The following is a 57,671-nucleotide window of genomic DNA, read 5'->3' as shown; positions in this document are numbered from 1 at the left end:
GATCTCGACCTTGCCCGTCGCCTGCGCACCGTCAACGTGGAATATGATGCCCTTCTCGCGGCAGATTTCGCCGATCGTCGCGATGTCCTGGATCACGCCGATCTCGTTGTTCACGTGCATCACCGACACGAGGATCGTGTCCGGGCGCAGCGCGGCCTTGAACACGTCGAGGTCGACGAGGCCATCGTCCTTCACGTCGAGGTAGGTCACTTCGAAGCCTTCGCGCTCGAGCTCGCGGCAGGTGTCGAGCACCGCCTTGTGCTCGGTCTTCACCGTGACGATGTGCTTGCCCTTGCCTTGGTAGAAGTGCGCGGCGCCCTTGATCGCGAGGTTGTCGGATTCGGTCGCGCCGGACGTCCAGATGATTTCGCGCGGGTCGGCATTGACGAGTGCGGCCACCTGCTCGCGCGCCTCTTCGACCGCGCGCTCCGCATCCCAGCCGTACGCGTGGCTGCGGGACGCCGGGTTGCCGAACTGCTCGCGCAGATACGGCACCATCTTGTCTACGACGCGCGGATCGACGGGCGTCGTCGCGCTGTAGTCCATGTAGATGGGCAGGTGGGGGATATCGTTGTTCATCTATCGCTCCGGGTATGCATTCAGTGCGGGGACTATTCGTTGTACTGGCCGCGTTCAGTGCGCGGCAATCATGAGCTTGCGATGTTGAAAACCGAATTCGGGCCGAGCGGGACCGTGCGCACCGGCTCGACGCTCGCCGCGACGGGCTCCGGCTTGCGCTTGTCGCGCAGCACGGCGGGCGTCCCTTCGCGGGCGCGCTGCTGATCGACGAGATCCTGCAGCGACACCGAATCGAGGTATTCGACCATTTTCTGGTTCAGCGTCGACCAGAGCTCGTGCGTCATGCAGTGGCCGTCGGGCTGCTTCGTGCCTTCGCACGCACCCTTGCCGCCGCATTGGGTCGCATCGAGCGGCTCGTCGACCGCAATGATGATGTCGGCGACCGTCACGTCCTGCGCGCGGCGCGCGAGGTTGTAGCCGCCGCCCGGCCCGCGGACCGATTCGACGATTTCGTGCCGGCGCAGCTTGCCGAACAATTGCTCGAGGTAGGAGAGCGAAATCCGCTGGCGCTGGCTGATGCCTGCAAGCGTCACCGGGCCTTGCTCCTGGCGCAGCGCCAAGTCGATCATCGCCGTGACGGCGAAACGGCCTTTCGTGGTGAGTCTCATGGTATTGAATGGGCAGCAATCTTGACGATTTTGGTCAAGTATAAATATTTGACCGTTTTAGTCAAGTATCCCTGCTTCTAAAAGGGGTTGTATGCGGCGCTTCAGCGCGCCGTTTCACGCAAGCTTTCGAGGAGGCCGCGGCACGCGTCCTCGCACTGATCGAGCACCTGTTCGAAGCCGCGCGCGCCGCCGAAATACGGATCGGCGATCTCGCGCGCCGACGCATCGCTCGCATATTCCATCAGCAGCCGGACCTTGCCCCGATATTGCGACGGGCAACGCTTGTGCAATTCGGCGAAATTGGCGGAATCCATCGCGAGCACGAGATCGAAGCGCTCGAAATCCGCCCGGCCGATCTGCCGCGCGCGCAGCGCCGACAGGTCGTAGCCCCGCGCCCGCGCGGCCTGCTGCGCGCGTGCGTCGGGCGCGTCGCCGACGTGCCAGTCGCCGGTGCCGGCCGAATCGACCGAGATTGATCCGTCGAGCCCCGCGGCCGCCACCTGATGACGCATCACCCCTTCAGCGGTAGGCGAGCGGCAGATGTTGCCAAGGCAGACGAAACAGATCGCGACGCTTTTCATCACGCGGCCAGAAAATCGCGGCGAACCGCTCGGATGGGTAACACGCCATTATACAAAGGCGCACCGATTCCCGCTTGCGGCAGATCCGGCTTCACAACGCCTTCGCGCCGGCGAGCGGCACGCCGTGCGACGCGGCCGGCAGCGCCTGCGACGCATCGTCGACGAGCCCGTACGACACCGCGCGCGCGAGTTCGGCCGACGCATCGCGCGCGACCGCGGGCCCGCGCTGCGGCGCGGCTTCGGACAGGTACAGGTAAGCGGCGGCGAGCGGCACGACGATCGCAAGCGGCCAGTACATCGATATTGTCTTTCTCATGATGCGACCTCTCTCGGCTGGTGCACTGGGCGTCGCCCAATGCTGACATGTGGAGATTCTATAGATCGCACCTATCGAGATAAATCCATGAATAGCGAACGCAGTGTTGCCCCTCGATGAACAGTCGCGACGCGCGGCGTTCCCGGCCCGCGCGCGACGCGCTTGCGCACGGTCAAATCACGACGTCGACGATTGGTCGAGATGCGTGCGCGACGCCGCGTACAGTTCGCGGAATGTCCGGCCGGCGGGCGCCGGGATATCGCGCGTATCGGTCCAGCCGCGCGCGAACGGGAACCGCCTGAGCACACCTGTCACGCCGCCCGACGTGCCGCCTGCGCGCTCGAGCACGCGGACCGCGAGCTTCGTCGCGAGCGCATAAAGCGTCGGTCGCCGCGCGAAGAAACCCCACGCTGCGAGCCCCGCCCGCTCATGCAACGGCCGCAGGTGCCGCTCGACCTGCTTCTCGCGCAACTTGCGCAGCAGGCCAGAAATCGGGATGCCGACCGGACAGACGCTGTCGCACTCGCCGCAGAGCGTCGCCGCCTGCGGCAGGTCGAGCGCCTGGTCGAGCCCGACGTAGCTCGGCGTCAGCACCGAGCCCATCGGCCCCGGATACACCCAGCCGTACGTGTGCCCGCCCACCTTCTGGTACACCGGGCAATGGTTCATGCACGCGCCGCAGCGTATGCAGCGCAGCATCTCCTGGAACTCGCCGCCGATGAGCCCGCTGCGGCCGCCGTCGACGAGCACGACGTAGGAATGCTCGGGCCCGTCCTCGTCGCCGTCGGCACGCAAGCCCGTCAGCAGCGAGAAGTAGTTCGACGTCTTCTGCCCGGTCGCGGAGCGCGGCAAGAGACGCATCGCGGTCGCGAGATCCTCGAGCGTCGGCAGAACTTTCTCGATCCCCGTCACCGCGACGTGCACGCGCGGCAGCACCGTGCACATTCCTTCGTTGCCCTCGTTCGTCACGAGCACGACGGAGCCCGTCTCCGCGATCACGAAGTTGCCGCCCGTCACGCCCATGTCCGCCGACAGGAAATGGGGGCGCAGCACCTCGCGCGCCTCGCGGGCCATCTCCGGGATTTCGGTCAGGCGGGGCCGTCCGTGCGTCTTTGCGAACAGCTCGGCGACCTCCTCCTTGTCCCGATGCAGCACGGGCGCGATGATGTGGCTCGGCGGCTCGTTGTCGTTGATCTGCAGGATGTATTCGCCGAGGTCGGTCTCGATCGACTGCACGCCGAGCTGGCCGAGCACCGCGTTGAGGTTCGCCTCCTCGGTCACCATCGACTTCGTCTTGATGACCTTCTTCACGTCGTGCCGGCGCGCGATCTCCGCGACGAGCTTCGCCGCGTCGGCCGTCGTCTCCGCGTACAGCACGGTCGTCCCGCGCCGCGCCGCCTCGCGCTCGAACATCTCGAGCCACACGTCGAGCTGCTCGAGCGCGCGATTGCGGCGCGCCTTCAGCTCGGCGCGCGTCGCGACGAAGTCGATCTGCGTGAGCGCTTCCGCGCGCCCCGATACGAATTTCGTCGACAGCCTCTTGAGGTTTTCCTGCAGGCGCGCATCGGCGAGCTTTTCGCCCGCGCGCGCCTTGAAATGCATCGATTGGACTTGCATGGCGGCTCGTGGGGTTCGTGGTTCTCGTCGCGGTTCTCGATCGTGCGGCCAACGGCGCGGCGGATCGCCGGCGGCGTCAGACGTCTCCCGCGAGCACCTGCGCGACGTGCAGCACGCGCGTGTCGCGATCGCCCGTGCGGCGCAGGCGCCCTTCGATGTTCAGCATGCAGCCGAGATCGCCGAGCACGACGGCCGGAGCGCCTGTCGCGCGCACGTTCGCGCATTTCTCGTCGACGATCGCGGTCGAGATGTTGCCGTACTTCACCGCGAACGTGCCGCCGAAGCCGCAGCAATGCTCGCAGTCCTTCATCTCGTCGACGGCGACGCCGCGCTGCGCGAGAAGCGCGCGCGGCTGCGCCTTCACGCCGAGCTCGCGCAGGCCCGAGCAGGAATCGTGGTACGTGACGGGCCCCTTGAACTCGCCCGGCTCGAGCTTCACCTGCGCGATGTTGGCGAGGAAATCGGTCAACTCGTAGACCTTCGTGCGCAGGCGCCCGTAGCGTGCCATCAGCTCGGGATCGTCGCGAAAGAGATCGCCGTAATGGACGCGGATCATCCCGCCGCACGAGCCCGACGGCACGACGACGTAGTCGAACTGCTCGAACTCGCGCAGCGTCTTCTCGGCGAGATCGCGCGCGAGCGCGCGTTCGCCCGAGTTGTACGCGGGCTGGCCGCAGCAGGTCTGCGCGGGCGGCACGACAACCTCGCAGCCCGCCTGCTTCAGCAGCTTGAGCGCCGAAAAACCGATTTCGGGCCGCATCAGGTCGACGAGACACGTGACGAACAAACCGACTCGCATAGCCGCTCCTTCGAGAAAACGGCGCTCATTATCCGCCGTTTGCGCGGCGAGACCAACGCTGCGCCGCAAAGAGACTCCGCCACGGCCCCGAGCGAGGACTTCCTCGAACACCGTTCGCTTTTTTCACTATACGAGATACAATCGCCGCATTGGTATTTGATGCGGCAATCGATTTCTGACGATGAGCAACCCGAACCCGGATTCCAAGACATCGATCCAAGTGATCGAACGGATGATGCGGCTCCTCGATGCGCTCGCCGCGCATAGCGATCCGGTCAGCCTGAAGGAACTCGCGCAGCGCACCGAACTGCACCCGTCCACCGCGCACCGGATCCTGAACGACATGGTGACCTGCCGTCTCGTCGACCGGTCCGACCCCGGCACGTACCGGCTCGGCATGCGCCTCCTCGAGCTCGGCAACCTCGTGAAGGCGCGCCTGTCGATGCGCGACGCCGCGCTGATGCCGATGCGCGAGCTGCACCGGCTGACGGGCCAGACCGTGAACCTGTCGGTGCGCCAGGGCGACGAGATCGTGTACATCGAACGCGCGTATTCGGAGCGCTCGGGGATGCAGGTCGTCCGCGCGATCGGCGGCCGCGCGCCGCTGCACCTGACGTCGGTCGGCAAGCTGTTCCTCGCGGCCGACGAGACGTCGCGGGTGCGCGCGTACGCGACGCGCACGGGCCTCGCCGGCCACACGCAGAACAGCATCACCGATCTGCCGAAGCTCGAGCGCGAGCTCACGCTCGTGCGACAGCAAGCGTGCGCACGCGACAACGAAGAGCTGGAGCTCGGCGTGCGCTGCATCGCGGCCGGCATCTACGACGATTCCGGCAAGCTCGTTGCGGGGCTGTCGCTGTCCGCGCCCGCCGACCGGCTGCAGGACGCGTGGCTCGGCCAGTTGAGCCGCACGGCGCTCACGATCTCCGAATCGCTCGGCTATCACACGGCGGCCACGAAGGAAATGGACGCGCCGGCGCAAAAGCAGGCGTAGGCGCATGACGCGCGCGAGCCTGCGTCGACCGCCCGCTTCAGTCGGCGCGCCCAACAAAAAGCCCCGCGTTTGCGGGGCTTTTTGTTGGGCAATGCGGCGACCGGCCGCGCCTGCAATCAGGTCCCGCCCGTCGACGTGTTCGCCGCCGTCAGACGTTCGCCGCCGCCGTTATCGAGCCAATTGCGCACGCGCGACGCATCGGCGAAGCGCGAATACTTGCCGAACGAATCGAGCAGCACCATCACGATCGGACGGCCGTGGATCGTCGTCTGCATCACGAGGCACTCGCCCGCTTCGTTGATGAAGCCAGTCTTCTGCAGGCCAATGTCCCATGACGGATTGCGCACGAGCGCGTTCGTGCTGTTGTACGCGAGCGTCCGCTTGCCGGTGTTCACCTCGTAGCTGCGGTCGGTCGAGAACTTGCGGATGAGCGGGTACTGGTACGCCGCGTTCACCATCATGACGAGATCGCGCGCGCTCGACACGTTCTGGCTCGACAGGCCCGTCGCGTTCTCGAAATGCGTGTCGGTCATGCCGAGCGTCTTCGCCTTCGCGTTCATCGCCGCGATGAACGCCGGACGGCCGCCCGGGTAATAGCGCGACAACGCGGCCGCTGCGCGGTTCTCCGACGCCATCAGCGCGATGTGCAGCATGTCCTCGCGCGACAGCACCGAGCCGACCGACAGGCGCGAGCCCGTGCCCTTCTCGTAGTCGCGATCCTCGTCGGTCACTTCGACCTGGTCGGTGAGCAGCGTCTTCGAATCGATGACGACCATCGCCGTCATCAGCTTCGTGATCGACGCGATCGGCACGACCGCATGCGAGTTCTTGTCGAAGAGCGGCTCGGACGTGTTCTGGTCGACGACGTACGCGACGCTCGAGCGCAGCGCGAGCGAATCGGGCGTCTCGTGCAGGCCGAACGCCTGCCCGACCGACGGCGTACGCGGCTGGAACGCGACCCGGCGCACGCCGCTGTGGTGACGGCCGTTCGACACATAGGTCACGCGCTTGCGTGCGCCTTTCGCGCGCGGCTCGGCGCTCGACGATGCAGCGCGCAGCGACTTCTTCGCCGCGCTCTTCTTGCCTTTCGCGCTCTGCGCGGTCTTGGCAGTGGCGGCGAACGCGTCCGCGGGCGCGACGACGGCCGTGGCCACCATCAGCGAGACGGCGACCGAAACGGCGGTGCTGAGCGCCACGCTCTGCATCATCCTGAGCGGTGCAAACAATTGGGCTTTCATTGGGGTCCGAACATAACGGCGGGAAGTTTCCGCAAGTGTAGTAAAAGCTGAAAAAATAAGCAATATTAGGCACTTACCGATCTTCGTTAAACCGAAATGTAAGAATCGATCGTACCAGACCAATCGGCCCCGCCACCCCATCGAAAAATACGATGACGGAAACGAGACTCCCGACGCGCGCGACACACAAATCACCCACCGGTTGATCAGAATATCGGCACTGCGACGGACAAGTTGAAGCAGGGGAAACCACGAATGCCGCGGGCGAAGCGGGCCGGACGCCCCACCATCAAGCCTGACGACGGGCATTCGCGCCTGTCGCCACGCCGAAAACAGCGAGCGCTTCGACAAGCCAGAATGTTAAACGTTCCGGCGCCCAATCGGTTTACTCGCGGTTTACTCGCGTCGCGATGGTGCGCCTGCGTCGATGCGGCAGGCCGCCGAACCGGCACGGGCACTGTCTGAAACCGATCCCATGACTACAATGCAACCCATTGTTTTGTCTAGAAATTGCCGGAATTGTGCAATGCACCAAAAAGACTTGACATTCAAATCTGACGCCCTAAAATAGGAAACATTGTTGCGTTGCACAAAGCAGTTTCAGGAATCTGTTCCCCAAAGTTGTGCCCTTTTCCTTCACGATCTTCGATCGAACTTCAGGAGCATGAACATGTCCTTGCTGACCCCCGAGCAAATCGCCGCTGCCCAGAAAACCAACATCGAAAGCCTCTTCGGCCTCACGACGAAGGCGTTCGAAGGCGTCGAAAAGCTGATCGAACTGAATCTGCAAGTGGTGAAGTCGACGCTCGCTGAAAGTCAGGAAAACGTGCAGCGCGCGCTGTCCGTGAAGGACGCGCAGGAACTCCTCGCGCTGCAAGCCAGCCTCACGCAGCCGATCGCCGAGAAGGTGCTGGCGTACGGCCGTCACGTGTACGAAATCGCATCGGCAACGCAAGCCGAGTTCGCGAAGGTCGCCGAAGCGCAATACGAGGAACAGAACCGCAAGGTGCAAGCCCTCGTCGACAACGTCGCGAAGAATGCGCCGGCCGGCTCGGAAACCGCCGTCGCCGCGCTGAAGTCGGCGATCAACGCCGCGAACACGACGTACGAAACGGTGCAGAAGGCCGCGAAGCAAGCGGTCGAAATCGCCGAAACGAACTTCAACGCCGCAGCCGCCGTCGCCACGAAGGCGGCGAACACCGCGGCCGCCGCGTCGCGCCGCAGCGGCAACAAGCCCGCATAAGCGCCGGGCGTCACCGTCTGCTCGTTTGGGGAAAGCCGCGCATTCGCGCGGCTTTTTTCTTGGGCGACGCTTTTCGACGAATCGAACGGGCGCCCAGCGGAGCAAAGGGCCGAGCAAACGCAGCGGCACCGCAGTCTGGCTTTCGATCTGTCGATCGCCCGCAAGCCCCCGGCGTTCCGTCCGCTCTCCGCAAAATAAAACGGCGCCTCCCCTTTTCGGGAGACGCCGTTTTTTCGCGTGGCCGTTGCCTGTCGGCCGGGTTGCCTACTTCTTGCGCTGCGGCGGCAGGTCCGTGCAGACACCTTCGTACAGCTCGGCCGCCATGCCGATCGATTCGCCGAGCGTCGGGTGCGGATGGATCGTCTTGCCGATGTCCTCCGCGTCCGCGCCCATCTCGACCGCGAGACACACTTCGCTGATGAGGTCGCCCGCGTTCAGGCCGACGATGCCGCCACCGATCACGCGATGCGTCTCCTCGTCGAAGAGCAGCTTCGTGAAGCCCTCGTCGCGGCCGTTCGCGATCGCGCGGCCCGACGCCGCCCACGGGAACACGGCCTTGCCGTACTTGATGCCTTCGGCCTTGCACTGATCCTCGGTCTTGCCCGCCCACGCGACTTCCGGATCGGTGTACGCGACCGACGGAATCTGCAGCGCGTCGAAGTACGCCTTCTCGCCGTGCGCCGCTTCCGCCGCGACGTGACCTTCGTGCACCGCCTTGTGCGCGAGCATCGGCTGGCCGACGACGTCGCCGATCGCGAAGATGTGCGGGACGTTGGTGCGCATCTGCTTGTCGACTTCGATGAAGCCGCGATCGGTGACGGCGACGCCCGCCTTGTCGGCGCCGATCTTCCTGCCGTTCGGGCTTCGGCCCACCGCGACGAGCACGAGGTCGTAACGCTGCGCTTCCGCCGGCGCCTTCTCGCCCTCGAACTTCACGTAGATGCCGTCTTCCTTCGCCTCCGCGCCGACCGTCTTCGTCTTCAGCATCACGTTGCCGAAGCGCTTCGCGTTGTACTTCTCCCAGACCTTGACGAGATCGCGGTCCGCGCCGTTCATCAGGGTATCGAGCATTTCGACGACGTCGATCTCGGCGCCGAGCGTCGAATAGACGGTCGCCATTTCGAGACCGATGATGCCGCCGCCAATCACGAGCATCCGCTTCGGCTGCTGGCGGAGTTCGAGCGCGCCGGTCGAATCGACGATGCGCGGATCGTCCGGCAGGAACGGCAGGTTCACCGACTGCGAGCCGGCCGCGATGATCGCCTGCTTGAACCTGACGACCTTCTTGCCGCCGTCGCCCTGCACTTCCATGTGGTACGGATCGACGAACGAACCGACGCCCGTCACCACTTCGACCTTGCGCGCCTTCGCCATGCCGGCGAGGCCCGTCGTCAGCTTCTTGACGACGCCGGACTTGAAGTCGCGCAGCTTGTCGAGGTCGATCTCGGGCTTGCCGAACGAGATGCCGTGCGCGGCAAGCGCTTCGGCCTCTTCGACGACGAGCGCCGTATGCAGCAGCGCCTTCGACGGAATGCAGCCGACGTTCAGGCACACGCCGCCGAGCGTCGAATAGCGCTCGACGAGCACGGTCTTCATGCCGAGATCGGCGGCGCGGAACGCGGCCGAATAGCCGCCGGGGCCCGCGCCGAGCACAAGCATGTCGCACTCGATGTCGGCCGTGCCGCCGAAGCTGCCGGCTTGCGGTGCCGGCGCCGGCGCGGCTGCGGGCGCGGCGGCCGCGGGCTTCGCCGGTTCGGCGGGCTTCGCGGGCTCGGCGGCTGCGGCCGATGCCTCGACGAGCGCGATCACGGTGCCTTGCGAGATCTTGTCGCCGGCCTTGATCTTGATTTCCTTGACGGTGCCGGCGACATCGCTCGGCACTTCCATAGATGCCTTGTCCGATTCGAGCGTGATGAGCGTCTGCTCTTTTTCTATCACGTCGCCCGGCTGGACGTTGACTTCGATGACGTCGACGCCGGTGAAATCGCCGATATCCGGCACCTTGACTTCGATGAGACTCATTACTGTCCCCTTCTTGATTAGCTGCTGAAAGAGGGAGGGAAACTCGCGCACCACTGAACTACGGCCTGACTGGAGAACGACGCCCTGGGCAGAACCACCTTTGCCGTCCGCCCAAGGACGCGCCTTTCTTTTGGTTACTTTTCTTTGGCAAGACAAAGAAAAGTGACCCCCGCCCCGGGGAGGGGCAACGCGCGCAGACCGCTAAGAAAACAAGTTCAACGACGAGGCATGAATACCGACATGGCATTCACGCCCCCGCGAGGCCCCTACGCTCATCAAAGAATCACGCGCCGGAAATCGCCCAGAAGCGCGGCGAGATACGCATTGAACCGCGCCGCTTCGGCGCCGTCGATCACGCGATGGTCGTACGACAGCGACAGCGGCAGCGTGAGGCGCGGCACGAACTGCTTGCCGTCCCACACGGGCTTCGTCGCGCTTCGCGACAGGCCGAGGATCGCCACTTCCGGTGCATTGATGATCGGCGTGAAGTTCGTGCCGCCGATCCCGCCGAGCGACGAGATCGAGAAGCAGCCGCCTTGCATCTGGTCCGGCTTCAGCTTGCCTTCGCGTGCCGCCTTCGACAGCTCGCTCATTTCCTTCGCGATGTCGACGAGCCCCTTCTTGTCCGCATCGCGGATCACCGGCACGACGAGGCCGTTCGGCGTGTCAGCGGCGAAACCGACGTGGCAGTACTGCTTGAAGACGAGGTTGTCGCCGTCGAGGCTCGCGTTGAACGTCGGGAACTTCTTCAGCGCGGCCACGACCGCCTTGATCACGAACGCGAGCATCGTGAACTTCACGCCCGCCTTCTCGTGTTCCTTGTTCAGCTGCACGCGCAGCGCTTCCAGCTCGGTGATGTCCGCTTCGTCGTTGTTCGTGACGTGCGGGATCATCACCCAGTTGCGATGCAGGTTCGCGCCGGAGATCTTCTTGATCCGCGACAGCGGCTTCGCGTCGACCGGGCCGAACTTCGTGAAGTCGACCTTCGGCCACGGCAGCAGGTTCAGCTCGCCGCCGCCCGCCAGCGCGGCCGCGGCGGCAGGCGCCGCGCGCTGGCCCGACATCACGCCCTTCACGAACGCGGTGACGTCTTCCTTCGTAATGCGGCCCTTCGGACCCGTGCCCGGCACGCGCGACACGTCGACGCCGAGCTCGCGCGCGAACTTGCGCACCGACGGCGACGCATGGCTCGCGCGGTACTCGCCGCTCGCGGCGGGCGCCGCCTGCGGTGCGGGCGCTGCGGCAGGTGCGGGCGCCGGTGCGGCGGGGGCGGCCTGAGCAGGTGCGGGCGCGGCCGCCTGCGGCGCGCTCGCGGCGGCACCGCCCGCCGATTCGAGCACGACGATGAGCGAGCCTTCCGACACCGCATCGCCGACCTTCACCTTGATGTCCTTGACGACGCCCGCGGCCGGGCTCGGCACGTCCATCGTCGCCTTGTCCGATTCGAGCGTGACGAGCGACTGCTCCTTCTCGACCGTATCGCCGACCTTCACGGCGATCTCGATGACGGGCACGCCCTTGTAGTCGCCGATGTCCGGCACTTTCACGTCGACCGTGCCGCCGCCCGCCGGCGCGGGCGCAGCGGCAGCCGCTGGGGCTGCGGCCGGCGCCGGCTGCGCGGCGGGCGCCGCGACGCCGTTCGCCTGCGCGGGCTTCGCCGCCGCTTGCGCGCCGTCGAGCAGCACGATCAGCGAACCTTCCGACACGGCGTCGCCCACCTTGACCTTCACTTCCTTGACCATGCCGCCGACGGGGCTCGGCACGTCCATCGTCGCCTTGTCGGACTCGAGCGTGACGAGCGACTGCTCGGGCTCGACCGCATCGCCCGGCTTCACGAGCACTTCGATGACGGGCACGTCCTTGTAATCGCCGATATCCGGCACCTTGACTTCGATCGCTTGACTCATCTGTTTGTGTCTCCTGAGCCGCGCCGCCCGCCTCCGCACTGAAAGCGGATGCGGGCGCGCAGCATCACGTGGCGCGTGCGTTAAACCGACATCGGGTTGGGTTTGGCCGGGTCGAGGTTGTACTTCGCGATGGCGTCGGCCACGACCTTGCGGTCGATCGTGCCTTCGTCGGCGAGCGCGTTGAGCGCCGCAACCGTGACCCAATAGCGATCCACTTCGAAGAAGTGGCGCAGCGCGTTGCGCGTGTCCGAGCGGCCGAAGCCGTCAGTGCCGAGCACGACGTAGCGGCGATCGATGTGGCCGCGGATCTGGTCGGCGAGCGCGCGCACGTAGTCGGTCGACGCGATCACGGGGCCCTGCGTGTCCTTCAGGCACTTCTGCACGTGCGACACGCGGCGCGCCTCGGCCGGATGTAGCAGGTTCCAGCGCTCGACGTCATGGCCTTCGCGCGCAAGCTCGGTGAAGCTCGGGACGCTCCAGAGGTCGGCCGCGACGCCCCAGTCGTTCTTCAGCAGGTCGGCGGCGGCGATCACTTCGTTGAAGATCGTGCCCGCGCCGAGCAGCTGCACGCGCGGCGCCTTCTTGTCGGCGTCGGCCTTCTTGAACTGGTACATGCCCTTCACGATGTCGGCCGCAACGTGCTCGCCCTGCGGGATCGCCGGGTGCTCGTAGTTCTCGTTCATCACCGTGACGTAGTAGTACACGTCCTCCTGCTCCTGCACCATCCGGCGCAGGCCGTCCTGCATGATGACGGCAAGCTCGTAGCCGAACGTCGGGTCGTAGCTCACGCAGTTCGGCACCGACGCCGCCCACATCAGCGAATGACCGTCTTCGTGCTGCAGGCCTTCGCCGTTGAGCGTCGTGCGGCCCGCGGTGCCGCCGAGCAGGAAGCCGCGCGAGCGCATGTCGCCCGCCGCCCACGCCAGATCACCGATCCGCTGGAAGCCGAACATCGAATAGAAGATGTAGAACGGCACCATGATCTCGCCGTGCGTCGAGTACGACGTCGCCGCCGCGATCCAGTCGCACATGCCGCCCGCTTCGTTGATGCCTTCCTGCAAGATCTGGCCGGTTTCCGATTCCTTGTAGAACATCAACTGATCGGAATCTTCCGGCACGTACTTCTGGCCTTCCTGGTTCCAGATGCCGATCTGACGGAAGAGGCCCTCCATGCCGAACGTGCGCGACTCGTCGGGCACGATCGGCACGACGCGCTTGCCGAGCGCCTTGTCCTTCAGCAGGATGTTCAGGATCCGCACGAACGCCATCGTCGTCGAGATCTCGCGGCCCTCGCCCGTCCCCTTCAGGACCGGCTCGAACGCCTCGAGCGGCGGCACCGGCAGCGATTCCGCCTTCTGGCGGCGCTGCGGCAGATAGCCGCCGAGCGCCTGGCGGTGCGCGCGCATGTATTCGAGTTCCTTCGAGCCTTCCTCGAACTTCAGGTACGGCACGTCGGCGATCACGTCGTCGGCGATCGGCAGGCGGAACTGGTCGCGGAACTTCTTCAGTTGCTCGACAGGCAGCTTCTTCTGCTGGTGCGTGATGTTCATCGCCTGGCCGGCTTCGCCCATCCCGTAGCCCTTGATCGTCTTCGCGAGGATCACCGTCGGCGCGCCCTTCGAGTTGCTCGCCTGGTGGAACGCCGCGTAGATCTTGTGCGGATCGTGGCCGCCGCGGTTCAGGTTCCAGATGTCGTCGTCGGACCAGTCGGCGACGAGCGCCTTCAGCTCAGGCGTGTTGAAGAAGTGCTCGCGCACGTACGCGCCCGACTCCGACTTGTACGTCTGGTACTCGCCGTCGACGGCTTCCATCATCCGGCGCATCAGCGCGCCCGTCTTGTCGCGCGCGAAGAGCGCATCCCAGCGGCTGCCCCAGATCACCTTGATCACGTTCCAGCCCGCGCCGCGGAATTCCGACTCCAGCTCCTGGATGATCTTGCCGTTGCCGCGCACCGGGCCGTCGAGACGCTGCAAGTTGCAGTTGATCACGAACACGAGGTTGTCGAGCTTCTCGCGGCTCGCCATGCCGATCGCGCCGAGCGATTCCGGCTCGTCCGTCTCGCCGTCGCCGAGGAACGCCCAGACCTTGCGGCCTTCCGTCGTCACGATCCCGCGCGACTGCAGGTACTTCATGAAGCGCGCCTGGTAGATCGCCATGATCGGGCCGAGACCCATCGACACGGTCGGGAACTGCCAGAAATCCGGCATCAGCCACGGGTGCGGGTACGACGAAATGCCGTTGCCGCCGACTTCCTGCCGGAAGTTGTCGAGCTGCGCTTCATTCAGGCGGCCGAGCAGGAACGCGCGCGAATACACGCCGGGCGACGAGTGGCCCTGCACGAACACGAGATCGCCGCCGTGCTCGGCGGACGGCGCGTGCCAGAAGTGGTTGTAGCCGACGTCGTACAGCGTCGCGGCCGACGCGAACGAAGCGATGTGGCCGCCGACGTTCGTATCCTTGCCCGCGCGCAGCACCATCGCGATCGCGTTCCAGCGCGTGTACGAGCGGATCCGGTGCTCAATGTCCTGGTCGCCCGGAATCTTGGCCTGGGCTTCGACGGGAATCGTGTTGATGTACGGGGTGTTCGCGGAGAACGGCAGGTGCTCGCCGTGCATCCGCGCGAATTCGATCTGCTTCTCGATCAGGTAGTGCGCGCGGCCGGGACCGACGGAGGACATCACGCCGTCGAGTGCTTCGAGCCATTCGACGGTTTCCTGCGCGTCGTCGTCGCGTTCGGCCGCGACGTACTTCATCACTTCGTTAGGTACAGCGGACATTCTCGTCTCCTGGGTGTCCTGGAATATGAAGATGGCCTTCGAGCGACGACGCATGCCGCCAGCTGCAACAAGCTCCCGCGGATTGTAAAGAGCGTCGCACGCAGCGCGCAACAAAATTTTCGAATGATGAGATCATTTCTCGCAATATGAAATATTGCTGCGCCGCATCCTTCTGGTCAGCGTTTGCGGTACATCATGTATCGGCAATTCCGCTTTCGGTTCAATCTTTCTTGTACGCCTTTTGTGCATGACGCGCTGAGCTACAATCCTGCCATGTTGACCGATCGGCTTTTCGCACGCTCGGCGCGACCGTCGGGCTCGCCGACGGAGTCGCAGCCGTCCCGCTGGCACCACGGACCGTGGTGGTCCAACTCTTACCTGCTGACACCCCTCCTCTCGATCCTGGTCTTTCTCGTGGTGATGAGCCTCATCTTGTGGAGCCTCAACCGCCGCGAGCAACAGCAGCAGGAAGACACGCTGTTTCGCAACGTCGCGTGGGCGCAGCAGCAGATCCGGCTGTCGATGACGGGCGCGCAGGAGCAGTTGCAGGCGTTCGCGCGCGACGTCGCCGCGGGCCGCATCGACGAGCACGCGTTCCAGACCACGGTCGGCGACGTGATGCAGGCGCACCCCGAAATCCTCTATCTGAACTGGTACACGACGCCCGGCACGAAGCGATGGCCGACGATGCAACTGCCGGTGCTCGGCCAGCGGCTCGCGAAGCCGAACGACGCGCAGATGGACGAAGTCGTGCGCGGCGCGTTCGGCGAAGCGCGCAGCACGCGCCGGCAGACCTACTCGCCGCTCGTCTACGACGACTTCGGCAACGGCTACCTGACGCTGCAGACGCCCGTGATCCGCGACCGCGAGTACTTGGGCTCGATCGCCGCCGTGTTCTCGGTCGAAGGGATCCTGAAGCACGACATTCCGCCCGAGCTGTCCGCGAAGTACAAGATCTCGATCACCGACGCGAACAATCGCGAGCTCGCGTCGACATCGTCGCGCCCGCGGCTGCCGCGCGACGCGCACTACGACCTGCCGCTCGATCCGCCCGGCCAGGGCCTCACGGTGCGCGTCTACGCGTACCCGCAGACGACGAACCTGACCAACAACACGCTTGTGTGGCTCGTCGCCGGCCTGTCGTGCTTCGTGCTGTGGAGCCTCTGGAGCCTGTGGAAGCACACGCGCCAGCGCTTCGAGGCGCAGCAGGCGCTGTACGCGGAGGCGTTCTTCCGCCGCGCGATGGAGAATTCGGTGCTGATCGGCATGCGCGTGCTCGACATGCACGGCCGCATCACGCACGTGAACCCGGCGTTCTGCCGGATGACGGGCTGGGACGAGAGCGACCTCGTCGGCAAGACCGCGCCGTTCCCGTACTGGCCGCGCGACGCGTACCCCGAAATGCAGCGCCAGCTCGACATGACGCTGCGCGGCAAGGCGCCTTCGTCCGGCTTCGAGCTGCGCGTGCGCCGCAAGGACGGATCGCTGTTCCATGCGCGCCTCTACGTGTCGCCGCTCATCGACAGCTCCGGCCGGCAGACGGGCTGGATGTCGTCGATGACGGACATCACCGAGCCGAAGCGCGCGCGCGAAGAGCTCGCCGCCGCGCACGAGCGCTTCACGACGGTGCTCGAGAGCCTCGACGCGGCGGTGTCGGTGCTCGCCGCCGACGAAGCCGAGCTCCTGTTCGCGAACCGATACTACCGGCATCTGTTCGGCATCCGCCCGGACGGCCATCTCGAACTGTCGGGCGGCGGCTTCGACAGCGCGCAGGCGTCGTCGGACTCGATCGACTTGGTCGACGCGTACGCGGGCCTGCCCGCCGCCGCGCTCACCGAGAGCACGGCGGACGCGCAGGAGGTGTATGTCGAGAGCATCCAGAAGTGGTTCGAGGTGCGCCGCCAGTACATCCAGTGGGTGGACGGCCACCTCGCGCAGATGCAGATCGCGACCGACATCACGACGCGCAAGAAGGCGCAGGAGCTCGCGCACCAGCAGGAGGAGAAGCTGCAGTTCACGAGCCGGCTGATGACGATGGGCGAGATGGCGTCGTCGATCGCGCACGAGCTGAACCAGCCGCTCGCCGCGATCAACAACTACTGCTCCGGCACGCTCGCGCTCGTGAAAAGCGGCCGCTCGACGCCCGAGACGCTGCAGCCCGCGCTCGAGAAGACCGCGCAGCAGGCGCTGCGGGCCGGGATGATCGTCAAGCGGATCCGCGAGTTCGTGAAACGCAGCGAGCCGAAGCGGCAACCGTCGCGCGTCGCCGACATCGTCGCCGACGCGGTCGGCCTGGCCGAAATCGAGGCGAGAAAGCGCCGGATTCGGATCGTCACCGAAATCCGCGCAAGAATGCCTATTATTTATGTCGACCCCGTGTTGATCGAGCAGGTGCTCGTGAACCTGATGAAGAACGCGGCCGAGGCGATGCAGGAAGCACGGCCGCAGGCGGAGAACGGCGTGATTCGCGTCGTCGCCGACCTCGAATCGGGCTTCGTCGACATCCGCGTGATCGACCAGGGTCCGGGCGTCGACGAGGCGACGGCCGAACGCCTGTTCGAACCGTTCTACAGCACGAAATCGGACGGGATGGGCATGGGGCTCAATATCTGCCGCTCGATCATCGAATCGCATCGCGGGCGTCTGTGGGTGGTCAACAACGTCGAGCCGGACGGCTTCGTGTCGGGTGCGACGTTCCACTGCAGCCTGCCCATTGGGGAACCGGAGGATCTCGGTCACGGATCCGAGACATCGCCATCACAAACCGTAACGGGAGAGATATGAATAGCCCTGTCACCACCTCTCAGGAAACCGTCTTTGTCGTCGACGACGACGAGGCCGTGCGCGACTCGCTGCGCTGGCTGCTGGAGGCAAACGGCTATCGCGTGCAGTGCTTTTCGAGCGCCGAGCAGTTCCTCGATGCATACCAGCCCGCGCAGCAAGCGGGACAGATCGCGTGCCTGATCCTCGACGTCCGGATGTCGGGGATGAGCGGCCTTGAGCTGCAGGAGCGCCTGATCGCCGAGAATGCGGCGCTGCCGATCATCTTCGTGACGGGCCACGGCGACGTGCCGATGGCCGTGTCGACGATGAAGAAAGGCGCGATGGATTTCATCGAGAAGCCGTTCGACGAAGCCGAGCTGCGCAAGCTCGTCGAGCGCATGCTCGACAAGGCGCGTAGCGAGATCAAGAGCGTCCAGGAGCAGCGCGCGGCGAGCGAGCGCCTGTCGAAGCTGACGGCGCGCGAGCAGCAGGTGCTCGAGCGGATCATCGCGGGCCGCCTGAACAAGCAGATCGCCGACGACCTCGGGATCAGCATCAAGACGGTCGAGGCGCACCGCGCGAACATCATGGAAAAGCTCAACGTCAACACGGTCGCCGACCTGCTGCGGCTCGCGCTGTCGAAGAAGCAGGCATAACACGCCGCGCCGCGCCCCACTCTCCCGCCCGGCGCGCGCCGGGCGAGCAGCGGCTTTTTTGCGGCGCGCCATCCCGCGTGATCCATCCGATCCCCGCTGCCCCATCCTCCCGCTTGCGGCGCACGCCGTCCCTGTTTTTCTCCCGCATCGCACGCCGCGCATGGCGCAAATCGACCCGGTCGGTGTCGGGTGACGGCAAGCGGGCGGTATAATTCGACGCTTCGCTGCAGCGCAACTTGGCGCCGCACGCCCGCATACCCAACCTTGCCAAGCGAATTCCCACCATGACAGCCACACTGATCGACGGCAACGCCCTTTCGAAGACCCTGCGCGCGCAAGCGGCCGAGCGCGCCGCCGCGCTCGCCGCGCGCGGCCACCGGCCGGGTCTCGCGGTGATCCTCGTCGGCGACAACCCGGCGAGCGAAGTCTACGTGCGCAACAAGATCAAGGCGTGCGAAGACAACGGCTTCTTCTCGCTGAAGGACCGCTATCCGGCGACGCTCTCCGAGCCCGAGCTCCTCGCGCGCATCAACGAGCTGAACCGCGATCCGAAGATCCACGGCATCCTCGTGCAACTGCCGCTGCCCGCGCACATCGACAGCCACAAGGTGATCGAGGCGATCGCGCCCGAGAAGGACGTCGACGGCTTCCATGTCGCGAACGCCGGCGCGCTGATGACGGGCAAGCCGCTCTTCCGCCCGTGCACGCCGTACGGCGTGATGAAGATGTTCGAAGCGCACGAGATCCCGCTGCAAGGCGCGAACGCGGTCGTGATCGGCCGCTCGAACATCGTCGGCAAGCCGATGGCGCTCCTGCTCCTCGAAGCGGGCGCGACCGTCACGATCTGCCACAGCAAGACGCGCGACCTCGCCGCGCATACGCGCAACGCGGACGTCGTCGTCGCGGCGGTCGGCAAGCGCAACGTGCTGACGGCCGACATGGTGAAGCCGGGCGCGACGGTGATCGACGTCGGGATGAACCGCAACGACGAAGGCAAGCTGTGCGGCGACGTCGACTTCGCCGGCGTCTCGGAAGTCGCGGGCCACATCACGCCGGTGCCGGGCGGCGTCGGCCCGATGACGATCACGATGCTGCTCATCAACACGATCGAAGCCGCCGAGCGCGCCGCCGCCGCGGCCTGACGGCGGTCGGCGCCGGCTCGGCGTCGATCGGACGGATCGACGCCGATCGACGGCGCGGCGCAGCGGCGGTGGCGGCGTTCGTCGTCGGTCAACGACGAGCGCCGCCGATCGATATCCGTCGGCGTCGTCCGATGCGCCGCAGCGCCTCGATATCCTCGATGCCGCCGGATGCGTCGCGGCACCTTCGCCTTTCTTTATGCGGCAAACCGCGACGGCCCCGCAAACCGCCCCAGCGCGGCCACCCCATCGCTCGCAATACCCGCGTCACTCGCCGCCCGCATCCCGCTTGCGCGAAGCAGGCGGCCCGGAGCATGCCGACGCGCCCCCGATCGGCCGTCGAACGCCTTGCCCGGCTTCCGCCATCGCATGAGCGCGGCCACCCGCCGCCGCACGCCGTTCCCGCCCCAATCGCTTCGTTAGAAACTATCGATTGGAAAGCGCGCCATGCGCCCCAATAATGTCGACATGACTCGACGGTCGGCGCCTCGCGCCGCTCGTCTTCCGCCCAACCCGAATCCGAAACCGCCAGGGAGCACTATGTCCGTCAGCGCAAACGCCAATCCGCTTCTCGATTTCTCAGGCCTGCCCCGCTTCGGCGAAATTCGCCCCGAGCACGTGACGCCCGCGCTCGACACGCTGCTCGCGAACGCAAACGTAGCCGTCGAGCACGCCGCACGGCCCGACACGCCGGCGACCTGGGCCGACATCGCCGAGACCATCGAGCATGCGACCGAGCCGCTCGGCCGCGCATGGGGTGTCGTCGGCCATCTGAACGCGGTCGCCGACACGCCCGAGCTGCGCGCCGTCTACGGCGAGAACCTGCCGCGCGTGACCGAGTTCTGGTCGAGCGTCGGCCAGAATCTCGCGCTCTACGAGAAGTACAAGGCGATCGCCGCGAGCGCCGAATATCCGACGCTGTCCGCTGAGCGCAAGAAGATCCTCGACAACGCGCTGCGCGACTTCCGCCTGTCGGGCGCCGAGCTGCCGGAAGACCGCAAGCCGCGCTTCGCCGAGCTGCAGGAGCAGCAGGCGGCGCTGTCGAAATCGTTCTCCGATCACGTGCTCGACGCGACCAACGGCTACGCGTATTTCACGCAGAGCGAGGACGAACTGGCCGGCCTGCCCGCCGATGCGATCGCAGCCGCACGCGACGCCGCACTGAAGGAAGACAAGGCCGGCTGGAAGTTCACGCTGCACTTCCCGTCGTATTTCCCGGTGCTGCAATACGCTGAGAACCGCGCGATGCGCGAGGCGATGTACCGCGCGTACGTGACGCGCGCGTCCGAGCTCGGCCCGCAGTACGGCGACGGCAAGGCCGACTGGGACAACACGACGATCGTCGCCGACCAATTGGCGCTGCGCCGCGAAGAAGCGCAGATGCTCGGCTATCACGACTTCGCCGAGGTATCGCTCGCGCCGAAGATGGCGGAATCGCCGCAGCAGGTGATCGCGTTCCTCGAGGATCTCGCGAAGCGCGCGCGCCCGTTCGCGGAAAAGGACTGGGACGAGCTGCGCGCGTTCGCGTCGGGCGAGCTGGGCCTCGCGACGCTCGAGCCGTGGGACGTCGCGTATGCGGCCGAGAAGCTGCGCGAGCGGCGCTACGCGTTCTCCGAGAACGAGGTGAAGCAGTACTTCCCCGAGCCCGCGGTGCTGAAGGGCCTCTTTACCGTCGCCGAGACGCTGTTCGGCGTGAAGATCGCGCGCGACGAAGCGCCCGTCTGGCACGAAGACGTGCGCTTCTTCCGCGTCGAGAATCGCGACGGCTCGCTCGTCGCGCAGTTCTATCTCGACCTGTACGCGCGCGAAGGCAAGCGCGGCGGCGCGTGGATGGACGACGCGCGCTCGCGCGCGAAGCGCGGCGACGGCAGCGTCCAGACGCCCGTCGCGTATCTGACCTGCAACTTCTCCGCGCCGATCGGCGGCAAGCCCGCGTGCTTCACGCACGACGAAGTGATCACGCTGTTCCACGAGTTCGGCCACGGGCTGCATCACATGCTGACGCGCGTCGACGAGATCGGCGTGTCGGGCATCAACGGCGTCGAATGGGACGCGGTCGAGCTGCCGTCGCAGTTCATGGAGAACTTCTGCTGGGAATGGGACGTGCTGAAGTCGATGTCGTCGCACACGGACACCGGCGAGCCGCTGCCGCGCGCGCTCTTCGACAAGATGCTCGCCGCGAAGAATTTCCAGAGCGGCCTGGGCACGCTGCGCCAGATCGTGTTCTCGATGTTCGACATGCTGCTGCACGTCGACTTCGATCCGACAGGCGATATTGCGGCAGGCGAACCTGCGGCAGGCGACGCGACGACGGACGCTCCCGCGGCAGGCAAGACGAGCGTCAACGACTTCGCGCGCGCGATCAACGAGCGCTTCCACGTGATCCCGCAGGCGCCGTTCTCGCGCTGGCCGAACACGTTCAGCCACATCTTCGCGGGCGGCTATGCGGCCGGCTATTACAGCTACAAGTGGGCGGAAGTGCTGTCCGCCGACGCGTACGCGGCATTCGAGGAAGCCGCCGGCTCCGCGGGCAGCGTGCTCGATTCGACGACGGGCGCGCGCTACCGGCGCGAGATCCTCGAAGTCGGCGGCAGCCGTCCGGCGATGGACTCGTTCAAGGCGTTCCGCGGCCGCGAGCCGAACATCGACGCGCTGTTGCGTCATAGCGGGATGGCCGACGCCGCGCAGGCGCGGGCATAACGCTCTCGGCGCGGCGCGCGCGAGCTCGGTCGGTCGCACGAGCCGCCGACGGCGGCTTCCCGTCGAGCCGCCGCCGTCAGTCGGAACGAACGGCAACCCGCATCGGCGGGTTGCCGTTTTTTTGTCGCTCGTTCTTGTTCATGCGGCGAACGCTCATCAAGCGATCACGCGCCGGGCGACGTGTCGTTTTCGCCGTCGTCGTCTTCGTCGTCGAAGAGCGCGATCTGCCCGTGCCGCTCGGCCGTGTCCTCGTCGATCCGCACGCCGACGCCCAACAGCCGCACCGGCTGCTTGCGGCGCACCAGCCCTTTCGCGAGCAGCGCGACCGCCGTCTCGGCATCGGTCGCGTCGGCGACGCATTCGACCGTCGTGCGCTGAAAATCCGCGAAGCGGATCTTCACATACAGCTTCCTGATCGAGCGCACCGCCCCTGCCCGCGCGATCCGCGCGTCGAGCAGCACCGTCAATCGCCGGATCTCGGCCGCGCATTGGTCGAGCGTGTCGAGATCCCGGACGTAGGTCGTCTCGACGCTCACCGACTTGCGCTCCTGGTCCGCGCGCACCGGCCGCTCGTCGATGCCGCGCGCGAGCTCGTAGAGCCGCCGGCCGAACGCGCCGAACTCGTGATGCAGATCGAACAGCGACCAGCCGCGCAGCTCGTCGCACGTGCGGATGCCCAGCTTGTCGAGCCGCGCGGCCGTCACCTTGCCGACGCCGTGCAGCTTGCGCACGGGCAGCGCGGCGACGAACGCGTCGACCTCATGCGGCCGCACGACGAAGAGACCATCGGGCTTGTTCCAGTCCGACGCGATCTTCGCGATGAACTTGTTCGGCGCGACGCCCGCCGACACCGTGACGCCCACCGTATCGTGCACGCGCTCGCGGATCTCGCGCGCGATCAGCGTGCCGCTGCCCTGGCAGCGCGTCGCGCGGCTCACGTCGAGATACGCCTCGTCGAGCGACAGCGGCTCGACGTCGGGCGTGTAGTCGCGATAGATCGCCATGATGAGCCGCGACGCCGCGCGGTACTTGTCCATCGCGGGCGGCAGGATCAGCAGCTCGGGGCACTTGCGCATCGCGAGCGCCGACGACATCGCCGAATGCACGCCATAGCGGCGCGCCTCGTAGTTGCAGGTCGCGATCACGCCGCGCTGGTCGGGCCGGCCGCCGACCGCGAGCGGGCGGCCGCGCAGCGACGGATCGTCGCGCATCTCGACCGATGCGTAGAAGCAGTCGCAATCGCAATGGATGATCTTGCGCGCGAACGGAGCCGCGTCGCCCGAAGGCGGCGGAGGCGTGTCGGAGGAAGGCGTCGGCTTGTCCAAGGTGCCGATACTGTACAAAAACACAGTGCGCGTTTCAACTGCGCGATGTGACATTGCGCACCGCGCACGCGCCGGGGCGCAGACCGCGCTGCTTTGAATAGTGTGCGCGATGCTTCGGGCACGCAGCAACGTTGTGACAGCGCGCAAGAGCTCGATGCAGAGAATCGTGGCCGTGTGCCGATGCGAGTGCATCGCTCGCCTGGCAGCGAGAACCCGACGGGATGGTGCACTACCCCCGTTAGACATCGAAAGATGCGAGTGCGAGATGCGAAACCGGCCGCGGAAAAACAAAAACCCGGCTCAAGAGCCGGGTTTTTGTTTTGACGATTCGCGCATCGGTCATTTGCGCGTGGACATCGCCGAATTTGGTTGCGGGGGTAGGATTTGAACCTACGACCTTCGGGTTATGAGCCCGACGAGCTGCCAGACTGCTCCACCCCGCGTCAGAGAAATAAAAGTATATGGGTTTTAAGCGGACGCGTCAAATCTTATTTCAAACAATTGTCACACATGCCGCCGCGCCCCCGCCGATCGAACTAGTCCGGTCGGCCCAGCAATGCAGGCGCGCCCGTTCTCCCGGCGAATAGGCAAGCGCATCGCGCGTCCCTACTCTTGAGACGCTCCTCCTCGTCTCGAGAGAATCATCATGGCTGCAACCTCCGCTCCTCCCGCATCGCTCGACAAGCGTGCGATGCCCGTGCTCGCATCGAGCACGATCGCATTCACGCTGTGCTTCGCCGTCTGGATGATGTTCGCGATCCTCGGCATTCCGCTCAAGAAGACCCTCGGCCTGAACGACACCGAATTCGGCCTCGTCGCCGCGATGCCGGTGCTCACCGGATCGCTGATCCGCGTGCCGCTCGGCATCTGGACCGACCGCCACGGCGGCCGCATCGTGTTCTTCATCCTGATGCTCGTCACCGTCGTGCCGATCTGGCTGATCTCGTATGCAACGCAACTCTGGCAGTTCCTCGTGCTCGGCCTCTTCGTCGGGCTCGCGGGCGGCTCGTTCTCGGTCGGCACGCCGTATGTCGCGCGCTGGTTCCCGAAGGCGCGCCAGGGCCTCGCGATGGGCGTGTTCGGCGCCGGCAACTCGGGCGCCGCCGTCAACAAGTTCGTCGCGCCCGCGCTCATCGCGGCGGCGGGCACGTGGACCATCGTGCCGCGCGTCTATTCGATCGCGATGCTCGCGATGGCGCTCCTCTTCTGGGTGTTCTCCGCGACCGATCCCGCGCACCGCTCGACGAACGCGACGTCGCTGCGCGCGCAGCTGCGCGTGCTGAAGAATCCGCGCGTGTGGCGCTACTCGCAGTACTACTCGGTCGTGTTCGGCGGCTACGTCGGGCTGTCGCTGTGGCTCACGCAATACTACGTCGGCGAATACGGCTTCGGCATCCAATCGGCCGCGTTCCTCGCCGCGTGCTTCTCGCTGCCGGGCGGCGTGCTGCGCGCGATCGGCGGCTGGCTGTCCGACCGCTACGGCGCCTATCGCACCACGTGGTGGGTGATGTGGGTCTGCTGGGTCACGTTCTTCATCCTCAGCTACCCGCCGACCGACTTCACGATCCATGCGGCGCACGGCCCGCTCGGCTTCCATCTCGGCCACACGCCCGTCGCGTTCACCGTGCTGCTGTTCGCGGTCGGCATCGCGATGGCGGTCGGCAAGGCGTCGGTCTTCAAGTTCATCGCCGACGAGTTCCCGGACGACATCGGCGCGGTGTCGGGCGTCGTCGGCCTCGCGGGCGGCCTCGCCGGCTTCGCGCTGCCGATCCTGTTCGGTGCGCTCGTCGACCTGACGGGCGTGCGCTCGACCTGCTTCATGCTGCTCTACGGCACCGTCAGCGTGAGCCTCGTCTGGATGTACTTCAGCTTCCGCGCCGAGCGTGCGGCGCACGACCAGCGCGTGCTCACCGCCCGCTCCGCGTGAGCGCCTTCTTCGTCACCTTCGTTCACTCAACGGATTCGATCATGTCCACTTCTCTACTCGTGCGCTGGGATCCCGAAAACCCGGCCTTCTGGCAAGCCAAGGGGCGCCCCGTCGCGTGGCGCAACCTCGCGATCTCGATTCCCGCGCTGATGCTCGCGTTCGTCGTCTGGTCGCTGTGGAGCGTCGTCGTCGTCAATCTCGATCGCGCGGGCTTTCACTTCGGCAAGAACCAGCTGTTCTGGCTCACCGCGCTGCCCGCGCTCTCCGGCGCGACGCTGCGCATCTTCTACTCGTTTCTCGTGCCGATCTTCGGCGGCCGCCGCTTCACCGCGATCTCGACCGCGACCCTCCTGATCCCCGCGCTCGGGATGGGCTTCGCGCTGCGCGATCCGGGCACGGGCTACCCGACGCTCCTCATCCTCGCGCTCCTGTGCGGCTTCGGCGGCGCGAACTTCAGCTCGTCGATGGCGAATATCAGCTTCTTCTTCCCGAAGGCGAAAAAGGGGCTCGCGACCGGGCTCAACGCGGGGATCGGCAACCTCGGCGTGTCGGTCGTGCAGTTCGTCACGCCGCTCGTGATTTCGGCCGGCATCTTCGGCGCGCTCGCGGGCGATCCGCAAACCGCTGTCGCGCACGGCACGACGACGAACCTGTGGTTGCAGAACGCGGGCTTCGTGTGGGTGCCGTTCATCGTCGTCGCGACGCTCGCCGCGTGGTTCGGGATGAACGACATCGCCGACGCGAAGGCGTCGTTCGCCGAGCAGGCGGTGATCTTCCGCCGGGCGCACAACTGGCTGATGTGCTGGCTGTACGTCGGCACCTTCGGCTCGTTCATCGGCTTCTCCGCCGGCTTCGCGCTCCTCACGAAGGCGCTCTTCCCGAACGTGAACCCGACCGCCTACGCGTTCATCGGCCCGCTCGCGGGCGCGCTGATGCGGCCCGTCGGCGGCTGGGTGTCCGACCGGATCGGCGGCGCACGCGTCACGTTCTGGACGTTCGCCGCGATGATCGCGGCGGTCGCGGGCGTCATCGCGTACCTGCCGGCAGGCGGCGACGCGGGCAACTTCGCGGGCTTCCTCTCGATGTTCATCGTGCTGTTCGCGCTGACGGGCATCGGCAACGGCTCGACGTTCCGGATGATCCCGGTGATCTTCCTGACCGAGCGGCAGCGCGCCGCGCAGGGCCAGGGCGAAGCCGCGCAGAAGCAGGCGCTCCTCGACGCCGGCAAGGAATCGGCCGCGGTGCTCGGCTTCTCGGGCGCGATCGGCGCATACGGCGGCTTCTTCATTCCGAAGAGCTTCGGCACGTCGCTCGACATGACAGGTTCGGCCGTGCCCGCGCTTACGTGCTTCATCGTGTTCTACGTGTCGTGCGTCGCGATCACGTGGTGGTTCTACGCGCGCCGCAACGCGTCGATGCCGTGCTGAACGCGCGCTGACGCCGACCGTTTCCGGATGATGCGGCGCGCTGCGACACGCGACCGCATTCGCGCGACCGCATCCGCGCGGCCGCATCCAACCCGCATTTCACGAGGGCGCATCGCGCCCTCTAGTTCTTTCGAACTAGTTCTTCTCCCTCCCCTTTCCCGCTCCATCGGCGAATGGGCGCGCAAGCGCACGCGCCGTAAGCTCGGAGTGTCCCCTGACACAAGCATTCGCAGCACCCTGGGGCGACCGCGGATGCCCTTGGAGAAACACACGATGAGTCATTTTCTGGATCGGCTGAAGTTCATGTCGCGCGTGAAATCCACGTTCTCCGACGGCCACGGCGCCGTCGTCGACGAGGATCGGCGCTGGGAAAACGGCTACCGCAGCCGCTGGCAGCACGACAAGATCGTCCGCTCGACGCACGGCGTGAACTGCACCGGCTCCTGCTCGTGGAAGGTCTATGTGAAGAACGGCCTCATCACGTGGGAAACCCAGCAGACCGACTATCCGCGCACCCGCGCCGACCTGCCGAATCACGAGCCGCGCGGCTGCCCGCGCGGCGCGTCGTACAGCTGGTACGTCTACTCCGCGCAGCGCGTCAAATACCCGATGATCCGCGGCCGCCTGATGGAGATGTGGCGCGAGGCGCGCAAGACGATGGATCCGATCGCCGCATGGGAATCGATCAGCCAGAATCCCGAGAAGGCGCGCCGCTACAAGAGCGTGCGCGGCCTCGGCGGCTTCGTGCGCGCGGACTGGAACACCGCGACCGAGATCATCGCCGCCGCGAACGCGTACACGATCAAGCGCTACGGGCCGGATCGCGTCGTCGGCTTCTCGCCGATTCCGGCGATGTCGATGGTGTCGTACGCGGCGGGCGCACGCTATCTGAGCCTCATCGGCGGCGCGTGCCTGTCGTTCTACGACTGGTACTGCGACCTGCCGCCCGCGAGCCCGCAGGTGTGGGGCGAGCAGACCGACGTGCCCGAATCGGCCGACTGGTACAACTCGAGCTACCTGCTCGTCTGGGGCTCGAACGTGCCGCAGACGCGCACCCCCGACGCGCACTTCTACACCGAGGTCCGCTACAAGGGGACGAAGACGGTCGCGATCTCGTCCGACTACGGCGAGATGGTCAAGTTCGGCGACATCTGGCTCGCGCCGAAGCAAGGCACCGACGCCGCGCTCGCGATGGCGATGGGCCACGTCGTGCTGAAGGAATTCCACACGGCCGGCAAGTCCGCGTACTTCCGCGACTACGTGAAGCAGTACACGGACATGCCGATGCTCGTGCTGCTGCGCGAGCGCGACGGCATGCGCGTGCCCGATCACTTCCTGCGCGCGTCGCATCTCGCCGACTCGCTCGCCGAAGCGAATCATCCCGAATGGAAGACGCTCGCGATCGACGCCGCGACGGGCGACATCGTCGCGCCGAACGGCTCGATCGGCTTTCGCTGGGGCGAAGCCGCGCACAACGGCGGCGAGAAGGTCGGCCGCTGGAATCTCGAAATGAAGGACGGCGGCAGCGGCCGCGCGATCGATCCGAAGCTGTCGCTCGTCGACGCGCACGATGAAGTCGTCGACGTGGGCTTCCCCTACTTCGGCGGCGAGCACGAATCGCTGCTCGCGCGCCGCGTGCCCGCGAAGCGCGTCGCGCTCGCCGACGGCACGACCGCGCTCGTCGCGACCGTCTACGACCTGCAGATGGCGAACTACGGCGTCGACCAGGGCCTAGGCGGACCGAACGTCGCGGCGAGCTTCGACGACGACGTGCCGTACACGCCCGCGTGGCAGGAAAAGCACACGGGCGTCGCGCGCCATCTCGTGATCCAGGTCGCGCGCGAGTTCGCCGACAACGCGGACAGAACGCGCGGCAAAAGCATGGTGATCGTCGGCGCGGCGCTCAACCACTGGTATCACAACGACATGATCTACCGCGGCATCATCAACCTCCTGATGATGTGCGGCTGCATCGGCCAGAGCGGCGGCGGCTGGGCGCACTACGTCGGCCAGGAGAAGCTGCGTCCGCAGTTCGGCTGGGCGCCGCTCGCGTTCGCGCTCGACTGGTCGCGCCCGCCGCGCCAGATGAACGGCACGTCGTTCTTCTACAGCCACACGAGCCAATGGCGTCATGAAAAGCTCGCGGTCGACGAAATCCTCGGGCCGACCGCCGATCGTTCGAAGTACGAAGGCATGACGCTGCTCGACCTGAACGCGAAGTCCGAGCGGATGGGCTGGCTGCCGTCGGCGCCGCAGCTCGGCAGAAATCCGCTCGACGTCGTCGACGAAGCCGAGCGCGCGGGCAAGGAGCCCGTCGCATACGGGGTCGAGATGCTGAAGAACGGCAAGCTCGCGTTCGCGTGCGACGATCCCGACAACCCCGCGAACTTCCCGCGCAACATGTTCGTGTGGCGCTCGAACATTCTCGGCAGCTCGGGCAAGGGGCACGAGTACTTCCTCAAGTATCTGCTCGGCACGCAGAACGCGCTCTTCAGCGACGAGGCCGATGCGCTGAAGCCGTCCGAAGTGAACGTGCGCGACGCGGCCGAAGGCAAGCTCGATCTGCTCACGGTCCTCGACTTCCGGATGAGCACGACGTGCCTGTACGGCGACATCGTGCTGCCGACCGCGACCTGGTACGAGAAGGACGATCTCAACACGTCGGACATGCATCCGTTCATCCACCCGCTGTCCGAAGCCGTGCAGCCGTTGTGGGAGAGCAAGACCGACTGGGAGATCTACAAGACGATCGCGAAGAAGTTCAGCGAGATCGCGGGCCCGTACCTCGGCACGCGGCGCGACCTCGTCTGCACGCCGCTCATGCACGACACGCCGGGCGAGCTCGGCCAGCCGTTCGAGCCGAAGGACTGGCGACGCGGCGAATGCGACCTGATCCCCGGCAAGACCGCGCCGTCGATGACGGTCGTCGAGCGCGACTACGGCGACATCTACAAGAAGTTCACGTCGATCGGGCCGCTCCTCGACAAGCTCGGCAACGGCGGCAAGGGGATCAACTGGAACACCGAGCACGAAGTGAAGGAGATCGGCGCGCTGTCCGACACGGTCGCCGAGCCCGGCGTGAGCCGCGGCCGCCCGCGCCTTGACACCGCGATCGACGCGGCCGAGATGATCCTCACGTTCGCGCCGGAAACGAACGGCCACGTCGCGGTGAAGGCATGGGACGCCCTCTCGAAGATCACGGGCCGCGATCATGCGCATCTCGCGGTCGGCCGCGAGCACGACAAGATCCGCTTTCGCGACGTGCAGGCGCAGCCGCGCAAGATCATCTCGGCGCCGACGTGGTCCGGCCTCGAATCGGAGGAAGTCAGCTACAACGCCGGCTACACGAACGTCCATGAGCTGATTCCATGGCGCACGCTGACGGGCCGCCAGCAGTTCTATCAGGACCATCGCTGGATGCTCGACTTCGGCGAAGGCTCGTGCGCATACCGGCCGGCGATCGACACCAAGACGGTCGCGCCGCTGCACAAGCGGATGCCGAACGGCCAGCCTGAGCTCGTGCTGAACTGGATCACGCCGCACCAGAAATGGGGCATCCACTCGACCTACTCGGACAACCTGCGGATGCTGACGCTGTCGCGCGGCGGCCCGCACGTGTGGATCTCGGAGGCCGAAGCGCAGCAGGCGGGCATCAGCGACAACGACTGGGTCGAGGTGTTCAACGTGAACGGCACGCTGACCGCGCGCGCGGTCGTGTCGCAGCGCGTGCCGGCCGGCATGTGCCTCATGTACCACGCGCAGGAAAAGATCGTGAACGTGCCGGGCGCGGAGACGAGCGGCAAGCGCGGCGGGATTCACAACTCGGTCACGCGCACCGTGACGAAGCCGACGCACATGATCGGCGGCTACGCGCAGCAGGCGTACGGCTTCAACTACTACGGGACGGTCGGCAGCAACCGCGACGAATACGTGATCGTGCGCAAGATGAACCGGGTGGACTGGCTCGAGGAGCCGCTTAACGAAGGAGCAGCACAATGAAGATCCGCGCACAAGTGGCGATGGTGCTCAATCTCGACAAATGCATCGGATGCCACACCTGCTCCGTCACCTGCAAGAACGTGTGGACGTCGCGCGACGGCGTCGAGTACGCGTGGTTCAACAACGTCGAGACGAAGCCGGGCATCGGCTACCCGCGCGAGTGGGAAAACCAGGACAAGTGGCAAGGCGGCTGGAAGCGCAATGACGCGGGCAAGCTCGAGCCGCGCCAGGGCGGCAAGCTGAAGATCCTCGCGAACATCTTCGCGAATCCCAACCTTCCCGGCATCGACGACTACTACGAGCCGTTCACGTACGACTACGCGCATCTGCAGAACGCGCCGCTGTCGCAGACGCCGCCGACCGCGCGCCCGGTCTCCGCGATCACCGGCCAGAAGATGGACAAGATCGAATGGGGGCCGAACTGGGAAGACGATCTCGGCGGCGAGTTCAAGTCGCGCGGCCGCGACAAGCTGTTCGAGGACGTGCAGAAGGAAATGTACTCGACATTCGAGAACACCTTCATGATGTACCTGCCGCGCCTTTGCGAGCACTGCCTGAATCCGACGTGCGTCGCGTCGTGCCCGTCCGGCTCCGTCTACAAGCGCGAGGACGACGGGATCGTGCTCGTCGACCAGGACAAGTGCCGCGGCTGGCGGATGTGCATCTCGGGCTGCCCGTACAAGAAGATCTACTTCAACTGGCAGACCGGCAAGGCCGAGAAGTGCGTGTTCTGCTTCCCGCGCATCGAGGCCGGGCAGCCGACCGTCTGCTCGGAAACCTGCGTCGGCCGCATCCGCTATCTCGGCGTGATGCTGTATGACGCGGACCGCATCGAGCAGGCGGCGTCGGTCGCCGATCCGCAGAAGCTCTACGAAGAGCAGCTCGCGGTGTTCGTCGATCCGCACGATCCGGCGATCGAGCGTCAGGCGCTCGCGGACGGCGTCCCGCAAAGCTGGATCGACGCGGCGAAGCGCTCGCCCGTCTACCGGATGGCGTGCGAATGGAAGGTCGCGTTCCCGCTGCATCCGGAATACCGGACGCTGCCGATGGTCTGGTACGTGCCGCCCCTGTCGCCGATCCAGGGCGCCGCGCAGTCGGGCCACATGGGGATGAACGGCGTGATCCCGGACGTGCGCAGCCTGCGGATTCCGCTGCGCTATCTCGCGAACCTGCTGACCGCGGGCGACGAAGCGCCGGTCGCCGCCGCGCTCGACCGGATGCTCGCGATGCGCGCGTACAAGCGCGCGCAGACCGTGCACGGCGAGCACGACGCGCAGGTGCTCGCGCAGGTCGGACTCACCGCCGAGCAGGTCGAGGACATGTATCAGTTGATGGCGATCGCGAACTACGAGGACCGCTTCGTGATTCCGTCGTCGCACAAGGAAATGGCCGAAGACAGCTTCGACGAGAAAGGCAGTTGCGGCTTCTCGTTCGGCAACGGCTGTTCGGGCGGCACGTCGGACGGCACGCTGTTCGGCCGCAAGAAGGAAACGGCGGTGTCGTACGCGGCGCTGCCGACCGTCACGCGCAAGAAAGCGAGCGCCGCATGAGCACGTCGCACGAGGAAAACGTCATGTCGATCTATCCGATTCTGTCCGCCCTGCTGATCTATCCGGAGCAGGCGTTGCTCGACGCGCTGCCCGACGTCGAGCGCGCGCTCGACGCGTTCCCCGACGCGCGCTCGACGCTCGCGCCGCTCGTCGCGTCGCTGCGCGCGACGCCCTTGATCGAGCTACAGGAACGCTACGTCGCGACGTTCGACCGCACGCCGTCGCACTCGCTGCATCTGTTCGAGCACGTACACGGCGAGAGCCGCGACCGCGGCCAGGCGATGGTCGATCTGCTCGACGAATACCGCCGTCACGGCTTCGAGCCGGTCGGCAACGAGTTGCCCGACTATGTGCCGCTCTTCGTCGAATTCCTCGGCGCGATCGCGGGTGACGGCGACAGCGAGCACGCGGCGCGCCTGCTCGGCGACGCGATCGACGTGCTCGCCGCGCTCGGCGAGCGCCTCGCTCGCGCGCAGAGCCCGTATGCGGCCGCGTTCGCGGTGCTGCGCGCGCTGAGCCCGGTCGAGCCGCAGCCCGTCGCCGAGCCGCCGCCGCGCACGATGGACGAGGCGCTGGAACGCTTCGGCCCCGGCCACGACGGCGTCGAGCCGCTGCTCGCGCCCGCGGCGAGCGCGTCGCTCACTCAGCCGATCCGCTTTCATCCGCCGCGCCGCGCGGCGACGCCCGCTCCCCGCGCGTGACGCGGGGGCGTCGCGAACCCGTTTCGAGGTCACGTCATGGATTATCTGAATAGTTTCGTCTACGGCATCTATCCGTACATCGCCGCCGCCATCTTCCTGTTCGGCAGCCTCGCGCGCTTCGAGCGCGAGCAATACACGTGGAAGTCAGACAGCTCGCAGCTCTTGCATCGCGGGGCGCTGCGCACGGGCAACATCCTGTTCCACGTCGGCGTGCTCGGGCTGTTCTTCGGGCATCTCGTCGGGCTGCTCACGCCCGTCGTGGTGTGGGACACGCTCGGCGTCACCCATCATCTCAAGCAACTCGTCGCGATGACGGCGGGCGGCGTGATGGGCTCGCTCGCGCTCGTCGGCCTCGTGATCCTGCTGCATCGGCGCCTGACGAACGCGCGTATCGCCGCCGTCACGCGCCGCGGCGACAAGGTGCTGCTCGCATGGCTGCTGATCACGCTCGTGCTCGGGCTGTCGACGATCCTCGAATCGGCGAGCCACACCGACGGCCATCTGATGGTGCAGTTGATGACGTGGGCGCAGCACATCGTCACGTTCCGCGGCGACGCGGCGAGCTTTGTCGCCGATGCGCCGTGGCTCTTCAAGGCGCATCTGTTCATGGGCATCTCGCTCTTCGCGATCTTCCCGTTCACGCGACTCGTCCACGTGTGGAGCGGCTTCGCGTCGGTCACGTACGTCGGCCGCGCATGGCAGCTCGTGCGCGCGCGCCGCTAGGGTCCAGTCCCGCTTCACGTTGGAGGGTCGGAGCAAATCGATCGCGGCGCGCCGGCGAGTGCGCCGCGATGCCTCACGTGCCGCTATGTCGCAGCGGGAGCGCAACATTCGGCAGGACAATTGTCATGTCCAAAAAAATCAGGACGTGCTATGGCTCCCGCCCTCCCCGACTCCGCCGCCCCGTGGCGGCACCGCCTGTCGACGCGAATCGTCGCGCTGTCGGCGATTGCGTGGGCGCTCGTCCTCGCGATGGTGGGCGGCACGCTGTGGCTGTCGTGGCAGCTCGAAGGCGCGGGCGCGGCGATCAACGATGCCGGCAGCCTGCGGATGCGCGCGACGCGCACGTACGTCGAGCTGTCGGGCGCGGGCATCGAGCCGCAGCGCCAGCTCTCGGCCGAAGTCGACGCGGTCGACGGCACGCTCGCGCGGCTGCGCCGAGGCGATCCGTCGCGGCCCCTCTTCCTGCCGAACACGACCGTCATCCAGCATCAGCTCGACATCGTCACCGACCGCTGGAACGCCGCGCTGCGGCCGCTCGCCACGGCGGCGCTGACGGGCGCGCGGGGGCCTGACGCGGCCGCCGCCTATCTCGTCGCGCTGCCGGGCTTCGTCGACGAAGCCGATCTGCTCGTGCGCGAGATCGAATCGGACAACGCGCGCAAGACGACATGGCTGCGCCTGTCGCAGATCGGGCTCGGCCTGCTCGCGTGCTCGGGCACGGTCGCCGTCATCTACCTGCTGTTCCTGTGGATCATCCTGCCCGTGATGCAGCTGCGCGACGGCCTGAAGCGCATGGCCGCGCGCGAATTCGCCGTGCGGCTGCCCGTGCAGACGCGCGACGAGTTCGGCGATCTCGCGCGCGGCTTCAACCGGATGGCGAGTGAACTGCAGGAGCTGTACGCGGGGCTCGAAGAGCGCGTGCAGCAGAAGACCGCGCAGCTCGCCGCGCAGAACCGCGAGCTCACCGCGCTCTACGAAATCACCGCATTCCTGAACCGTCCGCAGGCCGTCGACGCGTTGTGCGCGGGATTCCTGTCGCGCGCGATCGCGCAGTTCGACGCCGACGCGGGCAGCATCCGCGTCACCGATCCGGCGGGCGAGAAGCTGCATCTCGTGATCGCCGAAGGACTGTCGACCGAGCTCACCGATCTCGAGCGCTGCATGCCGGTCGACGACTGCTTCTGCGGCACCGCGACGCGCGCGGAGACAGCCGTGCTGCACGACCTGCGCGGCAGCGCCGCGCGCGCGCCGACGCCGTGCTCGCGCGAAGGCTTCGCGGCCGTCGCCGTGTTCAAGGTGATGACGCAGGACGCGGTGCTGGGCTCGTTCTCGCTGCACTACCGCGACGCGTCGCGGCTGCCCGACGCCGAGCGGCGCGTGCTCGAGACGCTCGGCCGCCATCTCGGGATCGCGCTCGATCACGTGCGTCTGTCCGCGAGCGCGCGGCAGCTCGCCGTCGCCGAAGAGCGCAATCTCGTCGCGCAAGGGCTGCACGACAGCATCGCGCAGAGCCTCAACTTCGTGAACCTGCAGACGCAGATGCTCGGCGATGCGATCGCGCACGACAACCTCGTCGATGCGCGCGAAATCGTGCCGATGCTCAAGCACGGCGTCGAGCAGAGCTATGCGGACGTGCGCGAGCTGCTCCTCAACTTCCGTACGCGCCTCACGCAAGGCGAGCTGAAGGCGGCGATCGAGGAAACGATCGCGCGCTTCGAGAAGCAGACGCGCATCGCATGCGATCTCGACTATCGCGAGACGGGCGGCGCGCCGCTGCCGCCCGATGAGCAGTTGCAGGTGCTGTTCATCCTGCAGGAAGCGCTGTCGAACGTGCGCAAGCACGCGCATGCGCGGCATGTCGCGGTCGAAGTCGAGAACGGCGCCGCGTTCAGGCTGTCCGTCGCCGACGACGGCTGCGGCTACGATCCGGCCGCGCTCGCCGCGCGCGCCGACACGCACGTCGGACTCACGATCATGCGAGAGCGCGCCGCCCGCCTGCGCGCGACGCTCACGTTGACAGGCGCGCCGCAGCGCGGCGCGCGCGTCGAGCTGGTGTTGCCGGCCGACGCGCGACAGGCGGCATAGACACAAGAACGAGGACAAGCATCATGACCATACGCGTACTGTTGATTGACGACCACACGCTCTTTCGCAGCGGCGTCAAGCTGCTGCTGCAACGCCAGCCGGATTTCGAAGTCGTCGACGAAGCGTCCGACGGCGTCGAAGGCGTGAAGCGCGCGAAGCAGCATCAGCCCGACGTGATCCTGCTCGACCTGAACATGCCGGGGTTGTCCGGGCTCGAGACGCTGCAACTGCTCGTGCAGGACGTGCCGTCGGCGCACGTCGTGATCCTCACGGTGTCGGAGGACGCCGAGGAGTTGACGACCGCGCTGCGCGACGGCGCGTGCGGCTTCCTCGTGAAGAACATCGACGCGGAGACGCTCGTCGCGGGCATTCGCAAGGCGGCCGCGGGCGAGCCCGTGATCGCCGAGAGCATGACCGCGAAATGGATCGCGAGCCTGCGCGCGCCGCAGGCGGCGACACGGCTCGCGCAGGCCGCCGCGCACGCCCCCGTCGCGCATGCGTCGGTCGACCCCGACCAGTTGACGCCGCGCGAGCACGACATCGTGCGCGCGCTCGCGCGCGGCACGAGCAACAAGGAAATCGCGCGCGAGTTCGACGTCGCCGAGAGCACGGTGAAGATCCACGTGCAGAACATCCTGAAGAAGCTGAACCTGACGAGCCGCGTGCAGATCGCGGTCTATGCGGTCGAGCGCGGGCTGACCGCGCCGCATCCGGCCGAAGCATGACGCGGCGACCGACGACAGCGCGCGAGCACGCATCGCCGTGACGCCCGCGCAGCGATGCGTCGCGCCGCGTCCATTCGCGAACGACGACGCGATCGCGCCGATCCTCACTCTTGTTTCGCACAACGAGACAACATCCGCGAGAGAAGGCGCGCGCGAGCCGCCGCCCCCCTCTTCGCCACGCACCGAAGCCGCCTGAAGGAGAGACGCCCATCTCGCCAACCATGCGTATCCCTAACGAACGCGCCCGCCCATCGACGGCCTGCCGAAAGCTATGAAAGCGGCATGCAACATGCGCGAATCCGGCGATATCGACCGCCACAACTCCTGTGATACGATCGCCCGGCGACAAGTAAAACATCTTTGACGACCATAAAGGACGAGGACAAGGTGGAGAACTCTGCTAGCCGCGCCAAACTGATACAGATTCGCGAATTGCTCGATATCGGGGCCGTCAGATTCGACTTCGAAGCGCTGCTCGAATACCACTATCGCAAGTGGGTGAAGCAAGGCGACACGATCATCGACATTGGTGCGCATATCGGTCGCCATCTCGGACCTCTCGTCGAATGCATCGGGCCGAACGGCACCGCGCTCGGCTTCGAGCCGCTGCCGTTCGCATACGAGATCCTGCGCCAGAAGTTCGCGAACACGCCCAACGTCCAGTTGCTCAATCTCGCACTGAGCAATAAGCCGGGCACGGCGTCGTTCACGTACGCGCAAGGCACACCGGAAGAAAGCGGCTTGCGCCAGCGTCAATTCAATCTGCCCGACGCCGCGAATCCCACGCAGATCGACGTCACCGTCAGCACGCTCGATGCGCACACCGCCGATCTCGAGTCGCTCGCGTTCATGAAGATCGACATCGAAGGCGGCGAGATCGACTGCCTGCACGGCGCGCAGGTCACGCTGAACCGATTCCGTCCGCTCGTGTCGGTCGAATACGGACGGCCGTCGTACAGCGCATACGGCAACACGGCCGAAACGCTGTTCGATTTCGCGCAGCATCACGGATACGTGCTGTACAGCATCTTCCTGACACCGCTCGAGACGCGCGAAGACTGGAAATTCGGCTGCGACTACGTGTGCTGGGACTACTTTATGGTCCCCGACGAAAAGCGCGCCGAATTCGACAGCGCGATGGCCGGCAACGCGGCCGCGCTCGCGAGCATGGCGGCGCCCGCCTGATCGCCCCGCCTCGCAGGCGGCCGCCGTCCGCGAAGCCGGCCGCCGCCCCTTCCCTCCGGTACGCAACCACGCTTTCCGGTCGCCGCGGGCGGCTCGCGGTAAGATGACGGCCTTACGCATCCTGCCGATCCGCCCATGAGAATTGCCACCTGGAACGTCAACTCCCTGAACGTGCGCAAGCAGCACGTGCTCGACTGGCTCGCGCAGAGCAACGTCGATGTGCTGTGCCTGCAGGAGCTCAAGATCCCCGACGAGAAATTCCCGCGCGCCGATCTCGAAGCGGCCGGCTATCGCAGTTGGTTCACGGGCCAGAAGACCTACAACGGCGTCGCGATCCTCGCGCGCGCGAGCCTGCCGTTCGACGAGACGCACGTCGTGCGCAACATCCCCGGTTTCGAGGACGCGCAGCAGCGCCTGATCGCCGCGACGATCGACGGCGTGCGGATCGTGTCCGCGTATTTCCCGAACGGCCAGGCGCTCGACTCGGACAAGTTCGTCTACAAGATGCAATGGCTCGACGCGCTGCAGGCGTGGCTGAAGGACGAGATGCAGCGCTATCCGAAGCTCGCGCTGCTGGGCGACTACAACATCGCGCCCGAGGATCGCGACGTGCACGATCCCGCGAAATGGGAAGGCCAGAACCTCGTGTCGCCGCAGGAGCGCGCGCACTTCGCGCAGCTTCTCTCGCTCGGCTTCATCGACGCGTTCCGCCGCTTCGATCAGCCGGAGAAGACGTTCACGTGGTGGGATTACCGGATGCTCGCATTCCGCCGCAACGCCGGGCTCCGGATCGATCACATCCTGCTGTCGCCCGCGCTCGCCGACACCTGCACGAGTTGCACGGTCGACCGCGTGCCGCGCACGTGGGAGCAGCCGTCCGATCACACGCCCGTCGTCGCGCAGATCGGTTGAGCTCGCGCACGGCAATCGTCGCGCGCGTCGACGCACGGCGGCGCCGCGCGCGACGACGCGGCGCATGCGCCGAGCGCCGCATCGGTGCATCGTGCCCGCATCGGCGAACGCATCGCCATCCCATGCAAACGGGGCGCTCGAGGCGCCCCGTTTTCTCTTGTCGATCGATGCGGGCCGCGCATGCGACGCCCGCATCGCGCCACATCGGATCACGACTCGAGGTGCAGTTCCTGGATCTTGCGCGTGATCGTGTTGCGGCCGATGCCGAGCCGTTCCGCCGCCTCGACCTTGCGGCCGCGCGTGAAGTCGAGCGCCTCGCGGATCACCGCGGCTTCGAAGCGGCGCGCGAGCGCATCCATCACGTCGGCTGAGTTCTCGCGCAGCAAGCGCGCGACCTCGGTGCGCAACCCGTGCTCCCACAGCGGATGTCCGGCGGTCGTGCCCGCCGCCGCGGGCGCGCTCGCCAAGACGGGCGCGGCGACGGCCACGCCTGCCGCCTGCGGCTCGGCCGCGCCGTTGCCGGCGACGGACGTGTTTGCGATCACCACGGCTTCCGCCGGCGCCACGCCGCCCGACGCCGTCTGCGTCGCGACGAGATCGGGCGGCAGGTCCTTGACCTCGACCGTCTGCGCGGGCGCCATCACCGTCAGCCAGTTCGCGAGGTTCTCGAGCTGCCGGACATTGCCTGGAAACGGCAGCGACGTCAGATACGCGAGCGCCTCGTCCGACACGCGCTTCGGCTCGACGCCCAGGTCGCGCGCGCTCTTCTGCAGGAAGTGGCGCGTGAGGAGCGCAATGTCCTCGCTGCGTTCGCGCAGCGGCGGCAGCCGCAGCCGGATCACGTTCAGCCGATGATACAAGTCCTCGCGGAACAGGCCCTGCCGCACGCGCGACTCGAGATTCTGGTGCGTCGCCGCGATCACGCGCACGTTCGCGCGCAGCGGGCTGTGACCGCCGACGCGATAGAACTGCCCGTCCGACAGCACGCGCAGCAGACGCGTCTGCAGATCGAACGGCATGTCGCCGATTTCGTCGAGGAACAGCGTGCCGTTCTCGGCCTGCTCGAAGCGGCCCTGGCGCGTCGTCTGCGCGCCCGTGAACGCGCCGCGCTCGTGGCCGAACAGTTCGGACTCCAGCAGGTCCTTCGGGATCGCCGCCGTGTTGAGTGCGATGAACGGCCCGTTCGCACGCGGGCTGTGCCGATGCAGCGCGCGCGCGACGAGCTCCTTGCCGGTGCCCGACTCGCCCGTGATCAGCACGGTCGCGGCCGAATGCGACAGCCGCCCGATCGCGCGGAACATGTCCTGCATCGCGGGCGCCTGGCCGAGCATCTCGGGCGCTTCGGCGAGCTTGTCGTCGTCGGGCACGCCGCCGCGCAGGCTCTCTTCGACCGCGCGCCGGATCAGTTCGACCGCCTTGTCGACGTCGAACGGCTTCGCGAGGTATTCGAACGCGCCGCCCTGGAACGCCGCGACCGCGCTGTCCAGATCCGAGAATGCCGTCATGATGATGACGGGCAGTCCCGGCAGCCGGTCGTGCATCGCCTGCAGCAACTCGAGTCCCGAGCCGCCCGGCATCCGGATGTCGGATACGAGCACCTGCGGCGTTTCCTGGTCGAGCGCGGCGAGCGCGTCGCGCACGTTCGCGAAGCTCCTCGTCGCGAAGCTCTCGCGCGCGAGCGCTTTCTCGAGCACCCAGCGGATCGATTGGTCGTCGTCTACTATCCAGATCGGCTTCATGGTCGGTCAGAGGTATGGAGAATCGCTGCGCCGCCGCTCAATGATCGAGCGGCAGCAAAATCTGAAATTCGGTGCGGCCCGGCCGGCTGTCCACTTCGATCATCCCGTCGTGCTGCTGAATGAACGTCTGCGCGAGCGTGAGCCCGAGCCCGCTGCCGTCGTCGCGGCCGGACACGAGCGGATAGAAGATCCGGTCGCGGATGTCGTCGGGAATGCCGGGGCCGTTGTCGATCACATGCAAGTCCAGTGCCAGCTTGTACAGGCGCTTCGCGATCGTGATCTTGCGCGCGACGCGCGTGCGCAGCTCGATCCTCGCGTCGCCCTGCGCGATCCGCTCGCGCAGCGCCTGCGCCGCGTTGCGCACGATGTTCAGGAGCGCCTGGATCAGTTGCTCCTTGTCGCCGCGCAGATCGGGCACGCTCACGTCGTAGTCGCGCTCGATCGTGAGGCCGCGCGGGAATTCCGCGAGCATCACCGCGCGCACCCGCTCGCACACTTCGTGGATGTTCACGTCGCCGACGATGTGCGGATGACGATGCGGCTCGAGCAGGCGGTCGACGAGCGTCTGCAGCCGGTCCGATTCCTTGATGATCACCTGCGTGTACTCGCGCAGCTCGTCGCGCTCACGCTCGCCGAGTTCGAACTCGAGCAGTTGCGCGGCGCCGCGAATCCCGCCGAGCGGATTCTTGATCTCGTGCGCGAGATTGCGGATCAACTGCTTGTTGACGGCCGTGAGGTCGTGAATCCGTTCCTCGCGGTCGGTGCGCGACTGCCGCTCGTTCTCGAACAGCTCGACGAGCACGAAGTCGGGCGCGCCTTCGAGAAAGCCGACGATCGCGTGCACGTGCAGCGGCTCGCGGCCCGGGCGGTCGAGCACGGTGTCGAGATGGGTCGCATGAAAACGCTCTTCGCCGATCGCGGTGATCGTCGTCGCGAGCTCGTTCGCATTCGGGAAGATCTCGCCCCACGGCATCTGCGACAACTGCCGGCGCGAGATGTCGAGCATCGCCTCCGCCGACGGATTGGCGAACGCGATCCTGAGCGTGCGCCGGTCGAGCACGAGCACGACCGTCGGCAGCGCTTCCAGTCCCGTGAGGAGCCCCGAGCGCGCGAGCCGGTCGTCGTCCGACAGGCGCTCCGGGTGGCCGGCCCTGGCCTTGATCAGATTCTTCAGAACCATCTTGCGTGGATGCCGTGTCAAAACCCGCCGTGACGGGCGGAACAAAAAAGGGACGGCGTCACGCCGTCCCCTTTCAAGGTCCGACGCCTTCGCGCGCAGTTGCCGCGCGAAGGCCGGTCGGCGCCGCGGCGCTTCGTCCGCCGACGAGACGAAGCGCCATCGCCGCTTACAGCGAGTAGTACATCTCGAACTCGACCGGATGCGTCGTCATGCGGAACTTCGCGAGCTCCTGCTCCTTCAGACCGAGGTACGCATCGATCATCGCGTCCGTGAACACGCCGCCGCGCGTGAGGAACTCGCGGTCCTTGTCGAGTGCTTCGAGCGCCTGGTCGAGGCCCGCGCACACGGTCGGGATCTTTGCATCCTCTTCCGGCGGCAGGTCGTACAGGTTCTTGTCCGCGGCCTCGCCCGGATGGATCTTGTTCTGGACGCCGTCGAGACCCGCCATCATCAGCGCCGAGAAGCACAGGTACGGGTTCGCCATCGGGTCCGGGAAGCGCGTTTCGATGCGGCGGCCCTTCGGGTTCGACACGTGCGGAATGCGGATCGACGCCGAGCGGTTGCGCGCCGAGTACGCGAGCTTCACGGGCGCTTCAAAGTGCGGCACGAGACGCTTGTACGAGTTCGTCGTCGGGTTCGTGATCGCGTTCAGCGCGCGCGCGTGCTTGATGATGCCGCCGATGTAGAACAGCGCGAATTCGGACAGGCCGGCGTAGCCGTTGCCCGCGAACAGGTTCTGGCCGTCCTTCCAGATCGACTGGTGCACGTGCATGCCCGAGCCGTTGTCGCCGACGACGGGCTTCGGCATGAACGTCGCCGTCTTGCCGTACGTGTGCGCGACGTTAAGAACGATGTACTTCAGCTGCTGCGTCCAGTCGGCGCGCTGCACCAGCGTCGAGAACTTCGTGCCGATTTCGTTCTGGCCCTGGCCCGCCACTTCGTGGTGGTGCACTTCGACCGGAATGCCGATCTGCTCGAGCAGCAGGCACATTTCCGAGCGCATGTCCTGGAACGAATCGACCGGCGCGACCGGGAAGTAGCCGCCCTTCACGCCCGGACGGTGGCCCGTGTTGCCGCCTTCGAATTCCTTCGCCGACGACCACGGCGCTTCTTCCGACCCGATCTTCACGAAGCAGCCCGACATGTCCGTGTTCCACTGGACCGAGTCGAAAATGAAGAATTCCGGCTCCGGACCGAAGTACGCGGTGTCGCCGAGACCCGAGCTCTTCAGGTACGCTTCCGCGCGCCGTGCGAGCGAGCGCGGATCGCGCTCGTAACCCTTGCCGTCCGCCGGCTCGACGACGTCGCAGGTCAGAACGAGCGTCGACTCTTCATAGAACGGATCGATGAAGGCGGTGTCCGGATCCGGCACGAGCAGCATGTCCGACGCCTCGATGCCCTTCCAGCCCGCGATCGACGAACCGTCGAACGCGTGACCGCCTTCGAACTTGTCTTCGTCAAACGCCGACACCGGCACCGACACGTGCTGTTCCTTGCCGCGCGTGTCCGTGAAGCGGAAATCGACAAACTTGACGTCCTCGTCCTTCACGAGCTGCATGACGTCGGCGACGGTTTTACTCATAACCTCTTCTCCTGATTGAACAAATCCGGCGGACTGGGACCGCCTCGTTAAGCGAGCTGCTGAGCGCAGCGTTCTTTGCCGCGTACAACCGATTCGAACGGGATCTATATAGCAGCTTCCATGCCATGCATGCGCCAGATCGGCGCGAAACGCGCAAGGCCGCGCCCCGTCAGGGCCAGGGCGCGCTCTTTCGGGGCTTCGGTGCGCCCGGACGCCACCGAACAAGCACTAATATTGTGCAATACAAGGCTTCGCGCACTCAGCAATCACATTTTTGGTGCCAACGATGCATTCTGCACCTTTTTGGTGACAACCGCACATCGGCGACACTGCCGGCCGTCGCCGCGCGCCCGGCACGCTAGAATGTTCTTTTGATCCGCAGGAGACCTCCCGCCATGAGTACGCTTGAACAGCTTTACGCGCAGGCCGACACGCGCCGCGCGCAAGGCAACCTGAACTACGCGGGCGCGCTCTCGCCCGCCGAGGCCTTCGAACTGCTGCAGCTCGATCGGAACGCGCGCCTCGTCGACGTGCGCACCCGCGCGGAGCTCGATTGGGTCGGCCGTCCGCTCGTCGGCGACGGCCAATACTCGCACGTCGAATGGACCCGCTATCCGGGCGGCGTGCCGAATGCGGAATTCATCGACCAGCTGCGCGCGGCCGTGCAGCCCGATCAGCCGGTCCTGTTCCTGTGCCGAAGCGCCGCGCGCTCGAAGCTCGCCGCGGTCGCCGCCACGCAGGCCGGCTTCACGCAGGCATTCGATCTGCTCGAAGGATTCGAAGGCGCGAAAGACGCACAAGGGCACCGGAAGACCGTCGATGGCTGGTGCCACCGCGGCCTGCCCTGGATCGGCGCATGACACGTCACACGCACCGCCGCCCGCCATCGTCGGGCCGGCCGATGACACGGCGATGACGAGCGGCGCCGGCGCGGCCTGCATGCGCCAACGCGGTGCGGCACGGCGCGACGCCCGTCGGCGCCGCCGTGCGTCCGGCCGGCACTCCACCGGCCGGTCCTCCTCTCTTTCTTGTCGGTCGCCGGCTTGTCGGCCGTCCGCCCGGCTCAGCCGTGCTGCGGCATGGCCGGCTCGACGATATCGCCGCCGAGCAGATGCACGCCTTCGCGCAGCTTCACGAACGCGGCCGCGACCGCTTCCGGCTCGCCCTTCACGCCGAGATCGATGTGCCGGCGCGCATAGATCCCGCCCTTCTCCGCGTCGCCGACGCTCGGCAGGCTGAACACCCGCACGCCCGGGAAATCGCGCTCGATCTTCTCCATGAGCGGCGTCAACGTCGATTCCGGCAGCTCGAACACGTACAGCGAACGCTCCGCATGCGGCGTCGCGTGGTGCAGGTGCGCGTACTTCGTGTCGAGCACCCATTCGATCATCGGCCACGCCATCACCGGAAAGCCCGGCACGAAATGGTGGTCGCCGCACGAGAAGCCCGGAATCCGGTTGTAGCCGTTCGGGATGATCGTCGCGCCGCGCGGGAACACGCCCATGTTGAAGCGATGCTGGTTCTCGGGTGAATCGAGATCGATGGGCTTCGCCGGGTCCGCATGCGTTTCGCGAATCCGCTCCTCGATCAGCGCCTTCGCCTCCGGATGCAGCTCGAGCGGCACCCCGAGCGCCTCGGCCGTGCACTGGCGCGTGTGGTCGTCGGGCGTCGCGCCGATCCCGCCCGTCGCGAACACGATGTCGTCCGACGCGAACGTGCGCGCGAGCGTCGCCGTGATCCGCGCGGGATCGTCGCCGACGTACTCGGCCCAGCCGAGCGCGAGCCCGCGCGCGCCGAGGAGTTCGATCACCTTTGCGAGGTGCTTGTCTTGGCGGCGCCCGGACAGGATCTCGTCGCCGATGATGATGATGCCGATGGTCATGCTTGCCTCGTCGGTTCGATGGAAGTCGCGCTCGCGGCCGCCGCGCGCTGGTCCTGCAGCGCGCGCAGGCAATAGAAGCCGAACCACAGCGCCGAGAACACCAGGATGAATGCGTAGACCCAGATCATCGCGGCGGCGACGAACGGAAACAGCACCATCATCCAGATCGACGACACCCAGATGAAGGTCGGCACCGTGCCGAGCAGCCCGCTCGCGACGCCGATGCCGAGAAGCGGCCAGCGATGCTTGCGCACGAGCGCGCGGCGCTCGTCGACGCTCGCGTGCAGCGCGAGCGCGTCGTAGGTCATCACGCGGTACGTGAGCCAGCCCCAGATCACGGGCGGCAGCAGCGCGAAGAACGGCGGAATCAGCCACAGCGGCACCGTGACGATCAGGAGCACGATGCTCGCGAGCGCGGCCCACAGCGAATTGAACACGCTGCCGAACCAGCTGCCGCCCCGCTTCATCTCGAGCGACGCGAACTGGCGTTTCGACAATTGGGTCACGACGGCGGGCATCGAGAGCGTCGCGATCAGCAGCAGCACGGTCAGCACGATGAGCGGGATCGCGAGCGACACGACGACGAACGGCGCGACGACCGCATGCAACTGCGACGCGCCGATCGCGGCGAAGAACTTGTAGACGAGCGCCGTCAGCGCGAAGCCGTCGAGCGCCGCGCGCGCGGCGTCGACGAGCGGCTGCCACGCGAACCACAGCACGACGCCCCAGAGCACCGCGGCGACGATAAACGGCATGAAGGTGAGCCAGAGCATCCGCGGGTGCAGCGCACTCGCGAGCGCCCGGCCGAAGGAGCGCAGCAGGTCGTTCATGCGGGACGGATCATCGATCGAGAATGATGGGGAAAGCTCGGCAAGGATAAACCACGCGGCGCGCGTGCGGCAAAACGGGGCGGTAGCGGAACGGGGGGACGCGGATCGGAGAAACGCGCGCTGCTGCGGCGCTGGATGACGGCGGCAAGAATCGCGGCGGCTCGCGATCGACGGCGCAACGGCTGGCTGCCGGCAAACGACGCCGGCTACAACGAGATCCGGTGCGAAAAGCGATCCGGCATGACATTCCGACATCCGCCGCTGCGTGCAGGCTGCGTGCAATCCGCCGCGCGCAGAGAAACGGCCAAACGACGCCTGAAAACGTATACAACGACGGAAATCGTCAAGAAACGAACGCGTATCGCCACTCGGCGCAGCGCTGAAGAGGGAAACGGCAGACTTCGCGCCGCCGGCGAACCAATCGAAAAACCTCGTCCGCGGCGGAACGCGCGACGCGGCACGCGAATCGAGCGACCCGCGTCGCGCCGCCCCAAACGAGCCGGCACGACGCCCCGCCCGCGCCGCTTACGCCGAAGCCGCGCCGCGCGGCTTCTTCGGCGCGAGCCGCCGCGCGATCCGCATGAACGCGAGCCCGTGCTGCGCCCAGAAGCCATCGCCGTACGACACGCCGTCGTACTGCTCGCGGATGCCGGTGGGCTCGGGCGCGCGGCTCCACGACGCGGTGCGGAACAGCATGTCCCACCACGGGAACAGCACGCCGAAGTTGCAGCCGTACTTCGTGCCCTCATGGCCGTAGCCGACCGCGTGATGGCGGCGATGGAACGTCGGGCTGACGATCAGCCGCTCGCCGAGCCGGCCGAACGACAGCCGCGCGTTCGTATGCTGGATGCTCTGCACGAAGTTCGTGACCGCCGTCAGCACGACGAACTGCGACGGCGACACGCCGATCACGAGCGCGATCGCCGCGAAGAAGCACGCCTGGATCACGTCGTCGAGCAGGTGGTTACGGTCGTCACACCAGAGCGACATCTGGCGCTGGCTGTGATGCACGGCGTGCAGCTCCCACCAGACGCCGATCCGGTGCTGCCAGCGGTGATACCAGTAGCCGGCGAAATCGAGCACGATCAAATAGATCGCGAACGCGACGATCGGCCTCGACGTGACGCCCGGCCACAGGTAGTCGAGATTGACGTTGGAAATCCCGAAGAGGCGCAGCCGCGACTGGAAGTTGTCGAAGACCGGCTGCATTGCGAAGAAGAAGAACAGGTTGAAGATGCCGAGCTTCGCGATCAGCGTGTAGATTACGTCGACGCGCGCCTCCTTGCGGTTCGCCCATTGCTCGACGGGACGCAGCGCCTCGAGCGGGCGCAGCAGCACGTACATCGCGACGACCTGCAGCGCGCCGACGATCACCCAGTAGAGCGCGTCGTACGTATCCTCGTCGTAGTCCATCAGGCCGACCTTGAACATCACCGGCTGCACGATATCGACGTACAGCCAGGTCTGCAGATCGGACACGAAGCCGTCGAGCGCGGCGACGATCATATGCAGCATGGACCGCTCCCCCGCCGCGTCAAGCGCCGTTCGGCGCCATCCACGGCGCCCGATCGTAGAAATAGATTCCGTGCGGCGAACGGCCGACCGAAATCGTCTGGATCAGCTTGCGGCTCGGCAGGTCGATCACGCCGACCTTCTTCGCGAAGCGGAACGTCACCCACAGCGTCTTCTTGTCGGCGGACAGCTCCATGTCGTCCGGGCCGGGCAGCAGGCCCGTGATGTCGCCGACGTTCGTGAGCGCGTTCTCGTCGATGATGCTGATCGTGTTCGCGACCCGGTTCGTCACGGCGACGTGCGTGCCGTCCGCGAGCGAGCGGAAATTGTGCGCGCCGTTGCCGGTCTGGATCGTCTTCACGATCTTCTGGTTGCGCCAGTCGACGACGGCGACATAATCGGCGCCCGTCATCCCGATCAGCACGTACTTGTCGCCGGGCGTGAGCCAGAGGCCCGCCGGCACCTTGCCGACCTTCATCTTCCACTTGACCGTCTGCGTCGCGAGATCGATCGCGGCCAGTTCGCCCGATACCTGCAGCGTCACGAGCACCGTCTTGCCGTCCTTCGTGAACGCGAGGTGGCTCGGCATCACCTCGAGCGGCACGCGCTTGGCGAGCGTCAGGTCACGGCCGTCGTACCGGTAGATGTCGACGCGATCGAGCCGCAGGCCCGCCGCGACGAACCACTTGCGATCGGGCGAGAAGCCGAGCTGGTACGGATCGTCGATTCCTTCGAGCGTGCGCTGCGGCTTGCCCGTCTTCGGATCGAGGAACAACAAGCTGTTGGACACCGAGTTCGCGACGATCAGCGACGAATTGTCGGGCGTCGCCATCAGGTGGTGCGGCTCCTTGCCGGTGGGATACTGACCGACGACCTGGCGTGTGTTCTCGTCGATCAGGGAGAGCGTCGCTTCGGCCGAATTCAGCACGATCACGTTGTTCGCGAAGGCGGCGACGGGCGCCAGCACGGCGGCGGCAAGCGCGAGCGTGCGGCCGAGGGAAAGGAAATTGCGCATGAAGACTCACGTCGTGGACTGGCGTGATTGTAAAACGCGCGAGAACGCCGCCGGTTGACGTCCCGCGCCCAAGTGTGAACCCGCGTACGCTGAACCGCGTTCAGCGCTGCATCGACTCCCACACTTTGTACAGCCGCTTGACGGACACCGGCATCGGCGTGCGCAGCTCCTGTGCGAAAAGCGAGATCCGCAGCTCTTCGAGCAGCCAGCGGAACTCGGCGAGCCGCGCGTCCGCGACGCCGCCGCGCTGCGCGACCGCCCGCTGACAGTGCTGCGCGAGCGGCTGCAGCTCGGCGAACTGGCGCGCGTCGCGCGCGGGATCGGCCTTCAGCTTGTCGATCCGCAGCGCGATGCCCTTCAGGTAGCGCGGGAAATGCGCAAGCTGCGCGTAAGGCGTGTCGACGACGAAGCGCTTGCCGACGAGCGCCGCGAGCTGCCCCTGCATGTCCGCGTGCGCGGCCGGAAACGGTTTCGCCTGCGTGAGCTTCTTCGCGAGCCCCGCGTATTCGGCGAGGATCTGCCCGACGAGCCGCGCGATCTCCTGCGCGAGCAGGTTGAGGCGGCTCTTGCCCTCGTCGCGGCGCGCGTGGAAGCTCGCGTCGTCGGCGGGCAGCGGGTCCTGCAGGCACGCGCGGTCGAGCGCCGTCGCAATCAGCTGGTCGCGCAACTCGTCCTGCGTGCCGAGCGACATGTACTGCATCGCCATCTCGCGCAGCCCCGGCAAGTTCTTCTCCAGATACTTGATCGGCTCCTTCAACTGCAGCGCGAACAGGCGCCTGAGGCCCGCGCGGTGGATCCGCGCCGCTTCCTCGGGCGAATCGAACACCTCGACGTCGCAATGCGCGCCGCGATCGACGAGCGCCGGATAGCCGAACAGCGTCTCGCCGCGCCGGCGGATCTCGAGCAGTTCGGGCAGCTTGCCGAAATTCCAGGTCGTCAGGTTCTCGTAGAGCGCGGTCGCGCCGGCTTCGGCCGCCCCCGCGCCCACTTGCGCCACGGACTGCGCGCCGGCTTGCGGCGACGCGCCGCCGCGCGCGCCCGGCCGTGCGCCGGCCGCGGCCGCGGCCACAGCCGCCGTGCCCTCGCCCTCACCCGCCGGCGCAATCGTCGCGGCGGCGGCGATCTTCTGGAAGTGCTGCTGCGCCTGCGCGCCCAGCTCCGCACGCAGTTGCGCGAGATTGCGCCCCATCGCAAGCTGCCGGCCGTGCTCGTCGATCACCTTGAAGTTCATGAACAGGTGCGCGGGCAGCGTCTCGAGCTTGAAATCGGACGTCTTCGTCGCGATCTGCGTCTCTCCGCGGATGTCGGCGATCAGCCCCTCGACGAGGCCGCCCGCGCCGAAACGCTCGGCGCCCACGCGCTCGACGAAGCCTGCCGCATACTCGGGCAGCGGCACGCAGTGGCGGCGCAGCTTCTGCGGCAGCGACTTCAGCAGCAACTGCACCTTCTCCTTCAGCATCCCCGGCACGAGCCACTCGGCGCGGCGCGCGTCGACCTGGTTCAGCGCGAAGAGCGGCACGGCGAGCGTCACGCCATCACGCGGCGCGCCGGGCTCGAAGTGATAGGACAGCGCCATCTCGACGCCCGCCATCGTCGCGCGCTTCGGGAACAGATCGGTCGTCACGCCGGCCGCCTCGTGGCGCATCAGATCGTCGCGCGACAGATACAGCAGGCGCAGCTTGTCTTCCGGCTGTCCGCTCTTCTTCACCTCGTCGCGATACCAGCGCTCGAACGCGACGCCCGTGTGGATGCCCGCCGGAACCGTCTGATCGTAGAACGCGTAGATCAGCTCGTCGTCGACGAGCACGTCCTGCCGGCGCGACTTGTGCTCGAGCTGCTCGATGTCGGCGAGCAGCTTGCGGTTGTGCGCGAAGAACGCGAGCTTCGTGTCGAACTCGCCGCCGACGAGCGCGCCTCGGATGAACAGCTCGCGCGCACGCGCCGGGTCCTGCCGGCCGAACGCGACGCGCCGCCGGTGATAGACGGTCAGCCCGTACAGCGTCGCGCGCTCGAACGCGGAGACCTGCGCGGGGCGCTTCTCCCAATGCGGCTCCGACAGCGATTTCTTCAGCAGGTGCACGCCGATCCGCTCGATCCATTCCGGCTCGATCTTCGCGATGCAACGCGCGTACAGCCGGCTCGTCTCGATGAGCTCGGCCGCCATCACCCAGCGCCCCGCCTTCTTCACGAGCGCGGAACCCGGCCACAGGTGGAACTTGATCCCGCGCGCGCCGAGGTAGTGCGGCTCGTCCTCGGCCTTGAAGCCGATGTTGCCGAGAAGGCCCGTCAACAGCGACAGGTGGATCTGCTCGAACGTCGCATCGGCCTCGTTCAGCCGCCAGCCGTGCTCGCGCACGACGGTCAGAAGCTGCGAGTGGACGTCGCGCCATTCGCGCAGCCGCAGATGCGACAGGAAGTTCTGCCGGCACGCGTCGACGAGCTGCCGGTTCGACTTCTTATGCGCGACCGCCTCCTCGAACCACGCCCAGATCTTCAGCCACTGGAGGAATTCGGAGCGCTCGTCGGCGAAGCGCCGGTGCGCCTGGTCGGCCTGCTCCTGCGCGTCGAGCGGACGATCGCGCGGGTCCTGCACGGACAGCGCGCTCGCGATGACGAGCATTTCGCGCAGTGCCTGCTGGTCGCGCGCGGCGAGAATCATCCGGCCGACGCGCGGATCGAGCGGCAGGCGCGCGAGCTCGCGGCCGAGCGGCGTGAGCGCGTTGTCGTCGTCGACCGCGCCGAGCTCGTTCAGCAACTGGTAGCCGTCCGCGATCGCGCGGCCGGGCGGCGGCTCGATGAACGGAAACGATTCGATCGCCGAAAGATGCAGCGACTTCATCCGCAGGATCACCGACGCGAGCGACGAGCGCAGGATTTCCGGATCGGTGAAGCGCACACGGGCGGCGAAGTCGCTCTCTTCATAGAGGCGGATGCAGATGCCGTCGGCGACGCGGCCGCAGCGGCCCGCGCGCTGATTCGCGGCCGCCTGCGAGATCGACTCGATCTGTAACTGCTCGACCTTGTTCCGATACGAATAGCGCTTCACGCGCGCGAGGCCCGTATCGACGACGTAGCGGATGCCCGGCACCGTGAGCGACGTTTCGGCGACGTTCGTCGCGAGCACGATCCGGCGCGCGTTCGACGGCTTGAACACGCGCTCCTGCTCGGCCGCCGACAGCCGCGCGAACAGCGGCAGGATTTCGGTGTGCGGCGGATGGTGCTTGCGCAGCGCCTCGGCCGCGTCGCGGATCTCGCGCTCGCCGGCCAGGAACACGAGCACGTCGCCCGGGCCTTCGCGGCACAGCTCGTCGACCGCATCGACGATGCCGTCCATCAAGTCGCGCTCCGCCTCGCGCGCGGTCTTCGCGCGGTCGCGGCCGGACGCCGCGCCCTCCGCGTGCCGCACGGCGGCCGGCCGGTCGTCGGCGATCGGCCGGTAGCGGACTTCGACCGGATACAGCCGCCCGCTCACCTCGATCACGGGCGCGGGCCGCTCGTCGCCGCCGAAATGGCGCGCGAAGCGGTCGGCGTCGATCGTCGCCGACGTGACGATCAGCTTCAGGTCCGGCCGCTTCGGCAGAATCTGCTTCAGATAGCCGAGCAGGAAGTCGATGTTGAGGCTGCGCTCGTGCGCCTCGTCGATGATCAGCGTGTCGTACGCCGTGAGGAGCGGATCGGTCTGCGTCTCGGCGAGCAGGATGCCGTCCGTCATCAGCTTGACGGACGCGCCCGGCGCGAGGTTGTCGGTGAAGCGCACCTTGTAGCCGACCACTTCGCCGAACGGCGTGCCGAGTTCCTCGGCGATGCGGCGCCCCGTCGACGACGCCGCGAGCCGCCGCGGCTGCGTATGGCCGATCAGGCCCGCGCCGCCCGCGCCGACGCCGCGGCCGAGCGCGAGACAGATCTTCGGGAGCTGGGTCGTCTTGCCCGAGCCCGTCTCGCCGCAGACGATCACGACCTGATGATCGGCGATCGCGCGCGCGATCTCGTCGCGCCGGCCCGATACGGGCAGGCTTTCGGGAAACGTGATCGGCGCAACGGGATTCGGCGCGACGCGCGCACGCGGCGGCCGGGCGGCCTGGGGGACGGATTCGCGGCGCGCGGCGCGCGGCGCGCGGTCCTGCGCGGGCGCCGTGCTCGGCGGACGCGGCGGACGGCCCGTCCCCGCGTCGGCGGGCCGCGGCTCGCCCGGCGTGCCCGCACGTTTTTGCGCGGGACTTTTAGGTACATTCGACATGGGGGCGCATTATAATCCCGCCCATGAATTCCCAAACCGACCTTCCCGCCGCCCAGCCGGGCGTCGCTCCCCAGCAATCCGACGACGAAGCCGCCCTCCACGCGCAGTTCGTCGACTGGATGCGCTCAGTCGCGCCCTATATCCACCGGTTCCGCAACAACACGTTCGTCGTCGGCTTCGGCGGTGAGGTCGTGCAACGCGGGCTGCTGAACGCGCTCGTCTCCGACATCGCGCTCCTGCAGGCGATGGGCATCCAGATCGTGCTCGTGCACGGCTCGCGGCCGCAGGTCGAGGAGCAACTGAACCTGCACGGCGTCGAATCGTCGTTCTCGCACGGCCTGCGGATCACCGACGCGCGCGCGCTCGAATCGGCGAAGGAAGCGGCGGGCGAAGTCCGGCTCGACATCGAGGCGGCGATCAGCCAGGGCCTGCCGAACACGCCGATGGCGCACGCGCACATCAGCGTCGTATCGGGCAACTTCGTCACCGCGCGGCCGGTCGGGATTCTCGACGGCGTCGACTTCGCGCACACGGGCGTCGTGCGCAAGATCGACGCCGAGTCGATCCGCCATTCGCTCGCGAGCCGCAAGCTCGTGCTGCTGTCGCCGCTCGGCTTCTCGCCGACGGGCGAGGCGTTCAACCTGTCGATGGAAGACGTCGCGTCGGCGGCCGCGATCGCGCTGCGCGCGGACAAGATCATCTTCCTGACCGAAACGCCCGGCATCGTCGACGAAGCGGGCGAGCTCGTGCGCGAGATGTCGCTCGACGCGGCGGCCGAGTTGCTCGACTCGGGCGACCTGCAAGGCGACGACGCGTTCTACCTGAAGCACGCGATCCGCGCGTGCCGCGGCGGCGTCGCGCGCGCGCACCTGATTCCGCAATCGCTCGACGGCAGCGTGCTGCTCGAGCTGTTCCTGCACGACGGCGTCGGCACGATGATCTCGTACGAGAACCTCGAGAGCCTGCGCGAGGCGACGCCGGACGACGTCGGCGGCATCCTGACCCTCATCGAGCCGCTCGAATCGGACGGCACGCTCGTGCGGCGCGGCCGCCACCAGATCGAGCGCGACATCGATCACTTCTCGGTCATCGAGCACGACGGCGTGCTGTTCGGTTGCGCGGCGCTCTATCCGTACTCGACGGAGAAGATCGGCGAGATGGCCTGCCTGACGGTCGCGCCCGAGGCGCAAGGCTCGGGCGACGGCGAGCGGCTCCTGAAGCGGGTCGAGCAGCGCGCCCGCGCGCGCGGCCTGACGCGGATCTTCGTGCTGACGACCCGCACCGAGCACTGGTTCCTGAAGCGCGGCTTCGTGAAGGTGACCGTCGACGATCTGCCCGAAGACCGCCGCAAACTCTATAACTGGCAGCGCAAGTCGCTCGTGCTGATGAAGCAGCTCTGAGCGGCGCGGCGCGCCCTTCCCCCGGAACACGATTACAGGAGAGGTACACGATGGCCCGTATGATTCAATGCGCGAAGCTCGGCAAGGAAGCCGAAGGACTCGACTTCCCGCCGCTGCCCGGCGAGCTCGGCAAGCGTCTTTACGAGAGCGTGTCGAAGGAAGCGTGGCAAGGCTGGCTCAAGCAGCAGACGATGCTCATCAACGAGAACCGGCTGAACATGGCCGATCCGCGCGCGCGTCAGTATCTGATGAAGCAGACCGAGAAATATTTCTTCGGCGAAGGCGCGGACCAGGCGACCGGCTACGTGCCGCCGACGCAAGGCTGATACGCCCCCGCGCGGCGCGCGACGCCGCTTCCGATTTCCGCACGTCGGACGAATGCCTCGGGCAGCGATTGCTGCCCGAGGCTTTTTTGTGCGTACGCTTCGTCCGCCCGAGGCGGCGCCGCGGCCCGGCGCGGCGAGCATCCAGAACTTCGCGACGCCGGAACGTCGGCATGCGCTCATGGTGTTCGCGGCTTCGCGATTTCGCAACGTCCGTTCCGAAGATTGGCGAAGCCGCGGCATCCGCTGTTTCATCACGCAATCACATCGCGATTTCGCGATGTCGTCGCGTGGCGAATCGATGCTTCCGCCGGCGGGCTTGTCGGCAAGCGCGGCGGCGGCGCGCGCAGGCGTTGCGATCCCGCCATGTCGCCGGGCCGCGAATCGACATGTCCGCGCATCGACAAGCGTCCGGCAATCGCGGCTGGACGACGCGATCGCGCCGCGCCGCCGCCGCGCTCGCCGTCTCCGCCTTTTCGTGCGGCGCGCAACGTGCGGCCCTCGCGCATCGCCCTCAAGGCTTCGCGAGCGCTCCGCTCCCCGCCACGGCGGTGCCCCGCCGGCCACGCTCGAGCGTCGCGATGCACACGAGCGACACCGCCGCGAGCGCGCTGTAGAACGCGGCGAGCGGCCACCACTGGCCCGCGAAGCGGTGCGCGAGCAGCGTGCCGACGAGCGGCGTGAGCCCGCCCGCGAGCGCCGCGCACAACTGGTACGACAGCGAGATCGCCGAGTAGCGGACGCGCACGTCGAACGCCGTCGACATGAAGCCCGCCATCACCGCGTACGAGCTCGACATGCACATCACCGCGATCGCGATGCCGACGACGATCGCGATCGGCCGGCCCGTCGACACGAGCGCGAACATCGGATACGGCGACGCGATCGCGAGCGCGGCGGCCGTCTTCAGGAAGCGCCCCGTGCCGACGCGCTGCGCGAACCAGCCGGACGCGAGCTGCGTGCCGAGCTGGATGAACGCGACGACAAACAGGCAATCGAGAATCAGCGCGCGGTCGAGCCCGAGCGTCTGCGTCGTGTAGTTCAGCATGAACGTGTTGACGAACCACGCGCCCGCGACGCCGATCACGTTCGCGCCGAGGCAGAGCAGCAGCGTGCGCCACGCATTGCGCACCACCTCGGCGACGGGCAGCGCCGCCGTGCGCCGCTCCGCTTTCACGCGCGCGAACTCCGGCGATTCGTCGACGCCCGCGCGGATCGCGAGGCCGACGACGAGGAGCGCCGCGCTCGCGAGAAACGGCAGCCGCCAGCCCCACGACAGGAACGCATCGTGCTCCATCCCGGAGACGATGCGGAACGCGAGCAGCGCGAGGATCAGCCCGGCCGGACTGCCGAGCTGCGCGAACGATGCGACGAACGTGCGCTTGTCCGCGCTCGCATGCTCGCTCGCCATCAGCACCGCGCCGCCCCATTCGCCGCCGATCGCGATGCCTTGCGCGATCCGCAGCACGACGAGCGCAATCGGCGCGGCCAGGCCCGCCTGCGCGTAGGCGGGCAAGAGGCCGATGCCGACCGTGCCGAGCCCCATGATGACGAGCGTCGCGACGAGCGCCTTCTTGCGGCCGATCCGGTCGCCGAGGTGGCCGAAAACGAGGCCGCCGAACGGGCGCGCGAAAAAGCCGACCGCGAACGTGCCGAACGACGCGAGCGTGCTGAAGAACGGCTCGCTCGACGGAAAGAACAGCTTGCCGAAGATGAGCGCGGACGCGGTCGCGTAGATGTAGAAGTCGTACCACTCGATCGTCGTGCCGACGAACGCCGCGAGCGCGGCGCGCGCGGGCTGGCCGACCGGCGCGCGGTCGGCGCGGTCATCGTGCTGGGAAGTCATCGTTGTCTCCATGATTCTCGTCGGTGGCGCGACTCGCGCGCGCCTTCACCGTTTGGGCCGGATCGCTCCGGGTTCGGTCGTGCCGGACGAGCGACGCGGACCGTTCGGCCGGAGGCTCGATCGCCTTCGGTCTCGCGGCCGCGGACTCGCCCGGCGCCGACCGTCTAGCCGCGGCCGCCGCTTCGTTTCGGCAGCCGCGTCTGTTCGCTCACGTTCATTCCTTCAATACGCCCGCCTCGACGAGCCGCGCCTGCGTCGCCGCATCGATGCCGAGCGCATCGAGCACCGCGCGCGTGTCGCGGCCGAGCGTCGGCGGCGCGCTGCGGTACGTCGCGGGCGTGCGCGACAGCTTGATCGGCGACGCCGCCCCGCGATAGCGGCCCATCTCGACGACGAGCCCGCGATGCAGCGTGTGCGGATCGCGCGCGACCGAATCGACCGTGCGCACCGGCCCGCACGGCACGCCCTCGCCCATCAGCGCGCGCGCGAGCGTCTCGCAATCGCGAGTCGCGAGCCGCGCTTCGAGGCTCGCCTTCAGCTCGGCGCGATGCGCGCAGCGGCTCCGGTTGTCGACGAAGCGCGGATCGCCCGCGAGCGCGGGCACGCCGAGATGCGCGCACAGCCGCGCGAATTGCCGATCGTTGCCGACCGCGAGAAAAATCGGCGCGGTCGCGGTGCGGTAGCTGTCGTACGGCGCGATGTTCGGATGCGCATTGCCGCTGCGCGCGGGCGTGCGTCCGGAGCCGAACCAGTTCGGCAGATGCGGATGCAGGAGCGACACGCCGCAGTCGTACAGCGCGATGTCGATCGACTGGCCGGCGCTGCTTTTTTCGCGCTCGGCGAGCGCGAGCAGGATGCCGGCGAGTGCGTTCAAGCCCGTCACCATGTCGACGATCGGCAGGCCGATGCGCGTCGCGTCGCCGTCGGCGTCGCCATTGACGCTCATCAGGCCCGCCATCGCCTGGATCACCGCGTCGTAGCCCGGCAGCCCGCCGAGCGGGCCGTCGGCGCCGAAGCCCGTGATCGCGCAATGGATCAGGCGCGGAAAGCGCGGGCGCAGGTCGCGCTCGTAGTCCATCCCCCAGCGCGCGAGCGTGCCGGGCTTGAAGTTTTCGACGAGCACGTCCGCGTCCTCGAGCATGCGCCAGAGGATCGCGCGGCCTTCGTCGCGCGACAGGTCGAGCGCGATCCCCTCCTTGTTGCGGTTCACGCCGGTGAAGTACCACGCGTCGTCGTCGAAGAACGGCGGGCCCCAGCCGCGCGTTTCGTCGCCCGTCGGCGGCTCGACCTTGATCACGCGCGCGCCGTGGTCAGCGAGCGCCTGCGTGCAGTACGGGCCGCCGAGGACGCGGCTCAGATCGACGATTTTCAGGCCGGCGAGCGCGCCGGATGGGGGGGGCGTGGTCGTCGTCGCGTTGTTCGTGCCGTTCGGGTTCGGGGTGTTTGCGGTGTTTGCGGTGTTTGCGGTGTTTGCGGTGTTTGCGGTGTTTGCGGTGTTTGCGGTGTTTGCGGTGTTTGCGGTGTTTGCCGTGTTTGCGGTGTTTGCGGTGTTTGCCGTGTTTGCCGTGTTTGCGGTGTTTGCCGTGTTTGCCGTGTTTGCCGTGTTTGCCGTGTTTGCCGTGTTTGC

41 protein-coding genes, 1 tRNA gene and 1 pseudogene (1 of these 43 running past the window's edge) are annotated in these 57,671 nt (G+C 67.0%); 19 read left to right on the top strand and 24 right to left on the bottom strand.

All coding sequences use genetic code 11. From position 1 onward, the window contains the following. The 6 genes from WS62_RS25055 to WS62_RS25030 form a co-directional block, all read right to left on the bottom strand. Window positions 1-579 carry the beginning of an IscS subfamily cysteine desulfurase gene (locus tag WS62_RS25055; protein WP_066576635.1) on the bottom strand. It extends 645 nt beyond the left edge of the window, so 579 of the gene's 1,224 nt are visible here — the first part of the coding sequence; it begins with the start codon at window positions 577-579; its stop codon lies beyond the left edge, outside the window. A 68-nt stretch (window positions 580-647) separates the two neighbouring features. Next, on the bottom strand, window positions 648-1,187 hold the full coding sequence (iscR, locus tag WS62_RS25050) for a Fe-S cluster assembly transcriptional regulator IscR (RefSeq protein ID WP_010104996.1): 540 nt from the start codon (window positions 1,185-1,187) through the stop codon (window positions 648-650). 101 nt (window positions 1,188-1,288) lie between these two features. Beyond that, window positions 1,289-1,768 carry a low molecular weight protein-tyrosine-phosphatase gene (locus WS62_RS25045; protein WP_066576633.1) on the bottom strand — a complete coding sequence of 160 codons (480 nt, stop codon included), beginning with the start codon at window positions 1,766-1,768 and terminating at the stop codon, window positions 1,289-1,291. A 91-nt stretch (window positions 1,769-1,859) separates the two neighbouring features. Further along, entirely contained in the window at window positions 1,860-2,066 is a 207-nt protein-coding gene (locus tag WS62_RS25040; RefSeq protein WP_162499484.1) for a hypothetical protein, read from the bottom strand. 195 nt (window positions 2,067-2,261) lie between these two features. After that, window positions 2,262-3,701, bottom strand: a complete 1,440-nt coding sequence (locus tag WS62_RS25035) for a lactate utilization protein B (protein ID WP_066576630.1) — start codon at window positions 3,699-3,701, stop codon at window positions 2,262-2,264. A gap of 76 nt (window positions 3,702-3,777) precedes the next feature. Next, complete coding sequence (locus tag WS62_RS25030) at window positions 3,778-4,500, bottom strand: (Fe-S)-binding protein (protein ID WP_066576627.1); 723 nt, start codon at window positions 4,498-4,500, stop codon at window positions 3,778-3,780. 181 nt (window positions 4,501-4,681) lie between these two features. On the opposite strand from WS62_RS25030, the gene WS62_RS25025 reads away from it, so the two are divergent. Then, the gene (locus tag WS62_RS25025; protein ID WP_066576625.1) at window positions 4,682-5,494 is read left to right on the top strand and encodes an IclR family transcriptional regulator; all 813 of its coding nucleotides are present in this window, start codon (window positions 4,682-4,684) and stop codon (window positions 5,492-5,494) included. A 116-nt stretch (window positions 5,495-5,610) separates the two neighbouring features. Here WS62_RS25025 and pbpG read toward each other — a convergent pair whose 3' ends face one another. After that, window positions 5,611-6,732 (bottom strand): D-alanyl-D-alanine endopeptidase, encoded by a 1,122-nt coding sequence (gene pbpG / locus WS62_RS25020; protein ID WP_156441126.1) that lies wholly within the window; start codon window positions 6,730-6,732, stop codon window positions 5,611-5,613. A gap of 670 nt (window positions 6,733-7,402) precedes the next feature. Between pbpG and WS62_RS25015 the strand changes: the two genes are divergently transcribed. After that, a complete protein-coding gene (locus tag WS62_RS25015; protein ID WP_059473774.1) occupies window positions 7,403-7,975 on the top strand; it encodes a phasin family protein in 573 nt (190 codons plus the stop codon). Window positions 7,976-8,239: 264 nt separating this feature from the next. On the opposite strand, the gene lpdA is transcribed toward WS62_RS25015, so the two are convergent. From lpdA to WS62_RS38425, 5 genes and pseudogenes are all read right to left on the bottom strand, one after another. Beyond that, window positions 8,240-9,997, bottom strand: a complete 1,758-nt coding sequence (lpdA, locus tag WS62_RS25010) for a dihydrolipoyl dehydrogenase (RefSeq protein ID WP_066576616.1) — start codon at window positions 9,995-9,997, stop codon at window positions 8,240-8,242. Between the two features lie 118 nt (window positions 9,998-10,115). Then, a pseudogene (locus WS62_RS38905) lies at window positions 10,116-10,244 on the bottom strand (ion transporter); the annotation flags it as partial. A 28-nt stretch (window positions 10,245-10,272) separates the two neighbouring features. Then, entirely contained in the window at window positions 10,273-11,904 is a 1,632-nt protein-coding gene (gene aceF / locus WS62_RS25005; RefSeq protein WP_066576614.1) for a dihydrolipoyllysine-residue acetyltransferase, read from the bottom strand. 80 nt (window positions 11,905-11,984) lie between these two features. Next, window positions 11,985-14,681, bottom strand: a complete 2,697-nt coding sequence (aceE, locus tag WS62_RS25000; protein ID WP_066576612.1) for a pyruvate dehydrogenase (acetyl-transferring), homodimeric type — start codon at window positions 14,679-14,681, stop codon at window positions 11,985-11,987. A gap of 132 nt (window positions 14,682-14,813) precedes the next feature. Then, window positions 14,814-15,035 carry a hypothetical protein gene (locus WS62_RS38425; RefSeq protein WP_231748413.1) on the bottom strand — a complete coding sequence of 74 codons (222 nt, stop codon included), beginning with the start codon at window positions 15,033-15,035 and terminating at the stop codon, window positions 14,814-14,816. Between WS62_RS38425 and fixL the strand changes: the two genes are divergently transcribed. The 4 genes from fixL (at window position 14,955) to WS62_RS24980 (ending at window position 21,939) form a co-directional block, all read left to right on the top strand. Next, window positions 14,955-17,465: an oxygen sensor histidine kinase FixL gene (gene fixL / locus WS62_RS24995; protein ID WP_066576722.1), complete on the top strand. Its 2,511-nt coding sequence runs from the start codon at window positions 14,955-14,957 to the stop codon at window positions 17,463-17,465. The genes WS62_RS38425 and fixL overlap by 81 nt on opposite strands. After that, the gene (fixJ, locus tag WS62_RS24990) at window positions 17,462-18,100 is read left to right on the top strand and encodes an oxygen response regulator transcription factor FixJ (protein WP_038748804.1); all 639 of its coding nucleotides are present in this window, start codon (window positions 17,462-17,464) and stop codon (window positions 18,098-18,100) included. Before fixL ends, fixJ begins: the two co-directional genes overlap by 4 nt. A 284-nt stretch (window positions 18,101-18,384) precedes the next feature. Continuing rightward, on the top strand, window positions 18,385-19,242 hold the full coding sequence (folD, locus tag WS62_RS24985; RefSeq protein ID WP_066576609.1) for a bifunctional methylenetetrahydrofolate dehydrogenase/methenyltetrahydrofolate cyclohydrolase FolD: 858 nt from the start codon (window positions 18,385-18,387) through the stop codon (window positions 19,240-19,242). A 537-nt stretch (window positions 19,243-19,779) separates the two neighbouring features. After that, window positions 19,780-21,939, top strand: coding sequence for a M3 family metallopeptidase (locus WS62_RS24980; RefSeq protein ID WP_066576607.1), 2,160 nt, complete (start codon window positions 19,780-19,782; stop codon window positions 21,937-21,939). Between the two features lie 164 nt (window positions 21,940-22,103). On the opposite strand, the gene dinB is transcribed toward WS62_RS24980, so the two are convergent. Both dinB and WS62_RS24970 read right to left on the bottom strand, forming a co-directional pair. Continuing rightward, on the bottom strand, window positions 22,104-23,264 hold the full coding sequence (gene dinB, locus WS62_RS24975) for a DNA polymerase IV (protein WP_082721268.1): 1,161 nt from the start codon (window positions 23,262-23,264) through the stop codon (window positions 22,104-22,106). A 366-nt stretch (window positions 23,265-23,630) separates the two neighbouring features. Further along, a tRNA-Met gene (locus tag WS62_RS24970) sits at window positions 23,631-23,707 on the bottom strand. A gap of 203 nt (window positions 23,708-23,910) precedes the next feature. On the opposite strand from WS62_RS24970, the gene WS62_RS24965 reads away from it, so the two are divergent. The 10 genes from WS62_RS24965 (at window position 23,911) to xth (ending at window position 38,498) form a co-directional block, all read left to right on the top strand. Then, window positions 23,911-25,191 carry an MFS transporter gene (locus tag WS62_RS24965; RefSeq protein ID WP_066576601.1) on the top strand — a complete coding sequence of 427 codons (1,281 nt, stop codon included), beginning with the start codon at window positions 23,911-23,913 and terminating at the stop codon, window positions 25,189-25,191. A gap of 41 nt (window positions 25,192-25,232) precedes the next feature. Further along, complete coding sequence (locus WS62_RS24960) at window positions 25,233-26,618, top strand: NarK family nitrate/nitrite MFS transporter (protein ID WP_066576598.1); 1,386 nt, start codon at window positions 25,233-25,235, stop codon at window positions 26,616-26,618. A gap of 273 nt (window positions 26,619-26,891) precedes the next feature. Continuing rightward, window positions 26,892-30,617 (top strand): nitrate reductase subunit alpha, encoded by a 3,726-nt coding sequence (locus WS62_RS24955; RefSeq protein WP_066576720.1) that lies wholly within the window; start codon window positions 26,892-26,894, stop codon window positions 30,615-30,617. Continuing rightward, entirely contained in the window at window positions 30,614-32,167 is a 1,554-nt protein-coding gene (gene narH / locus WS62_RS24950) for a nitrate reductase subunit beta (protein WP_066576595.1), read from the top strand. Before WS62_RS24955 ends, narH begins: the two co-directional genes overlap by 4 nt. After that, the gene (narJ, locus tag WS62_RS24945; RefSeq protein WP_066576593.1) at window positions 32,164-32,868 is read left to right on the top strand and encodes a nitrate reductase molybdenum cofactor assembly chaperone; all 705 of its coding nucleotides are present in this window, start codon (window positions 32,164-32,166) and stop codon (window positions 32,866-32,868) included. Before narH ends, narJ begins: the two co-directional genes overlap by 4 nt. 36 nt (window positions 32,869-32,904) lie before the next feature. Further along, window positions 32,905-33,591 (top strand): respiratory nitrate reductase subunit gamma, encoded by a 687-nt coding sequence (gene narI, locus WS62_RS24940; protein WP_066576592.1) that lies wholly within the window; start codon window positions 32,905-32,907, stop codon window positions 33,589-33,591. A gap of 150 nt (window positions 33,592-33,741) precedes the next feature. Beyond that, on the top strand, window positions 33,742-35,676 hold the full coding sequence (locus tag WS62_RS24935; protein ID WP_066576591.1) for a type IV pili methyl-accepting chemotaxis transducer N-terminal domain-containing protein: 1,935 nt from the start codon (window positions 33,742-33,744) through the stop codon (window positions 35,674-35,676). Window positions 35,677-35,699: 23 nt separating this feature from the next. Then, window positions 35,700-36,401 (top strand): response regulator, encoded by a 702-nt coding sequence (locus tag WS62_RS24930; protein WP_066576588.1) that lies wholly within the window; start codon window positions 35,700-35,702, stop codon window positions 36,399-36,401. Between the two features lie 360 nt (window positions 36,402-36,761). Then, complete coding sequence (locus WS62_RS24925) at window positions 36,762-37,586, top strand: FkbM family methyltransferase (RefSeq protein ID WP_231748412.1); 825 nt, start codon at window positions 36,762-36,764, stop codon at window positions 37,584-37,586. Window positions 37,587-37,721: 135 nt separating this feature from the next. Further along, window positions 37,722-38,498: an exodeoxyribonuclease III gene (gene xth / locus WS62_RS24920; protein WP_066576571.1), complete on the top strand. Its 777-nt coding sequence runs from the start codon at window positions 37,722-37,724 to the stop codon at window positions 38,496-38,498. 209 nt (window positions 38,499-38,707) lie between these two features. On the opposite strand, the gene ntrC is transcribed toward xth, so the two are convergent. The 3 genes from ntrC to glnA form a co-directional block, all read right to left on the bottom strand. Next, entirely contained in the window at window positions 38,708-40,237 is a 1,530-nt protein-coding gene (ntrC, locus tag WS62_RS24915; RefSeq protein WP_066576568.1) for a nitrogen regulation protein NR(I), read from the bottom strand. A 37-nt stretch (window positions 40,238-40,274) separates the two neighbouring features. Continuing rightward, on the bottom strand, window positions 40,275-41,417 hold the full coding sequence (gene glnL / locus WS62_RS24910; protein ID WP_066576566.1) for a nitrogen regulation protein NR(II): 1,143 nt from the start codon (window positions 41,415-41,417) through the stop codon (window positions 40,275-40,277). Between the two features lie 166 nt (window positions 41,418-41,583). After that, on the bottom strand, window positions 41,584-42,999 hold the full coding sequence (gene glnA / locus WS62_RS24905; protein ID WP_025989908.1) for a type I glutamate--ammonia ligase: 1,416 nt from the start codon (window positions 42,997-42,999) through the stop codon (window positions 41,584-41,586). A gap of 395 nt (window positions 43,000-43,394) precedes the next feature. On the opposite strand from glnA, the gene WS62_RS24900 reads away from it, so the two are divergent. After that, window positions 43,395-43,859 (top strand): rhodanese-like domain-containing protein, encoded by a 465-nt coding sequence (locus tag WS62_RS24900; RefSeq protein WP_066576563.1) that lies wholly within the window; start codon window positions 43,395-43,397, stop codon window positions 43,857-43,859. A gap of 203 nt (window positions 43,860-44,062) precedes the next feature. On the opposite strand, the gene WS62_RS24895 is transcribed toward WS62_RS24900, so the two are convergent. The 5 genes from WS62_RS24895 to hrpA all read right to left on the bottom strand — a co-directional run bounded on the left by WS62_RS24895 (window position 44,063) and on the right by hrpA (window position 52,475). Then, a complete protein-coding gene (locus WS62_RS24895; RefSeq protein ID WP_066576559.1) occupies window positions 44,063-44,881 on the bottom strand; it encodes a competence/damage-inducible protein A in 819 nt (272 codons plus the stop codon). After that, complete coding sequence (locus WS62_RS24890; protein WP_066576557.1) at window positions 44,878-45,711, bottom strand: EI24 domain-containing protein; 834 nt, start codon at window positions 45,709-45,711, stop codon at window positions 44,878-44,880. Before WS62_RS24890 ends, WS62_RS24895 begins: the two co-directional genes overlap by 4 nt. 525 nt (window positions 45,712-46,236) lie before the next feature. After that, the gene (locus tag WS62_RS24885) at window positions 46,237-47,226 is read right to left on the bottom strand and encodes a sterol desaturase family protein (protein ID WP_066576556.1); all 990 of its coding nucleotides are present in this window, start codon (window positions 47,224-47,226) and stop codon (window positions 46,237-46,239) included. Window positions 47,227-47,245: 19 nt separating this feature from the next. After that, window positions 47,246-48,238, bottom strand: coding sequence for a YVTN family beta-propeller repeat protein (locus tag WS62_RS24880; RefSeq protein ID WP_066576555.1), 993 nt, complete (start codon window positions 48,236-48,238; stop codon window positions 47,246-47,248). 100 nt (window positions 48,239-48,338) lie between these two features. Then, window positions 48,339-52,475, bottom strand: coding sequence for an ATP-dependent RNA helicase HrpA (gene hrpA, locus WS62_RS24875; RefSeq protein ID WP_066576553.1), 4,137 nt, complete (start codon window positions 52,473-52,475; stop codon window positions 48,339-48,341). 23 nt (window positions 52,476-52,498) lie between these two features. Here hrpA and argA point away from each other — a divergent pair, with 23 nt between their 5' ends. Both argA and WS62_RS24865 read left to right on the top strand, forming a co-directional pair. Next, a complete protein-coding gene (argA, locus tag WS62_RS24870) occupies window positions 52,499-53,875 on the top strand; it encodes an amino-acid N-acetyltransferase (protein WP_066576551.1) in 1,377 nt (458 codons plus the stop codon). A gap of 50 nt (window positions 53,876-53,925) precedes the next feature. Continuing rightward, a complete protein-coding gene (locus WS62_RS24865) occupies window positions 53,926-54,201 on the top strand; it encodes an oxidative damage protection protein (protein ID WP_010111094.1) in 276 nt (91 codons plus the stop codon). Window positions 54,202-54,712: 511 nt separating this feature from the next. Here WS62_RS24865 and WS62_RS24855 read toward each other — a convergent pair. Beyond that, window positions 54,713-56,044, bottom strand: coding sequence for an MFS transporter (locus tag WS62_RS24855; RefSeq protein ID WP_066576549.1), 1,332 nt, complete (start codon window positions 56,042-56,044; stop codon window positions 54,713-54,715). A 214-nt stretch (window positions 56,045-56,258) separates the two neighbouring features. Beyond that, window positions 56,259-57,671 (bottom strand): CaiB/BaiF CoA transferase family protein (locus tag WS62_RS24850; protein WP_066576718.1); only part of this gene is annotated, 1,413 nt, incomplete at its 5' end.

The sequence above is a fragment of the Burkholderia sp. ABCPW 14 genome, from assembly GCF_001523835.1.
GTDB classification, from domain to species: domain Bacteria; phylum Pseudomonadota; class Gammaproteobacteria; order Burkholderiales; family Burkholderiaceae; genus Burkholderia; species Burkholderia mayonis.
The sequence above is the reverse complement of the archived record's forward strand: the minus strand, read 5'-3'. Positions and strand labels throughout refer to the sequence as shown.

Excerpts from the sequence above, each read along its gene's own strand:
- iscR (WP_010104996.1), bottom strand. The coding sequence starts at position 1,187 with ATGAGACTCACCACGAAAGGCCGTTTCGCCGTCACGGCGATGATCGAC.
- WS62_RS25045 (WP_066576633.1), bottom strand. The coding sequence starts at position 1,768 with ATGAAAAGCGTCGCGATCTGTTTCGTCTGCCTTGGCAACATCTGCCGC.
- WS62_RS25040 (WP_162499484.1), bottom strand. The coding sequence starts at position 2,066 with ATGTACTGGCCGCTTGCGATCGTCGTGCCGCTCGCCGCCGCTTACCTG.
- WS62_RS25035 (WP_066576630.1), bottom strand. The coding sequence starts at position 3,701 with ATGCAAGTCCAATCGATGCATTTCAAGGCGCGCGCGGGCGAAAAGCTC.
- WS62_RS25030 (WP_066576627.1), bottom strand. The coding sequence starts at position 4,500 with ATGCGAGTCGGTTTGTTCGTCACGTGTCTCGTCGACCTGATGCGGCCC.
- WS62_RS25025 (WP_066576625.1), top strand. The coding sequence starts at position 4,682 with ATGAGCAACCCGAACCCGGATTCCAAGACATCGATCCAAGTGATCGAA.
- pbpG (WP_156441126.1), bottom strand. The coding sequence starts at position 6,732 with ATGAAAGCCCAATTGTTTGCACCGCTCAGGATGATGCAGAGCGTGGCG.
- WS62_RS25015 (WP_059473774.1), top strand. The coding sequence starts at position 7,403 with ATGTCCTTGCTGACCCCCGAGCAAATCGCCGCTGCCCAGAAAACCAAC.
- lpdA (WP_066576616.1), bottom strand. The coding sequence starts at position 9,997 with ATGAGTCTCATCGAAGTCAAGGTGCCGGATATCGGCGATTTCACCGGC.
- aceF (WP_066576614.1), bottom strand. The coding sequence starts at position 11,904 with ATGAGTCAAGCGATCGAAGTCAAGGTGCCGGATATCGGCGATTACAAG.
- aceE (WP_066576612.1), bottom strand. The coding sequence starts at position 14,681 with ATGTCCGCTGTACCTAACGAAGTGATGAAGTACGTCGCGGCCGAACGC.
- fixL (WP_066576722.1), top strand. The coding sequence starts at position 14,955 with ATGTTGACCGATCGGCTTTTCGCACGCTCGGCGCGACCGTCGGGCTCG.
- fixJ (WP_038748804.1), top strand. The coding sequence starts at position 17,462 with ATGAATAGCCCTGTCACCACCTCTCAGGAAACCGTCTTTGTCGTCGAC.
- folD (WP_066576609.1), top strand. The coding sequence starts at position 18,385 with ATGACAGCCACACTGATCGACGGCAACGCCCTTTCGAAGACCCTGCGC.
- WS62_RS24980 (WP_066576607.1), top strand. The coding sequence starts at position 19,780 with ATGTCCGTCAGCGCAAACGCCAATCCGCTTCTCGATTTCTCAGGCCTG.
- WS62_RS24965 (WP_066576601.1), top strand. The coding sequence starts at position 23,911 with ATGGCTGCAACCTCCGCTCCTCCCGCATCGCTCGACAAGCGTGCGATG.
- WS62_RS24960 (WP_066576598.1), top strand. The coding sequence starts at position 25,233 with ATGTCCACTTCTCTACTCGTGCGCTGGGATCCCGAAAACCCGGCCTTC.
- WS62_RS24955 (WP_066576720.1), top strand. The coding sequence starts at position 26,892 with ATGAGTCATTTTCTGGATCGGCTGAAGTTCATGTCGCGCGTGAAATCC.
- narH (WP_066576595.1), top strand. The coding sequence starts at position 30,614 with ATGAAGATCCGCGCACAAGTGGCGATGGTGCTCAATCTCGACAAATGC.
- narJ (WP_066576593.1), top strand. The coding sequence starts at position 32,164 with ATGAGCACGTCGCACGAGGAAAACGTCATGTCGATCTATCCGATTCTG.
- narI (WP_066576592.1), top strand. The coding sequence starts at position 32,905 with ATGGATTATCTGAATAGTTTCGTCTACGGCATCTATCCGTACATCGCC.
- WS62_RS24935 (WP_066576591.1), top strand. The coding sequence starts at position 33,742 with ATGGCTCCCGCCCTCCCCGACTCCGCCGCCCCGTGGCGGCACCGCCTG.
- WS62_RS24930 (WP_066576588.1), top strand. The coding sequence starts at position 35,700 with ATGACCATACGCGTACTGTTGATTGACGACCACACGCTCTTTCGCAGC.
- xth (WP_066576571.1), top strand. The coding sequence starts at position 37,722 with ATGAGAATTGCCACCTGGAACGTCAACTCCCTGAACGTGCGCAAGCAG.
- ntrC (WP_066576568.1), bottom strand. The coding sequence starts at position 40,237 with ATGAAGCCGATCTGGATAGTAGACGACGACCAATCGATCCGCTGGGTG.
- glnL (WP_066576566.1), bottom strand. The coding sequence starts at position 41,417 with ATGGTTCTGAAGAATCTGATCAAGGCCAGGGCCGGCCACCCGGAGCGC.
- glnA (WP_025989908.1), bottom strand. The coding sequence starts at position 42,999 with ATGAGTAAAACCGTCGCCGACGTCATGCAGCTCGTGAAGGACGAGGAC.
- WS62_RS24900 (WP_066576563.1), top strand. The coding sequence starts at position 43,395 with ATGAGTACGCTTGAACAGCTTTACGCGCAGGCCGACACGCGCCGCGCG.
- WS62_RS24895 (WP_066576559.1), bottom strand. The coding sequence starts at position 44,881 with ATGACCATCGGCATCATCATCATCGGCGACGAGATCCTGTCCGGGCGC.
- WS62_RS24890 (WP_066576557.1), bottom strand. The coding sequence starts at position 45,711 with ATGAACGACCTGCTGCGCTCCTTCGGCCGGGCGCTCGCGAGTGCGCTG.
- WS62_RS24885 (WP_066576556.1), bottom strand. The coding sequence starts at position 47,226 with ATGCTGCATATGATCGTCGCCGCGCTCGACGGCTTCGTGTCCGATCTG.
- WS62_RS24880 (WP_066576555.1), bottom strand. The coding sequence starts at position 48,238 with ATGCGCAATTTCCTTTCCCTCGGCCGCACGCTCGCGCTTGCCGCCGCC.
- hrpA (WP_066576553.1), bottom strand. The coding sequence starts at position 52,475 with ATGTCGAATGTACCTAAAAGTCCCGCGCAAAAACGTGCGGGCACGCCG.
- argA (WP_066576551.1), top strand. The coding sequence starts at position 52,499 with ATGAATTCCCAAACCGACCTTCCCGCCGCCCAGCCGGGCGTCGCTCCC.
- WS62_RS24865 (WP_010111094.1), top strand. The coding sequence starts at position 53,926 with ATGGCCCGTATGATTCAATGCGCGAAGCTCGGCAAGGAAGCCGAAGGA.
- WS62_RS24855 (WP_066576549.1), bottom strand. The coding sequence starts at position 56,044 with ATGACTTCCCAGCACGATGACCGCGCCGACCGCGCGCCGGTCGGCCAG.